The organism is Nonomuraea sp. bgisy101 (assembly GCF_057708945.1).
On sequence record NZ_JBYITD010000047.1, the window covers coordinates 1 to 57,027 of the forward strand.

General features: G+C 71.6%; 48 protein-coding genes (1 of these 48 only partly in view). 26 read left to right on the plus strand and 22 right to left on the minus strand.

The window, feature by feature from the left end; translation table 11 throughout:
- Positions 1-49: 49 nt before the first annotated feature.
- On the minus strand, positions 50-394 hold the full coding sequence (locus tag AC3EO4_RS49155) for a hypothetical protein (protein WP_379573930.1): 345 nt from the start codon (positions 392-394) through the stop codon (positions 50-52).
- Positions 395-605: 211 nt separating this feature from the next.
- Positions 606-1,205 (minus strand): RNA polymerase sigma factor, encoded by a 600-nt coding sequence (locus AC3EO4_RS49160; protein WP_431902993.1) that lies wholly within the window; start codon positions 1,203-1,205, stop codon positions 606-608.
- A gap of 325 nt (positions 1,206-1,530) precedes the next feature.
- Here AC3EO4_RS49160 and AC3EO4_RS49165 point away from each other — a divergent pair, with 325 nt between their 5' ends.
- Both AC3EO4_RS49165 and AC3EO4_RS49170 read left to right on the plus strand, forming a co-directional pair.
- Positions 1,531-2,496, plus strand: a complete 966-nt coding sequence (locus AC3EO4_RS49165; protein WP_431902936.1) for a GlxA family transcriptional regulator — start codon at positions 1,531-1,533, stop codon at positions 2,494-2,496.
- 2 nt (positions 2,497-2,498) lie between these two features.
- Positions 2,499-3,122, plus strand: coding sequence for a DJ-1/PfpI family protein (locus tag AC3EO4_RS49170; RefSeq protein WP_431902938.1), 624 nt, complete (start codon positions 2,499-2,501; stop codon positions 3,120-3,122).
- Between the two features lie 20 nt (positions 3,123-3,142).
- Here the strand turns inward: AC3EO4_RS49170 and AC3EO4_RS49175 are convergent, their stop codons facing one another.
- Complete coding sequence (locus AC3EO4_RS49175; RefSeq protein WP_431902940.1) at positions 3,143-3,871, minus strand: GntR family transcriptional regulator; 729 nt, start codon at positions 3,869-3,871, stop codon at positions 3,143-3,145.
- Between the two features lie 234 nt (positions 3,872-4,105).
- Here AC3EO4_RS49175 and AC3EO4_RS49180 point away from each other — a divergent pair, with 234 nt between their 5' ends.
- From AC3EO4_RS49180 to AC3EO4_RS49200, 5 genes are all read left to right on the plus strand, one after another.
- Positions 4,106-4,798, plus strand: a complete 693-nt coding sequence (locus AC3EO4_RS49180; RefSeq protein ID WP_379573936.1) for an N-acetylmannosamine-6-phosphate 2-epimerase — start codon at positions 4,106-4,108, stop codon at positions 4,796-4,798.
- Positions 4,799-4,803: 5 nt separating this feature from the next.
- Positions 4,804-5,718, plus strand: coding sequence for an ROK family protein (locus AC3EO4_RS49185; RefSeq protein WP_431902941.1), 915 nt, complete (start codon positions 4,804-4,806; stop codon positions 5,716-5,718).
- Positions 5,719-5,966: 248 nt separating this feature from the next.
- Positions 5,967-6,761 (plus strand): class I SAM-dependent methyltransferase, encoded by a 795-nt coding sequence (locus tag AC3EO4_RS49190; protein ID WP_431902943.1) that lies wholly within the window; start codon positions 5,967-5,969, stop codon positions 6,759-6,761.
- A gap of 64 nt (positions 6,762-6,825) precedes the next feature.
- Positions 6,826-11,940 (plus strand): tetratricopeptide repeat protein, encoded by a 5,115-nt coding sequence (locus tag AC3EO4_RS49195; protein ID WP_431902944.1) that lies wholly within the window; start codon positions 6,826-6,828, stop codon positions 11,938-11,940.
- 3 nt (positions 11,941-11,943) lie between these two features.
- Positions 11,944-12,090 carry a hypothetical protein gene (locus AC3EO4_RS49200; protein WP_431902946.1) on the plus strand — a complete coding sequence of 49 codons (147 nt, stop codon included), beginning with the start codon at positions 11,944-11,946 and terminating at the stop codon, positions 12,088-12,090.
- Positions 12,091-12,142: 52 nt separating this feature from the next.
- Here the strand turns inward: AC3EO4_RS49200 and AC3EO4_RS49205 are convergent, their stop codons facing one another.
- The 3 genes from AC3EO4_RS49205 to AC3EO4_RS49215 form a co-directional block, all read right to left on the minus strand.
- Positions 12,143-13,327 (minus strand): cytochrome P450, encoded by a 1,185-nt coding sequence (locus AC3EO4_RS49205; RefSeq protein ID WP_379573941.1) that lies wholly within the window; start codon positions 13,325-13,327, stop codon positions 12,143-12,145.
- Positions 13,328-13,394: 67 nt separating this feature from the next.
- Positions 13,395-13,952, minus strand: a complete 558-nt coding sequence (locus AC3EO4_RS49210) for a DUF1707 SHOCT-like domain-containing protein (protein WP_379573942.1) — start codon at positions 13,950-13,952, stop codon at positions 13,395-13,397.
- 218 nt (positions 13,953-14,170) lie between these two features.
- Positions 14,171-14,914: a PadR family transcriptional regulator gene (locus AC3EO4_RS49215; protein ID WP_379573944.1), complete on the minus strand. Its 744-nt coding sequence runs from the start codon at positions 14,912-14,914 to the stop codon at positions 14,171-14,173.
- 399 nt (positions 14,915-15,313) lie between these two features.
- Between AC3EO4_RS49215 and AC3EO4_RS49220 the strand changes: the two genes are divergently transcribed.
- Positions 15,314-16,039: a metal-dependent hydrolase gene (locus AC3EO4_RS49220; protein ID WP_379573945.1), complete on the plus strand. Its 726-nt coding sequence runs from the start codon at positions 15,314-15,316 to the stop codon at positions 16,037-16,039.
- 152 nt (positions 16,040-16,191) lie between these two features.
- Positions 16,192-18,918, plus strand: coding sequence for an aconitate hydratase AcnA (acnA, locus tag AC3EO4_RS49225; RefSeq protein WP_379573946.1), 2,727 nt, complete (start codon positions 16,192-16,194; stop codon positions 18,916-18,918).
- Between the two features lie 391 nt (positions 18,919-19,309).
- Here the strand turns inward: acnA and AC3EO4_RS49230 are convergent, their stop codons facing one another.
- Positions 19,310-20,155 carry a neutral zinc metallopeptidase gene (locus tag AC3EO4_RS49230; protein WP_431902949.1) on the minus strand — a complete coding sequence of 282 codons (846 nt, stop codon included), beginning with the start codon at positions 20,153-20,155 and terminating at the stop codon, positions 19,310-19,312.
- Between the two features lie 20 nt (positions 20,156-20,175).
- Here AC3EO4_RS49230 and AC3EO4_RS49235 point away from each other — a divergent pair, with 20 nt between their 5' ends.
- From AC3EO4_RS49235 to AC3EO4_RS49255, 5 genes are all read left to right on the plus strand, one after another.
- Positions 20,176-20,901 carry a sulfite exporter TauE/SafE family protein gene (locus AC3EO4_RS49235; RefSeq protein WP_431902951.1) on the plus strand — a complete coding sequence of 242 codons (726 nt, stop codon included), beginning with the start codon at positions 20,176-20,178 and terminating at the stop codon, positions 20,899-20,901.
- Positions 20,902-21,074: 173 nt separating this feature from the next.
- Positions 21,075-22,202, plus strand: coding sequence for a sugar ABC transporter substrate-binding protein (locus AC3EO4_RS49240; protein WP_431902953.1), 1,128 nt, complete (start codon positions 21,075-21,077; stop codon positions 22,200-22,202).
- A 70-nt stretch (positions 22,203-22,272) separates the two neighbouring features.
- Positions 22,273-23,037, plus strand: a complete 765-nt coding sequence (locus tag AC3EO4_RS49245; RefSeq protein ID WP_379573951.1) for an ATP-binding cassette domain-containing protein — start codon at positions 22,273-22,275, stop codon at positions 23,035-23,037.
- Complete coding sequence (locus AC3EO4_RS49250) at positions 23,034-24,305, plus strand: sugar ABC transporter permease (RefSeq protein ID WP_431902954.1); 1,272 nt, start codon at positions 23,034-23,036, stop codon at positions 24,303-24,305. Before AC3EO4_RS49245 ends, AC3EO4_RS49250 begins: the two co-directional genes overlap by 4 nt.
- A gap of 35 nt (positions 24,306-24,340) precedes the next feature.
- Positions 24,341-25,558, plus strand: a complete 1,218-nt coding sequence (locus AC3EO4_RS49255; protein ID WP_379573953.1) for an ROK family transcriptional regulator — start codon at positions 24,341-24,343, stop codon at positions 25,556-25,558.
- A 58-nt stretch (positions 25,559-25,616) separates the two neighbouring features.
- Here the strand turns inward: AC3EO4_RS49255 and AC3EO4_RS49260 are convergent, their stop codons facing one another.
- Both AC3EO4_RS49260 and AC3EO4_RS49265 read right to left on the minus strand, forming a co-directional pair.
- Complete coding sequence (locus tag AC3EO4_RS49260; RefSeq protein WP_431902956.1) at positions 25,617-26,387, minus strand: neutral zinc metallopeptidase; 771 nt, start codon at positions 26,385-26,387, stop codon at positions 25,617-25,619.
- 86 nt (positions 26,388-26,473) lie between these two features.
- Positions 26,474-27,289 carry a neutral zinc metallopeptidase gene (locus AC3EO4_RS49265; protein ID WP_379573955.1) on the minus strand — a complete coding sequence of 272 codons (816 nt, stop codon included), beginning with the start codon at positions 27,287-27,289 and terminating at the stop codon, positions 26,474-26,476.
- A gap of 153 nt (positions 27,290-27,442) precedes the next feature.
- On the opposite strand from AC3EO4_RS49265, the gene dxs reads away from it, so the two are divergent.
- Complete coding sequence (gene dxs, locus AC3EO4_RS49270; protein WP_431902958.1) at positions 27,443-29,332, plus strand: 1-deoxy-D-xylulose-5-phosphate synthase; 1,890 nt, start codon at positions 27,443-27,445, stop codon at positions 29,330-29,332.
- On the opposite strand, the gene AC3EO4_RS49275 is transcribed toward dxs, so the two are convergent.
- Positions 29,274-29,915 carry a DedA family protein gene (locus AC3EO4_RS49275; protein ID WP_379573958.1) on the minus strand — a complete coding sequence of 214 codons (642 nt, stop codon included), beginning with the start codon at positions 29,913-29,915 and terminating at the stop codon, positions 29,274-29,276. The genes dxs and AC3EO4_RS49275 overlap by 59 nt on opposite strands.
- Before the next feature lie 182 nt (positions 29,916-30,097).
- Here AC3EO4_RS49275 and AC3EO4_RS49280 point away from each other — a divergent pair, with 182 nt between their 5' ends.
- On the plus strand, positions 30,098-31,579 hold the full coding sequence (locus tag AC3EO4_RS49280) for an amino acid permease (RefSeq protein ID WP_379573959.1): 1,482 nt from the start codon (positions 30,098-30,100) through the stop codon (positions 31,577-31,579).
- Between the two features lie 68 nt (positions 31,580-31,647).
- Complete coding sequence (locus AC3EO4_RS49285; protein WP_431902961.1) at positions 31,648-32,289, plus strand: hypothetical protein; 642 nt, start codon at positions 31,648-31,650, stop codon at positions 32,287-32,289.
- Here the strand turns inward: AC3EO4_RS49285 and AC3EO4_RS49290 are convergent.
- From AC3EO4_RS49290 to AC3EO4_RS49310, 5 genes are read right to left on the minus strand one after another with little or no spacing between them, the layout of a single operon-like run.
- Positions 32,279-32,653: an SSI family serine proteinase inhibitor gene (locus AC3EO4_RS49290; RefSeq protein ID WP_431902963.1), complete on the minus strand. Its 375-nt coding sequence runs from the start codon at positions 32,651-32,653 to the stop codon at positions 32,279-32,281. The genes AC3EO4_RS49285 and AC3EO4_RS49290 overlap by 11 nt on opposite strands.
- A 56-nt stretch (positions 32,654-32,709) precedes the next feature.
- The gene (locus tag AC3EO4_RS49295; RefSeq protein ID WP_431902965.1) at positions 32,710-34,770 is read right to left on the minus strand and encodes a 3-hydroxyacyl-CoA dehydrogenase NAD-binding domain-containing protein; all 2,061 of its coding nucleotides are present in this window, start codon (positions 34,768-34,770) and stop codon (positions 32,710-32,712) included.
- Positions 34,767-35,951: a thiolase family protein gene (locus AC3EO4_RS49300; RefSeq protein WP_431902967.1), complete on the minus strand. Its 1,185-nt coding sequence runs from the start codon at positions 35,949-35,951 to the stop codon at positions 34,767-34,769. Before AC3EO4_RS49300 ends, AC3EO4_RS49295 begins: the two co-directional genes overlap by 4 nt.
- Before the next feature lie 39 nt (positions 35,952-35,990).
- Positions 35,991-36,686: a hypothetical protein gene (locus tag AC3EO4_RS49305; protein ID WP_431902969.1), complete on the minus strand. Its 696-nt coding sequence runs from the start codon at positions 36,684-36,686 to the stop codon at positions 35,991-35,993.
- A gap of 36 nt (positions 36,687-36,722) precedes the next feature.
- Positions 36,723-37,037, minus strand: a complete 315-nt coding sequence (locus tag AC3EO4_RS49310; RefSeq protein ID WP_379573967.1) for an ArsR/SmtB family transcription factor — start codon at positions 37,035-37,037, stop codon at positions 36,723-36,725.
- A gap of 95 nt (positions 37,038-37,132) precedes the next feature.
- Here AC3EO4_RS49310 and AC3EO4_RS49315 point away from each other — a divergent pair, with 95 nt between their 5' ends.
- The 7 genes from AC3EO4_RS49315 to AC3EO4_RS49345 all read left to right on the plus strand — a co-directional run bounded on the left by AC3EO4_RS49315 (position 37,133) and on the right by AC3EO4_RS49345 (position 47,347).
- On the plus strand, positions 37,133-38,518 hold the full coding sequence (locus AC3EO4_RS49315) for an MFS transporter (protein WP_379573968.1): 1,386 nt from the start codon (positions 37,133-37,135) through the stop codon (positions 38,516-38,518).
- A 57-nt stretch (positions 38,519-38,575) separates the two neighbouring features.
- Positions 38,576-39,961 carry an FAD-dependent monooxygenase gene (locus tag AC3EO4_RS49320; protein ID WP_379573969.1) on the plus strand — a complete coding sequence of 462 codons (1,386 nt, stop codon included), beginning with the start codon at positions 38,576-38,578 and terminating at the stop codon, positions 39,959-39,961.
- Between the two features lie 72 nt (positions 39,962-40,033).
- Positions 40,034-40,969 (plus strand): hypothetical protein, encoded by a 936-nt coding sequence (locus AC3EO4_RS49325; protein WP_431902971.1) that lies wholly within the window; start codon positions 40,034-40,036, stop codon positions 40,967-40,969.
- Positions 40,970-41,085: 116 nt separating this feature from the next.
- Positions 41,086-42,078 carry a LacI family DNA-binding transcriptional regulator gene (locus tag AC3EO4_RS49330; RefSeq protein WP_431902973.1) on the plus strand — a complete coding sequence of 331 codons (993 nt, stop codon included), beginning with the start codon at positions 41,086-41,088 and terminating at the stop codon, positions 42,076-42,078.
- Complete coding sequence (locus AC3EO4_RS49335) at positions 42,075-42,863, plus strand: sugar phosphate isomerase/epimerase family protein (protein WP_379573973.1); 789 nt, start codon at positions 42,075-42,077, stop codon at positions 42,861-42,863. Before AC3EO4_RS49330 ends, AC3EO4_RS49335 begins: the two co-directional genes overlap by 4 nt.
- On the plus strand, positions 42,860-43,750 hold the full coding sequence (locus tag AC3EO4_RS49340) for an alkaline phosphatase family protein (RefSeq protein ID WP_379573974.1): 891 nt from the start codon (positions 42,860-42,862) through the stop codon (positions 43,748-43,750). Before AC3EO4_RS49335 ends, AC3EO4_RS49340 begins: the two co-directional genes overlap by 4 nt.
- Before the next feature lie 939 nt (positions 43,751-44,689).
- On the plus strand, positions 44,690-47,347 hold the full coding sequence (locus AC3EO4_RS49345; RefSeq protein ID WP_431902976.1) for a PEP/pyruvate-binding domain-containing protein: 2,658 nt from the start codon (positions 44,690-44,692) through the stop codon (positions 47,345-47,347).
- Positions 47,348-47,637: 290 nt separating this feature from the next.
- On the opposite strand, the gene AC3EO4_RS49350 is transcribed toward AC3EO4_RS49345, so the two are convergent.
- From AC3EO4_RS49350 to AC3EO4_RS49370, 5 genes are all read right to left on the minus strand, one after another.
- Positions 47,638-48,474: a sugar phosphate isomerase/epimerase family protein gene (locus tag AC3EO4_RS49350; protein WP_431902978.1), complete on the minus strand. Its 837-nt coding sequence runs from the start codon at positions 48,472-48,474 to the stop codon at positions 47,638-47,640.
- Complete coding sequence (locus AC3EO4_RS49355) at positions 48,471-49,634, minus strand: dihydrodipicolinate synthase family protein (RefSeq protein ID WP_379573978.1); 1,164 nt, start codon at positions 49,632-49,634, stop codon at positions 48,471-48,473. Before AC3EO4_RS49355 ends, AC3EO4_RS49350 begins: the two co-directional genes overlap by 4 nt.
- A complete protein-coding gene (locus tag AC3EO4_RS49360) occupies positions 49,631-50,770 on the minus strand; it encodes a Gfo/Idh/MocA family protein (protein ID WP_431902979.1) in 1,140 nt (379 codons plus the stop codon). The genes AC3EO4_RS49355 and AC3EO4_RS49360 overlap by 4 nt, the downstream gene beginning before the upstream one ends.
- 68 nt (positions 50,771-50,838) lie before the next feature.
- Positions 50,839-52,134, minus strand: coding sequence for a ribonuclease D (locus tag AC3EO4_RS49365; RefSeq protein WP_379573981.1), 1,296 nt, complete (start codon positions 52,132-52,134; stop codon positions 50,839-50,841).
- The gene (locus AC3EO4_RS49370; RefSeq protein ID WP_379573982.1) at positions 52,131-52,724 is read right to left on the minus strand and encodes a DUF3000 domain-containing protein; all 594 of its coding nucleotides are present in this window, start codon (positions 52,722-52,724) and stop codon (positions 52,131-52,133) included. The genes AC3EO4_RS49365 and AC3EO4_RS49370 overlap by 4 nt, the downstream gene beginning before the upstream one ends.
- Positions 52,725-53,336: 612 nt before the next feature.
- Between AC3EO4_RS49370 and hemE the strand changes: the two genes are divergently transcribed.
- Complete coding sequence (gene hemE / locus AC3EO4_RS49375; RefSeq protein ID WP_379573983.1) at positions 53,337-54,365, plus strand: uroporphyrinogen decarboxylase; 1,029 nt, start codon at positions 53,337-53,339, stop codon at positions 54,363-54,365.
- On the opposite strand, the gene AC3EO4_RS49380 is transcribed toward hemE, so the two are convergent.
- Positions 54,354-55,124, minus strand: a complete 771-nt coding sequence (locus AC3EO4_RS49380) for a sulfite exporter TauE/SafE family protein (protein WP_431902981.1) — start codon at positions 55,122-55,124, stop codon at positions 54,354-54,356. The genes hemE and AC3EO4_RS49380 overlap by 12 nt on opposite strands.
- A 342-nt stretch (positions 55,125-55,466) precedes the next feature.
- The gene (locus tag AC3EO4_RS49385) at positions 55,467-56,594 is read right to left on the minus strand and encodes a DUF4349 domain-containing protein (RefSeq protein ID WP_431902983.1); all 1,128 of its coding nucleotides are present in this window, start codon (positions 56,592-56,594) and stop codon (positions 55,467-55,469) included.
- 146 nt (positions 56,595-56,740) lie between these two features.
- Between AC3EO4_RS49385 and AC3EO4_RS49390 the strand changes: the two genes are divergently transcribed.
- Positions 56,741-57,027, plus strand: the beginning of a protein-coding gene (locus AC3EO4_RS49390; RefSeq protein WP_431902984.1) for a class I SAM-dependent methyltransferase. 355 nt of this gene lie beyond the right edge of the window; 287 of the gene's 642 nt are visible here — the first part of the coding sequence; the start codon lies at positions 56,741-56,743; its stop codon lies beyond the right edge, outside the window.

The following is a 57,027-nucleotide window of genomic DNA, read 5'->3' on the forward strand; positions in this document are numbered from 1 at the left end:
CACACCCCCACCCCCCCCCCCCCCCCCCGCGCCTATCCTGCTTTAGCGCTTACGACACCGTGTCGTGGTGGTGCGGGTCGTTGTTGCGGTTGTCGAGGTCGTTGTCGTTGTCGTTGTTGTTGTGGACGTTGATGTTGTTGTGGATCCTCACGTGACCGCCCCTGTGGTGACGGCCGCAGCAGCCGCGACGGCCCCAGCCGCCCCAGCCGCGGCCGAAGCCGCAGCGACGGAAGCCGCAGCCACCGCCCCAGCCGCCCCAGCTGGCCTGGTAGGAGACGGAGGTGGTGCTTGCGGCGGCCGACGTGGCGGTGGTCGCTGCGCCGAGGGCGACGACGCCGCCCGACATGGCGGTGGTGAGAGCGAGGCCTGCGATGACGCGCTTGAAGCTGGTCATTGGGTTTTCCTCCTGAAAGGACTGACTGCCCGTGAATGACGAATTCAGGGTGGTTGAAATGTTCTCAATGGTCACGAGCGACCATCCCTGCGCTGTCTTGATTTCCGGGCGGCATGCCAGACAAACGACTCAACGCCCCATTTTGCTATACATTAACAAGCCTATTGCTCTGAATAAACATCTATGCGTCCTTATAGCCCGATTTGGTCGGTTATAACGGGACGAGTGAATGTACAAAAGTTGCATTTCTCATAAAAGGGGCGAATAGGTCTATATCCGGACATCTCGCCCCATCTTGATCTCCGTGCAGCAGGACGTCCCTGTCCCCGGCCGAGAGCTCGGCCAGCGCCGCGGCCGGCTTCGGCTGCATGACCGCGGCGGACACGCGGCCCGCCACCTGGTCGTCGTGGCTCGCGTGGTCGGCGGGTTCGACGCTCCTCGCCATCGCCCGGTACCCGCGGGCCTCGCCGCGGGCGTGGTCGGCGATGAGATTGGACGCGATGCCGTACAGCCGGCCGCGGGCGCCGGCCCTGGTGGTGTCGAACTGCCTTCTGGCGCGGAAGGCGCGCAAGAAGGTCTCGGCGGCGATGTCGTCGGCGGCCGACTCTCCCAGGCGCAGGTGGGCGTAGCGGTGGATGGCGTCGGGTCGAAGACGCCGCCGAAGCGCTCGGGGCGTTCGAGCGACGCGTGGATCAGGTCGGCGTCCGTCTCGGCCAGAACGGTCGTGGGATCCTGCGTGGGGCTGACATGCATGGTGGCCCTTCGGTGAGTACGTCGGACACGATTGGTACGGCGCAGCGCCGATTCGTATTCACGCCCGATCGACCGGCCGGCCGGAGAACGGGTGCCGCCCCGCCGATCCGGCACGATCAGGTCCATGCCGGTAACCTCCGCCTCGCTCGACCCACGGCCGCCGAAGAGGGCCTGATGCGGCGGTTACGACCTCTCCGGCCGAACGATCCCCGGCACATCGCCGGATTCTCCCTGCGCGGGCGGCCAGGGCAAGGTCTTCCTCTGCACCTCGCCGAACGGGGAGGAGGTGGCCGTCAAGCTCCTGATCCTGGAACGGATCTTGGCGGAATGTGCAATGTTCGTGTCATTGACGCCATCGCACTGTTCTGACCAGCATGAAAGACATGCAGCGACGCGTCGTCATCGTGGTCTTCGAGGGATTCCAGCTGCTCGACATGGCGGGTCCCGCCGACGTGTTCGCCCTGGCTGACCTGATGGCCGGTGCCGACGGCTACCAGGTCGAGGTGACCGCCGTCCGCGCGGGAAGCGTGACGGCGCACAACGGGATCGCGACCGTCGTGAGCACGCCGCTGCACAGGGTCGACGGGCCGATCGACACGCTGATGGTCGCCGGCGGGCTGACCACCATGGAGTTCCTGCCGGACAGGGAGCTCGTCGGCGGCATCGAACGGCTCGCGGGCCGGTCCCGGCGGATCACGTCCGTGTGCAGCGGGGCCCTGTTCCTGGCCGAGGCGGGACTCCTGGACGGCAGGCGGGCGACGACGCACTGGCTGATCGCCGACACGCTGCGCGGCCGGTACCCGCGGGTCGACGTGGACGCCGACCCCATCTACGTCAAGGACGGGAACGTGTGGACCTCGGCGGGAGTGACCGCCGGCGTCGACCTGGCGCTCGCGCTCGTCGCCGAGGACCACGGTCACCGGCTCGCCAGGGACGTGGCCTGCGGGCTGGTGGTCTACCTGCACAGGCCCGGCGGGCAGAGCCAGTTCAGCATGCCGATGAGCGCGTTTCCGCCGCGCAGCGAGCCGCTACGCGAGCTGCAGGCGTTCATCGACGCGAACCCGGCCGACGATCTGAGCGTGCCCGCCCTGGCCAGGCACGCCGGGATGAGTGAGCGGCACTTCTCCCGTGTCTTCACCGAGCAGGCGGGCATGCCGCCTGGCCGGTACGTCGAGCGCAGCAGGGCCGACGCCGCCAGGCGCCTGCTGGAGGTCACCGACCACCCGCTCGAGCGCGTGGCCAGGGAGGCGGGGCTGGGCACGCCGGAGACCCTCTACCGCGTCTTCCACCGCCACTGGCGGATCTCACCCGGCGCCTACCGGCGCCGGTTCCAGGCAAAGGAGAGCTGAGCATGCATGTCGCCATCCCCCTCTATCCGCGTTTCACCGCGCTCGACGCCGTCGGGCCGTACACCGTGATGGCCTTCGCCCCCGGCCACACCGTCACGTTCGTCGCCGCGGAGCCGGGGCCCGTCACCGACGACCGCGGCAGCCTCACCCTCCAGGCGACGGCGTCCTACGCCGACCTGCCGCACCCCGACGTGGTCATCGTGCCAGGCGGCGTCGGGACCTTCGACGCGCTCGCCGATCAGGCGCTCGTCGACTGGATCGCAGGGGCGCACGCGCACGCCCGGTGGACGACGTCGGTCTGCAGCGGGTCCCTCCTGCTGGGTGCGGCGGGCCTGCTCGGCGGCAGGAAGGCCACCACGCACTGGGCCCTGCTCGACTTCCTGGCCAGGTACGGCGCCGAGGCGGTGAGCGAGCGGGTGGTGACCGAAGGCAAGATCGTGACGGCGGCCGGGGTGTCGGCGGGGATCGACATGGCGCTCACCCTGCTGGCCCAGACGAGCGACGTGGAGACCGCGCAGGCGGTGCAGCTGGTCATCGAGTACGACCCGCGGCCGCCGTTCGACGCCGGTTCGCCGAAGACCGCGCCCGAGGGGCTGGCGGAGCGGGCGCTGGCACTGCTCGGCTGAAACGCGGCGGGGGCGGCGGCCTACGAGGTGCGTTCGATGGCGATCTCGTAGGAGTAGCGGTCGCCCCTGTAGAGCGACTTGGCCACCTCCACCGCGCGCCCGCGCTGGTCGTAGGCGGTGCGCTCGACCAGCAGCGCGGGGGACAGGGGCATGGCCTGCAGCAGCTCGGCCTCCTCGGGATCCAGGACGGTGGCGCGGATGACCTGGTCGGCGCGTACGAGCCGGATCCTGAAGCGGGTCTCCAGCAGGGAGTACAGCGAGCCTTCCAGGGGGAGGTCGAGGAGGCCTGGCGCGAGGGCCAGGGGGACATGGGAGGTCTCCAGGCACATGGGCGCGTCGTCGGCGGTGCGGACGCGGCGGACGCGGAACACGGGGTCGGCGGGGCTGATGGCCAGGGCGTACCCGATGCGGGCGCCCGCGGGGGTCTCGACGGCGTCGAGCAGCCGGGAGCCGGGCGACAGCCCGCGGCTGCGCATGTCCTCGCTGAAGGACGTGAACTCGATCGTCTTGGTGATGGGACGCCGGCTCGCGAAGGTGCCGGCGCCCTGGACCCTGTAGACCAGACGTTCGCTCTCGAGACGGTCGAGCGCGCGGCGGACGGTCAGCCTGCTCACCCCGAACTCGTCGGCCAGCTCGCGCTCGGTGGGCAGCCTGTCGCCGGGACATAGCCGCTCGCCGACCAGCGTGGAGAGGTGTTCCCTAAGCTGATCGGTCTTGGTGAGCCTTTGGTCCGCACCAATTGTCGACATACCACGGAGCATAACAGCAGTATTGACGCTACTTTCAGAATTGGGCTATACCAATGTCGACATGGAGGTAGCCGTGATCCGACCAATACCCCGCACTTCGCGCGTCCCTGTTGGGTCGGCGTCGGTATTCGCCCGCGGTGAGGTGGCCGCGACGACAGAAAAGGGCGGCCCAATCGCCATCACCTTCTCCTGCCTGCGGGGGCGCCACCAGGAACCGATCGCGGACCGGACGCGATGACCGGCACCCTCATGGCGATCCGCGACGGTCTGGTGGTCTCCTGCCAGGCGCCGGACGGGCATCCGCTCCGCCGTACCCCGGTGATCGCGCTGCTGGCCGAGTGCGCCGAGCGCGGTGGCGCGGTCGGCCTGCGCGTCAACCATCCCGACGACGTCCGGGCGGTGAAGGACGTGGTCAGGCTGCCGGTGATCGGCCTGACCAAGGTGGTGAGACAGGAAGGGCGGGCGCTGATCACCCCGGAGTACGGCCTGGCCGAGCAGCTCGTCGCGGCGGGGGCCGACATGGTCGCCGTCGAGGCCACCGAGGAGGTGGAGGCCCTGTACGGGGACCCGCGCGCGCTCGTCACGCGGATCCGCGAGGGGCTCGGCGTCCAGGTCATGGCCGACGTCTCGACCCTGGAGGAGGGGTTGCGGGCCTGGGACGCGGGGGCGGACGTGGTGTCCAGCACGCTGTCCGGGTACACGCCCGCCTCTCCGGGCGCGGGCGGCGAACCCGACCTCGACCTGGTGGCCAGGCTGGCGTCCAGGGGCGTCAGGACCGTCGCCGAAGGCCGGCTGGCCACGACCGGGCACGTGACGACCGCCTTCGCGGCGGGCGCGTGGGCCGTGGTCGTCGGCGGGGCCGTGACCGACCCGCTGGCGATCACCCGGCGGCTGGCCGCGGCGACCCCGCTCGGGACCCGGCGGTGAAGGCCGTGCCGCGGGCCCCGGAGGCGGGGGAGACCGTGCTGGGGATCGACATCGGCGGCACGAAGATCGCGGCGGGACTCGTGAGCGCCGAGGGCGTCGTCCTGCGCAGCCGCACGGCGCGCACGCCCGCGCGCGAGGGCGCCGCCGCCGTCCTCGCCCAGGCGGTACGGCTGGCCAGGGAGGTCTGCGCCGAAGGGGGCGAGATCGTCGCCTGCGGAGTGGGCAGCGCGGGCACCATCGACGCCGAGGGCGTCGTCACCCACGCCACCGCCGCCCTGCCCGGCTGGATCGGCACCGACCTGCGTTCGGCCTTCTCCTCGGCACTGCGACTGCCCGTGCGGGTGCTGAACGACGTGCACGCGTGGGCACTCGGCGAGGCCCGCTTCGGCGCGGCGGCGGGGGCGGAGGACGCCCTCGTGGTCACGGTCGGCACCGGCGTCGGCGGCGCGATCGTCCGCGAAGGCCGGGTCGTGCGCGGCGCGACGAACTCGGCGGGCGCCATCGGCCACATCCCCGCCCCGTCCCCCCTCCCGGGCCGCGCCGCGCGCCCCCGCCGCTGCCCTTGCGGGCGGATCGGGCACCTGGAGGCCTACGCCTCGGGTCCCGGCATCCTGGCCACCTTCAGGGAGCGCGGCGGTACGGCCGACGATCTGGCCTCGATGGAAGGCGGCCTGGCCGACGAGGTGATCGACGAGGCCGCCACCCTGCTGGGCCGCGCCCTGGCAGGGGTGATCACCGTCCTCGACCCCGAGATCGTCGTCATCGGCGGCGGCGTCGCCCGGTTGGGCGAGCGGTTGCTGCTCCCGCTGGCGCGAGCCGTCGGGCGAGAGGCCCTGCCGGGACCGGACAGGGTCACCATCCGCCCCGCCGCGCTCGCATCGGCGGGCGGCGTCGTAGGCGCCGCGGCGGCGGCGATGTAGGGCGCGCCCCCTTCGTCCACCGCACCGATCCTGGATCGGCGGGTGAGGTGGCCATGCGGCGAAGGGCCGGTGACCGGGGCCGCGGCCTGCGGCTCGGCCACGCCGAGGCCGGTTTCCCTCTCGCGGGAGAAGGGGAGGGGACAGCTATCGGTGAAGCGGGGGCCGCCGCGGCAGGCGGGGGGACCCTTCGGGGTGGCCGCGCTCGGAGGGGACTCTCGCGGAGCCTGCCATTCGCCAAGGAGCGGGTCATGGGGTTCGAGGAATTCAAGAAGCGGCAGAGTGTCGTCTGGGGGACGGGGCCGTACGAGCGGTTTCCCGAGCACTACGAGCCGCTGCTCGACCACGTGGCGCGGGCGCTCGCCGCCGCTCCAGGGGAGCGGGTGCTCGACGTGGGCACGGGGACGGGCGCGCTGGCGACCAGGCTCGCGCGCACCGGCGCGGAGGTCACCGGCGTCGACCTGGCGCCGGCGCTGATCGCGACGGCGAAACGGCTCGCCGCCGACGACGGCCTCGACATCGGCTACGACGTCGGCGACGCCGAGCGCCTGCCGTACGAGGACGCGAGCTTCGACGGCGTCGCCTCGAGCGTCGGCTCGATCTTCGCCCCCGACCACGCGGCCGTCGCCAGGGAACTGGCGCGCGTCTGCAGGCCGGGCGGGCGGCTGGCGCTCGGCATGTGGAGCGACGAGCGGGGCGTCGTGGACATGTTCCAGATGATGCGGCCCTTCATGCCCGCGCCGCCGCAGGGGGCGGGCTCGCCGTTCCAATGGGGCAGCAGGGACTACGTCGAGCAGCGCCTGGGCGCATACTTCGAGCTCCGTTTCGAGGAGGGCGACGCGCCGCAGACCGGCGAGTCGGGCGAGGAGGTCTGGGAGCTCTTCTCCACGGTCTACGGTCCGGCCAGGACGCTCGCCGAGTCACTCGAGCCCGGCCGTCGCGAGGAACTGCGCCGCGCGTTCGTGGAGTTCTACGAGCGCTACCGCACCAAGAGCGGCGTGCACCAGCCCAGGCCGTACCTCGTCGCCGTCGGGGTCCGCCGCTGAAACACCAAGATCCCTGAATCCCCTGTGACCACGGTTACACATGTGTAGCTTTTTCACTCTATCCGTGACTGTGGGGGTGGAGATGGGGTCAAGTGAGCGGCTCGCCGAGGCCATGCGACTGTGGGGAGAGGGCGATCTCGACGGCGCCGCCGTGCTCCTGAGACAGATCGCCGCCTCAGGAGACCCCGAGGGCTCACACCACCTGGCCAGGCTGCTGGAGGAGCGGGGCGACCTCGAAGGGGCGGAGGCGGCGCACCGGTCGGTGATCCAGTCGGGTCACCCGGTGCTCGGACAGCATTCGGCCATCTCGCTCGGCATGATCCTGGTGGACGCCGGTGAGTGGGCCGCGGCGCACCGCGTGCTGACGGTCGCCTCGGACGGCGCCGACTTCGAGGTCGCCGCCCTCGCGGACACGGCGCTCGTGCTGGTGCTCAACAAGCTCGGCGACCAGCGGGGGGCGATGGAGGCGCTGGAGCGGGCGCGCCGATCCGACAGCCCCTCGGTCGCGGAACTGGCCGCGCGGCTGGAGCTGCCGGAGTTCGGCGGGCCTGACCCCGCGGCGGCCCGCGAGATGTACGAGCTGGCCGTGCAGATGGACGACGAGGACGCCTTCCGGCACCTGCTGACCTGCGGCGATCCGGAGATCGTGGCGCTGTCGGCGTTCCGGCTCTACTCCGTCTACGCCGACGACGAGGACTACGAGGCCGCCCGCGAGGTGTGCGAGCGCGCGATCGCCGTCGGCCATCCCGACCATCTGACGATGGCCTACAAGTTGCTCGGCGCCGTGCTGGTCGACCTTGGGGAGTACGCCGAGTCGCTGGAGGCCTACCGCAGGGCCGCGGAGGACAGCAGGCCGGAGCTGCGCCTGCCGGCGCTCATCGAGCAGGCGAAGGTGAGCGCGCAGCTCGGCGACGTGGAGACGACACGGGCGATCTTCCACAGGGTGATCGCGAGCGGCCACGCGGAGTTCGCGGTCGAGGCCCACGCCTGCCTGGGGCAGATGGCCGTCGAAGCGGGCCAGTACGCCGAGGCGGTCGAGGAACTGCGCGCGGTGCTCGACGCGGGCGCGTCGGAGTGGTGCTCGATCAGCGTCTCCATGCTGGGCATGCTGCTGGATCAGGCGCCGGCCCATCGCGAGGAGATCCTGGCGATGCTGCGCGCGGCCACGGAGCACGAGGACCAGGACGCGGCGTTCAGGGCGGCGCTGGTCCTGGAGCAGGCCGTCCTGCAGGAGCCGCTCGCCGACCCGGTCGAGGAGCAGGCGCTCCAGGACGTCGACACAGGCCTGCAGCTGCTGAGAGAGGGCGAGCTGGGCGAGGCGCGCAGGCTGCTGCGCCGCGCCTGCGACTCGGGCGCGCGGGAGCAGTCCGTGCGCGCCATGATCGCGCTGGCCGAGCTGGAGATGGCCGAAGGAGACCTGGAGCAGGCCGACGAGCTGCTGCGGTACGTCGCGGAGGGCGACGACATCCGCCAGGGCCTGTTCTGCGCCGTCTTCCTGCATCTGCTGGAGCAGCAGGGCGACGGCCTGCATCCCGTGCTGCGGGCGGTCGCGGTCCATCAGCGGCTGGGCAGGCAGGAAGGACTGGCCGCCTACCGGGAGGCCGCCGAGCACCCCGACTCCGGGGTGGCGGCGATCGGCACGGTCTTCCTGGCGCAGATCCTCGCCTCGATCGGACTCGACCTCTCCGACGCGGCCAAGCTGTTCGTCCGGGCCGCCGACTCGGGCGACCCGTTCGCCCTGTCGTACACGGCGCTGCTCTACAGCGAGGTGCTGGCGGGGCAGGAGAGGGAGGAGGCGCTCGACCTGCTGCGCCGCGCCCACGCGGACGGGCACGAGGCGCTCGCGCCGTGGGTCGCCTACGAGCTGGGCCGGATGGTCGGCGACGAGGAGGACGGTTGGGCCAAGGCCCGCGCCGCCTATACTCCCCTGCTCGACGCGGGCCACGCGGGGCTGCGCTCGGAGGCGGCGGCGGCGCTGCTGCAGGTGCTGGAGAACCAGCAGGACCTGCTGGCCGCGTGCGCCTTGCACGAACGCGTGATCGCCCAGGGCGACCCTGAGCAGGCGCCGCGCAACGCGCTGCTGCTCGGCCTGACCCTCCTGCGGCTGGACGAGCCCGAGCGCGCACGCGTGGCCTTCGACCTGGTTCCCGAAGGCCACGGGGAACTGTCGCACGACGGCGTCTACGCGCGCGCCCTGCTCGACCGCGACCTCGCCGGCGCCTCCAGGGCGCTCGCCCTGGCGGGCGCCGGCTGGGTCGCCACGATGATCGCGATGCAGGCCGCGCACGCCTGGCAGCGTCGAGGCGAGATCGCGGCCGCCGACGGGGCGCTGTCGCTGGCTCTCGAGACGGGCCACCGGTCCTTCCGCCAGGAGGCCGCCGTCTACCTCGGCGCGCTGCGCAACGACGCGGGCGACGGGCGCGGCGCCATCGCCGCGTGGCGGCAGGGCGTCGACGGCGACAGCGAGCGGCTGACGAACCTGCTCCTGCACCGCATCGGGACCGCCGCGAACGCGCTGGGTGAGCACGACACCGCGGCGGAGGCCTTCCTGCGCGTGCTCGAAGAGCCTGACGACGAGCACGCGCGCGACGCCACCACGGGGCTCGGGCAGGCGCTGGTGGCCACGGGCCGGATCGACGAGGCCCGCGAGCTGTTCTCGGGCGCCTTCGGTGACCGGGCACCGTTCCACCTGGCGCCCGAACTGGACAGGGCGGGCAGGCCCGAGGAGGCGATCGCGGAGTACCGGACCGTCGCCCACCACCCCGAGCTGGCCGGGCCCGCCTCGATCAACATCGCGGTCGTCCTGCGCGCCCAGGACGACCTGCGGGGCGCCATCGCCGCGGCCCAGGCGGCCGTGGCACGCGCGAACGCCGAATGGGCCGCCGAGGCCGCGCGGACACTGGGCTCGCTGCTCGCCGAAGCGGGAGATCCGGCGGGGGCGAGCGCGGCCTACGAGCAGGCGGTGCGGGCCGACCGGCAGTCGGCGGGCACGAGCCTCCTCGAGCTCGGCCGCGTCCTGGAGGAGGCGGGGGAGTTCGAGGCCGCCAGGTCGGCGTACGAACGGGCGGCGGCGCAGGACGACGACCAGCGCGCCGCGGCCATCGCCGTCCACCGGCTCGGCATGGCCACGCCGGAGGAGCGCCCGTGGGCCATGCTGGCCGACGGAGACAGGACCGGCGCCCTCGCGGGACTCACCGAGCTCACCGGGTCGGCGCCGCTGGCCGAACTCCTGCTGGCCCTCGACGCGGGCGACGTGGCCGAGATCGGCGTGCTGCTGACCGCCGACTCCGGCGAGGACTGCTTCGAGGAGACGATCCAGGCGGCCCGCGCGGACCACGACGACGCGCACGCGCTGCTCCGGCTGGTCATCGACCGCGGCGGACCGGTTCAGGCGGCCAAGGCCAGGCTGGTCGAGGCGGGCATGCTGGCCGAGGAGGGGCACCCGTGCAGGGCCGAGCTGTGCCTGGTCCCCGTGACCACGTGCGGTGAGGCCGAGTTCGAACGGTACGCGTGGAAGAACACCGCGATCCTGCGCGAGCGGCGGGGCGACGTCGACGGCGCCGTCGAGGCCTACCGCGCCGCGATGCCCGGCACGGTGGGGGAGGTGGTGCGGCTGCTGGAGGCTCGCGGCGACGAGGACGGCGTCCTTGAGACCCTGTACGGCGGCGCGGACGCGGGCGACCTGGAATCCCTGCGGTTCCTGCTGGGCCACCTGCTGCTGCGCCAGGACCACGCGCGGGCCGCGGCCATGGCCGAGCGGGCGGTCGCCACGGGCGACAAGGAGACCGTGGCGATGGGCTACTGGACGTGGGGCGACGTGCGCAAGGCCGAGGGCGATCCGGCGGGCGCGGTCGTGATGTACCGCAAGGGCATGGACGCCGGCGACCCCGACACCCTCGAACCCATCAGGGTCGACCTCGGGCAGGCGCTGCACGCTCAGGGCGACGTCGAGGGCGCTCGGGGGGAGCTGTGGCGGGCGATCGAGTCGGACAGCCCGGACGCGGTGGCCAGGGCGGGGGTGACGCTGGGCATGTGGTCGTACGAGGACGGCGACCTGCTCGGCGCGGCCAGGGCCTTCGCCCGCGCGGCCGCCACGGAGAGCCCGTTCGCCGGCAACGCGCTGACCAACCTCAACGCCGTCGCCTACCAGGCGGCCGGCCGGGGCGAGCACGCGCTCGCCGTACGGGTGCTGGAACTGGTCGGCGCGGAGGCGGCCGACACCGCGAGGGACCTCGCCGCCGAGTGCGCCGACCCTGAGGCGGTCCGCGGCTACTACGCGGTGATCGGCGCGGACCCGTACACCGAGCTGGGCCTGGCCGGGCGGCTCGCCGAGCTCGGCGAGACCGGCCAGGCGCGTGCCGTCTACGAGCGGCTGCAGGAGCACGACGATCCGAAGATCAGGTTCATCGCCGGCAGCCAGGCGCTGTCGATGCTCGACAAGGACGAGGACGGTGAGGCCGTCTACGAGCTCACCGCCCGGCGGGCGGCCGACGCCGACAGCCCGCTCCACGACGTGTTCGGCAGCCTGCTCGGCCTCCTGCAGAGCGAGCGGGGCGACGCCGAGGACTCCCTGCGCACCCTGCGGGCCGCGGCCGAGGGCGGCGCGCCTATGGCGCTCAGCGTGCTCGCGCAGGCGCTCGTCGCGGCGGGCGAGGTGGACGAGGCGCGCGAGACCTACGCGCGGGTGGCCGAGGGCGACGACGCCGACCTGGCCGCCCGAGCCATGATCTCCATCGGCCGGACCTACCACGACGAGGACGAGGAGCGGGCGCGCGGGTGGTACCTGCGCGGGGTCGCGGCGGGGGAGGGGCACACGGGCGCGGTCGCCGCGATGTACCTCGGCGCGCTGGCCAAGCGGGCCCGCGACTTCCCCGAGGCGCTCACCTGGTACCAGCGGGTGCTCGACTCGGGCGACTCCGAGTCGGGGATGGCCGCGGCGCACCTGGGCGAGCTGTGTTACTGGCTGGGCGACAGGGACGGCGCGCTGCGCTTCTACGAGCTGACGCTGAGCCTCACCGAACAGCCGGACCTGGTCGCCGAGGCCGCGCACCGGCTGGGCGAGATCCGTTTCGCGCACGGCGATCTGGCCGCGGCCCGCCGCATGCTGGAGATCGCGATCGAGACCGGTGACGCCGCCTTCGCGCCCCAGGCTCGTGACCTCCTGGCGCGGTTGCCCTGATGCGTGATCACGCTTCTACCTGCGGTGATCGTCCCGTTCCAGGTTGATCGGGTTTCGCAGACCCTCGCCGGCAAGACGCCGATCCGCAAGAGCGTCGTCTACCAGGACATGATCTACCACGCCGGCGGCGGGACCGCCTGCTCCGGCTGACGTCCTGATCCCGTACGGCCCGCGCGATCGAGCGCGCGGGCCGTACGGGCGGTCACATGCGCACCGGCAGCCGCACGGGCCGGTGCACCAGGTTCCCCTCGGTCCACGGCAGGTCGCCGGCGGGCTCGGTGAGCGTGAGCCCGGGCAGCCGCTCCACCAGGACGCCCAGGATCTCCTGCAGCTCCATCCGGGCCAGGTTCGCGCCAAGGCAGAAGTGCGCGCCGCGGCCGAACGTGATGTGCTGCGGCCCCTTCCTGTCCAGGGCCAGGGTCTGCGGGTCAGGGAAGACCGACGGGTCGTTGTTGGCGCCGACGAAGGCGGCGATGACCCCCTCGCCCTTGCCGATCGTGCCCGAGGGAAGCTCGACGTCCTCGGTGGCGACCCTGATCATCGCCCCCTCGCCGGGCGTCTCCAGCCGCAGCAGCTCCTCGACGGCGGTCGTGATCAGCTCGGGATCGGCGACGAGCCGCTCGTAGCCCTCGCGCGGGTCGAGCAGCCTGAGCATCGACCTGGCCAGCACCGAGCCCGTCGTCTCGTGCCCGGCGAGGAAGAGCCCGACCGTCATGCGCACGAGCTCGTCCTGGCTCAGCCGGTCGCCCTCGTCCCTGGCCTCGATCATCGACGCGAGCAGGCCGTCTCCTGGATCGTGGCGATGGGCGGCGATCAGGTCGGCGCCGTAGGCGTAGAACTCCATGGCCGCCGCGAGCTTCTCCTCCGAGGTCAGGCTGGAGGTCGACAGCATCGCGTCCGACCAGCCGCGCACCTGCTCGGTGTCGATGCCCGCCACGCCCATGACATCGCAGATCATCTGGACGGGAAGGGGGAAGGCGAGCTCGCCGACGAAGTCGAACTCGCCGGGCAGCGTGTCGATCAGCTCGTGCGTGAGCGCCCGCAGCCGCGGCCGCCAGGTGGCGACCTGCCGCGGGGTGAACGTGCCCGAGAGCAGCCTGCGCATCCTGGTGTGCTCGGGCGGATCGGTGTTCATCAGGCTGCCGGGGGAGTCGGCGATGTTGTACCCCTCGAACATCCTCGGCGCGCCCGGATAGCTCAGGTCGCGGCTGAACCGGGGATCGCTCAGGACCGCGACGACGTCGTCGTACCTGGTCACCAGTGTCACCACGTCGCCGCTCGGCAATTGGACCCTGCCGAGCGGATCGCTCTCGCGCCGCTGCGCGTACCGCGCGTGCGGACACCCACGTGGGCCGGTCAGAAAGGGAAAACTCTCGAGTTCGGCCATGGTTCGGACGGTACCCAGCGATCGGCGGGCTGAATAGCCTCCCGCCCTCATGAGGGACGGTCCTCGGTCAGGGGCCGAGACGGCGCATGTGGGAGCGGCGGTGCGCGAAGCCGAACACCATCACGGCCACCCACACGAAGAACAGCACCTTGAGCACCGTGAACCCGCCCACCGCGAGCCCGATGACGAGCGCGACGAGCAGGATGGGGGTGAGCGGCCCAGGACCCCTGTGGTGGCGGTGGCCTCTCATGTGCGCGTGGCGCAGGTGGCGCATCCGCCGCGCGTGCATGCGTTGCAGGTGCCGGTGGTGACTCGGGTGCGCCATGGCCCACTCCGGGGCGTATCCCTCCGGTCCCATCGGCCGGCCGTGGCCGAACTCCTCGAAATCCGGGTACCGCCCGGGCCTGCGCCGGTCCGCCTCGTAGGCCGCGAGGCGGCTCCCTGGACCCGGCAGGTCGGCGTGGACCCGGGCCAGGTCGCCCACGGTCCGCGCGGACAGCGCGAGGTCGAGCCGCTCGTCGAGCTCCTCGCGGGTCAGCCGGCCCTGCGCGAAGTGCTCGCGCAACGCCTCCATCGTCTCGTCGCGCTCGGCGTCGCCGATGCGCAGCTGGTCATCGGTGCTCATGCGTGGCTCCTTTCGGGAGCTCCTTCCAGGGCTCCCGGCCTGCGCTCTGCCTGGACTCTATGCGGCCTGCGCCCGCTGCGCGCGCCTGCTCGGGCCTCGAACCGCGGGTCCCGGCGAACCCGCGGTCGGAGACGTTCTCGTCGGAGCCCGTCCGGGCTCGGGGCCTCATCGGAGCCCGGACGGGCTCGGGGCGCGGCGCAGGGGATCACGGCCGGGGATCACTCGTCGTCGTCGCCGTCGGCCAGGATCTGGTACAGCTTGCGGCGCGTCTCGATCAGCGCCTTGCGCGCCTCGCGGACCTGCGCCTCGGTGCCGCTGTGCAGGATCTGCATCATCGCGAACGCCGACTGCTTGGCGATGTCCATCAGCTCGGCCGAGTTGTCGTCGATGTCGGGACGCATCTCGTCCCAGGGAGCGCGCACCTCGTCCGGGTGCTCGGCGATGTAGGTCCTGCCGGCCTCGGTGAGGCGGAAGGTCTTGCGGCCCTCGCTCTCCTCGGCGATGACCAGCCCCTCGTCGGTGAGCTGCTGGAGCGCCGGGTAGACGGCTCCCGGGCTGGGCTTCCAGCCGCCCTCGCTGCGCTCGGCGATCTCCTGGATGATCTGGTAGCCGTTGCGCGGCTCCTCGGCGAGGAGGGCGAGGATGGCGGCGCGGACGTCGCCGCGCTTGGCCTTGCGCTGCCTGCCGCCGAAACCGTGGCGGCCGAAGGGACCGCCGGGGCCGCCCCACGGGCCGCCTCGCCCGAACTCGAAGGGGAAGGGGCCAGGCCTGCCCCTGCCGCGCTGCCGGTGGTCGTGCGGGCCGCCCTCGCCCTCCGGCCGGGGGCCGCGCCGAGGGTGGTGGTGATGCCCGCCGTGCTGCTGCCACGCCTCGGACATCATCCGGAACGCCTCACGCGCGGCGCGCTTGATCTCTCTGGCGTCGCCCCACTGGCCGGCGCCTGCTGCTTGTGCGGAAGTCATGATGAGCTCCATTCGCACGCGATCGACCATCGATCGCTCTCGATGCTTCAAAGATATATCGCTAATGTGTCGATAGCAACCCTTCGTTCCGCTCCACGTCATGACTTGGCCAACAGAGTGAGCTAGATCACGAAAAAGTCGCGGAAATCGGGAACATGCTGGGGGATGGAGGCCGTTAACTAGAGCAGACGAGGTCGTTCCGCGTCGGCAGGGCTGGGGGGTGCTGTCGCCGAGGTAACGACCTCGTCTTTGTCTTTCCCTGGGCGCGGCGGTTCCCGCCCGTGGAATCTCCGGGGAATCTCCGGCGCGTCCCCGGCTCCCGCGCCTCCGCGTGGCGCGCCGGGCCATTCCATCGCATGGCGCGCGCTTTGCCCTACGATGACGTAGCGTGATCTTGACATGATGGGGCACACGCACGCGATGACCGGAGCCGTCGCCTGGCTGGGCCTGGCGCCCGCGCTGGCCGTGCTCCCGTTGCTGAACGAGTCGAGCCGGTTCATCGAGACCGGCATCATGGTGGGGGCTCTCAGTCCCGCGGAGATCATCGCGGGCGCGCTGGTGTGCGCGGGCGCCGCGATGCTCCCCGATCTCGATCATCCGAGCGCGACCATCGCGCAGACCTTCGGCCCGGTCACCTGGCTGCTGAGCAAGGCGGTCTCGTGGCTGTCGGGCGGGCACAGGGGGGCCACGCACTCCCTGGTGTTCGCGGTCGCGATGGGCTTCGGCGCGCACTGGCTGGCCGGCGCCTATCCGATCGGCAGGGACATCATGGTCGTCCTGCTCATCGGGCTCGCGTTACGCGCGATCGGCATCGGCATCCCCGGCAACAAGCTCGGCTCGGCGATGGTCAACATCGGCCTCACCGCGGGGTTGTACGTGGTGTTCATGTCGATGGGCGTCGGCTACGCCTGGCTCGGTCTGGCGGTGGCGATCGGCTGCCTCATCCACGTGGTCGGCGACTGCATGACCGAACGCGGCTGTCCTGTGCTGTGGCCCATGGCCTACAAGTTCATGCTGCCGTGGAAGATCGGCATCAAGACCGGCAAGAAGTTCGAGCAGAAGATTCTCGCGCCGATACTTTCGGTCGCCATTCTCGGCCTCCTGTACTGGAGGCTGGCCTACTAGCCGGTAACTTGATGTCGAGATACTTACCGAGATATCTTGATGTCGAGAGATCCGCCGCCACCTGCGAGTTAGGGTGACCTAACGTCGTGAGAGGTGCTCACGTGCGGGAGGATCTGTGACTGAGAACTTGTCTAACGAGGAGGCGAATCACCGTGTCCGCGAACAGCTTCGGCAGCCGTGACACGCTACGCGTCGGCGACGCGTCTTACGAGATCTTCCGGCTGGATGCCGTCGAGGGCGCTGCCCGCCTCCCGTACAGCCTGAAGATCCTGCTGGAGAACCTCCTTCGCACCGAGGACGGCGCCAACATCACCGCCGACCACATCAGTGCGCTGGGCCAGTGGGACCCGAACGCCGCCCCGAGCGTGGAGATCCAGTTCACGCCCGCCCGCGTCATCATGCAGGACTTCACCGGCGTGCCGTGCGTGGTCGACCTGGCCACGATGCGCGAGGCCGTACGCGACCTGGGCGGCGACCCCGCCCGCATCAACCCGCTGGCGCCCGCCGAGATGGTCATCGACCACTCGGTGATCGTCGACTTCTTCGGCCACCCCGACTCCTTCCAGCGCAACGTGGAGAGGGAGTACGAGCGCAACCGCGAGCGCTACCAGTTCCTGCGCTGGGGCCAGACGGCCTTCGACGAGTTCAAGGTGGTCCCGCCCGGCACCGGCATCGTCCACCAGGTCAACATCGAGCACCTGGCGCGCGTGGTCATGACCCGCGACGGCAAGGCCTACCCCGACACCTGCGTCGGCACCGACTCCCACACCACGATGGAGAACGGCATCGGCGTACTCGGATGGGGCGTCGGCGGCATCGAGGCCGAGGCCGCGATGCTCGGCCAGCCGATCTCCATGCTGATCCCGCGCGTGGTCGGCTTCAAGCTGACGGGCAAGCTCCCCGCCGGCGCGACCGCCACCGACCTGGTGCTGACCATCACCGAGATCCTGCGCAAGCACGGCGTGGTCGGCAAGTTCGTCGAGTTCTACGGCGAGGGCGTCTCCTCGGTGCCGCTGGCCAACAGGGCCACGATCGGCAACATGAGCCCCGAGTTCGGCTCCACCTGCGCGATCTTCCCGATCGACGGCCAGACCATCGACTACCTGCGGCTGACCGGCCGCTCCGAGGAGCAGATCGCCCTCACCGAGGCCTACGCCAAGGCCCAGGGCCTGTGGCTCGACCCCTCGGCCGAGGAGCCTGTCTTCTCCGAGTACATCGAGCTCGACCTGGCCACGGTCGTCCCCTCGATCGCCGGGCCCAAGCGTCCGCAGGACCGCATCGCGCTGTCGTCGGCCAAGGCCACCTGGCGCCACGACGTCCTCAACTACGTCGTCGACGGGCTCGACGAGGAGGGCGAGGAGTCCTTCCCCGCCTCCGACGCCCCCGCCTCCAACGCCAGCGCCAACGGCCGCCCGCACAAGAGCGTGCCGGTCACGCTCGCCGACGGCACCAGCTTCGAGATCGACCACGGCATCGTCTCCATCGCCGCCATCACGAGCTGCACCAACACCTCCAACCCCTACGTCATGCTGGGCGCGGCCCTGCTGGCGCGCAACGCGGTGGAGAAGGGCCTGACCCGCAAGCCGTGGGTCAAGACCTCGCTGGCTCCCGGCTCGCAGGTCGTCACCGGCTACTTCGAGCGTTCGGGGCTCCAGCCGTACCTCGACAAGATCGGTTTCAACCTCGTCGGCTACGGCTGCACCACCTGCATCGGCAACTCGGGCCCGCTGCCCGAGGAGATCTCCGCCGCCGTCCAGGAGCACGACCTGGCCGTCACCGCGGTCCTGTCGGGCAACCGCAACTTCGAGGGCCGCATCAACCCCGACGTGAAGATGAACTACCTGGCCTCGCCGCCGCTGGTGGTCGCCTACGCGCTCGCGGGCACGATGGACATCGACCTCGACACCGAGCCGCTCGGCGCGGGCACCGACGGGCAGCCGGTGTTCCTCAAGGACATCTGGCCCTCGCCCGAGGAGGTCGCCGAGGTCGTCAACTCCTCCATCGGCCGCGAGATGTTCGAGCGCGACTACGCCGACGTCTTCAAGGGCGACGAGACCTGGCAGTCGCTGCCGATCCCGACCGGCAACACCTTCGAGTGGGACCCCGCCTCCACCTACGTGCGCAAGGCCCCCTACTTCGACGGCATGCCGGAGAAGCCCGAGCCCGTCAGCGACATCGCCGGCGCCCGCGTCCTGGTGAAGGTCGGCGACTCGGTCACCACCGACCACATCTCGCCCGCGGGCTCGATCAAGGTCGGCACCCCCGCCGCGCAGTACCTTCAGGCCAACGGCGTCGAGGTCAAGGACTTCAACTCCTACGGCTCGCGGCGCGGCAACCACGAGGTGATGATCCGCGGCACGTTCGCCAACATCCGCCTGCGCAACCAGATCGCGCCGGGCACCGAAGGCGGCTACACCCGCGACTTCACCCAGGACGGCGGCCCGGTGTCGTTCATCTACGACGCCTCGGTCAACTACGCCGCCGCGGGCACGCCGCTGGTGGTGCTGGCCGGCAAGGAGTACGGCTCCGGCTCCTCGCGCGACTGGGCGGCCAAGGGCACGGCGCTGCTGGGCGTCAAGGCCGTCATCGCCGAGTCCTACGAGCGCATCCACCGCTCCAACCTGATCGGCATGGGCGTGCTGCCGCTGCAGTTCCCCGAGGGCCAGACGGCCGTGTCGCTGGGGCTGAGCGGCGAGGAGAGCTTCGACATCACCGGTGTCGAGGAACTCAACCACGGCTCGATCCCCGCCACCGTCCACGTGAAGGCAGGCGACGTCGAGTTCGACGCGGTGGTCCGCATCGACACGCCCGGCGAGGCCGACTACTACCGGCACGGCGGCATCATGCAGTACGTGCTGCGGTCGCTGCTCGCCAAGTAAGGGGACTTCCCGCACCCGCGCCCGGCCACCCGCCGGGCCGCGGGCCGCGGGGGCCCGGCCGAGGCCGGGCGGGCGCGACCCTCAACGCGCCCATCTCGGGGGAACCACCCGACCCTGCCGCCGCCCCGCGCACCAACCCCGCGCGGGGCGGCGGCCTCTTGCCTCCTCTCCGTACGGCATGTCTCCATTCCCGTACGGCAGGCCCCGAGCCGGGCCTGCCCTGGTCACCGGTGACCGCCCATCCATCACGCGTACTCCAGCGGGACTCTGTTTCCCGCCGCGACGTCGCCCCCGCCGGTGCCCCGTGTCCCGCGCCGCCATGCCCCATGCCGGCGCCCCATGCCGCCGTTCCTCGCGCCGCCGTTCCTCGCGTCGGCCCGCGTGTGCGGCCTCAGGACACCTTGGACGACGGCGCCGACCAGGTGTCGCACGCCGCGGGCGACACCGCCGAGAGCCCTCGCTTGAACCAGGACACGCGGCTGCTCCCCGACCCGTGGCTGCGCGGTCCCTCGGGGTCGTCCCCCGCGGCCCTGATGGCGTCGGCCAGGGCCGTCCAGTCCTGCTCGGAGCGGCCGAGCGAGCGCCGGACGCTCCCGGCGAACACCCCCGACAGGCAGTCGGCCTGGAGTTCGTAGCGGCGGCCCAGTTCGGCCTGATCGTGCCCGCGGGCGCGTACCAGCCTCTCGTAGGCGGCCCTGATGCCCGCCCGCTGCTGCACGTGGTGACCGTACTCGTGGGCGGCGACCTTCAACGGGTACAGGTCGGTACGCCCGTCGATCCACTGCCCTTGCAACGGGAAGACGAGGGTGGCCCGGCCGGTGCAGTAGAACGCCGCCGCGCCGCCCGGCCAGCGCACCCCGCAGACGCGGTCCATGGGCTCCTCGACGTAGAGGATCTTCGGCGGGTGATAGGCCAGTTTGGCCCGCTTGAAATGCGCAGACCACCCCCTATCCAGACACTTCGTGACCGCGACCAGGTACTCCTTCGGTCGCGGGATCCCCCCGGCGACGAGCGGCGGCTCCGGACATGAGGCGGCACGGAGTCTGCCGCTCCCGTAGAGCGCACGCGGCGAACCGCCCGGCGCCCCGGCACCGGAGGAGGGCGCTCCGGCCATGGCGCCGGGGGAGGGTGCGTCGGCCGGGGTGGGGGAGGAGAGGGCCTGCGGCGCGGTGGTCGCCAGAAGGGCGGCGGCGAGGCTGGTGGCGAGGATGGTGGCCGAGAGAAGAGGGAGTCGCACGAGCATGCAGCATAGAGCCCATGACTTCTGAGGCCTTGGTCATGCTGTTGGCGGGTTTGGCGGTACTTGTGGGGGCGATCGTCCAGGGCGCCGTCGGCTTCGGGCTGGGCCTGGTCGCCGCGCCCGTGGTGACGATGCTCGACCCGACCCTCATGCCGGGCGCGATCCAGGTGGTCAATGTCACGCTGCCGCTGTTCACGCTGGCCGCCGAGTGGCGCAGGATCGACTGGCGCGGGCTCGGCTTCGCCGCCCTCGGCCGCCTGCCCGGCAGTGCGATCGGCGCGCTCATCGTCGTCTACGTCTCCACCCGGACGCTCGGCCTGTTCGTCGGCGTGATGGTCCTGATCGCCGTCACGCTGACCGCCAGGGCCGTCGCCGTACCGAGGAACGGGTGGACGATCACGGGGGCGGGCTTCGCCTCCGGCATCACCGGCACCGCCACCGGCATCGGCGGCCCGCCGGTGGCGCTGGTCTACCAGAACGCCAAGGGCCCGCAGATCCGCGCGACGCTGGCCGCCTTCTTCTTCCTCAGCGCCGCCCAGTCGCTGATCATCCTGTGGGTCGTCGACCACCTGCCGGCCAGGGCGCTGGCGTCCGGGGCGCTGCTGATCCCGTTCCTGGTCGCGGGCTTCCTCGTCTCGGGCCCGCTGCGCCGCCACCTCGACGGAAGCGGCGTGAGGGGAGCCGTCCTCGCGGTGGCCGCGCTTTCCGCGCTGGCGCTGATCGCGCAGACCCTGATCGGTTAACCGGGCGTTTCTGGATTGTTACCCGCCACAACAAACTCACCCTGTTGGGGGTCTTCCAAAGCAGGCCGTCGCGGAATACGTTGCCGCAAACAACATTCACCGAGTACGGCAGGCGCCGCCGTACCCCAGGTGGACCCGACCCCCCATCCATTCCCCAGAAAGGACCTTGCACCATGCGCAAGGGGATCCTCAGCCTCACCGCCGTGGCAGCGGCGACGACCCTCGGTCTCACCGCGTGCGGGGGCGACAGCGGTGGCACCACCCAGGCCAGTCCCGCCCAGTCCAGCGCGGCGCCCGCCTCCAGCGCGGCCGCCACGGGCAAGATCGGCGTCATCCTCCCCGACAGCAAGTCCTCGGCCAGGTGGGAGACGGCGGACCGCAAGTACCTGGAAGAGGCCTTCAAGGCCGCGGGCGTCGCCTACGACATCCAGAACGCCCAGGGTGACAAGAACGCCTTCCAGACGATCGCCGACCAGATGATCACCAATGGCGCGACCGTGCTGATGATCGTGAACCTGGACTCGGGGACCGGAAAGGCCGTGCTCAGCAAGGCCAAGTCGCAGGGCGTGGCGACGATCGACTACGACAGGCTCACCCTCGGCGGCGGTGCCGCCTACTACGTCAGCTTCGACAACACCAAGGTCGGCACCCTCCAGGGCGAGGGCCTGTCGAAGTGCCTGACCGACAAGAAGGCCGACAAGCCCATCGTCGCCTACCTCAACGGCTCGCCCACCGACAACAACGCCACGCTGTTCAAGCAGGGCTACGACGGCGTGCTCAAGCCGAAGTTCGACGCCGGCGAGTACGTCAAGGGCCCCGACGAGTCCGTGCCCGACTGGGACAACGCCAAGGCCGGCACCATCTTCGAGCAGATGCTCACCGGCGAGTCGAAGATCGCCGGCGTCCTCGCGGCCAACGACGGCCTCGGCAACGCCGCCATCACCGTGCTGAAGAAGAACAACCTCAACGGCAAGGTGCCCGTCACCGGCCAGGACGCCACCGTCCAGGGCCTGCAGAACATCCTCGCGGGCGACCAGTGCATGACCGTCTACAAGGCGATCAAGAAGGAGGCCGACGCGGCCGCCACGCTGGCCGTCTCCCTGGCCAAGGGCGAGAAGCCCGCCGCCACGGGCAGCGTCAAGGACACCGAGAGCGGCCAGGACGTCCCGGCCGTGCTGCTCGACCCCCAGGCCATCTTCTTCGACAGCGTCAAGGACGTCGTGGCCGACGGCTTCGTCACCAAGGACGAGCTCTGCACGGGCGAGTTCGCCGCCAAGTGCACCGAAGCCGGAATCCAGTAGGCCGGAATCCAGTAACCCGCGGCCAGGGGCACGGCTGGCGACAGCCGTGCCCCTGCGGAGGACGCAGAATATGAACCCCGTTCTTGAAGTCCGAGGGATCGACAAGAGTTTCGGTCCCGTGCAGGTCCTGCACGACGTCACCTTCTCCGCCTACCCCGGCGAGGTGACCGCGCTGGTCGGCGACAACGGCGCAGGAAAGTCCACCCTGGTCAAGTGCATCGGCGGGATCTACCCGATCGACGCGGGCGACTACTACTTCGACGGCAACCAGGTGCAGGTCAGCGGCCCGCGCGACGCCGGCGAGCTGGGCATCGAGATCGTCTACCAGGACCTCGCGCTCTGCGACAACCTCGACATCGTCCAGAACATGTTCCTGGGCAGGGAGCGCAGGAGCGGGCTGGTGCTGGACGAGGCCACGATGGAGGAGATGGCCCAGCAGACCCTCTCCAGCCTCTCGGTCAGGACCGTCAAGTCCATCAGGCAGCAGGTCTCCAGCCTGTCGGGCGGCCAGCGGCAGACCGTCGCCATCGCCAAGGCCGTGCTGTGGAACAGCAAGGTCGTCATCCTCGACGAGCCCACGGCGGCGCTCGGCGTGGCCCAGACGGGCCAGGTGCTCGAACTGGTCCGCAGGCTCGCCGACAAGGGCCTGGCCGTCGTGCTCATCTCGCACAACATGAACGACGTCTTCGCCGTCTCCGACCGGATCGCGGCCCTCTACCTCGGGCGGATGGCCGCCCAGGTCAAGACCTCCGACGTGACCCACGCGCAGGTCGTCGAACTGATCACCGCAGGTCGCAGCGGAGAACTGGGCCTCAAGAACGGGGTCTCGGCATGAGCAGGATCCTCACCAGCGAGCCCGCCGAGGACGGGGCGATCGTCGCAGCGACGCGCCGGCCCTCCGTCGGCAACAGCGCCCGCGCCTACCTCGAGCGGGTCCGCGGCGGCGACATGGGCGCCCTGCCGGCCGTGCTCGGCCTGGTCGTCCTCTGCACCGTGTTCACCGTGCTCAAGCCGGTGTTCCTCACCCCCGTCAACTTCGCCAACCTCTTCCAGCAGGGCGGCCAGGTCACCGTCATCGCGATGGGGCTGGTCTTCGTGCTGCTGATCGGCGAGATCGACCTGTCGGCGGGCTTCGCCAGCGGCCTGTGCGCGGCCGTGCTGGCCGTGTCGCTCACCAACATGGGCCTGCCGTGGTACGTCTGCGTGCTCGCGGCCATCCTCACCGGCGTCGTCATCGGCCTCGTGCTCGGCGTGCTGGTGGCCAAGCTCGGCATCCCCTCCTTCATCGTGACGCTCGCGGGCTTCCTGGCCTTCCAGGGCGTCCTGCTGGCGATCCTCGAAGAGGGCACCAACATCTCCATCCGCGACGAGACCATCCTCGCCATCGCCAACAAGAACCTTCCCGCGGCGCTGGGCTGGGGGCTGTGGCTGGTCGGAGTCGGCGGCTACGCGGCCGTCCAGGTCGTCAGGTCGGTCAAGCGCGGCAGGCGCGGCCTGGTGGCCGACCCGGTCTCGCTGATCGCGGCCAGGGTCGGCACGCTCGCCGTGCTCGGGGGCGTCGCCGTCTTCGTGCTCAACATGGAGCGCAGCCGCAACCCCGCGGTGGCGTCGCTGAGCGGCGTGCCGATCGTCGTCCCGATCGTGCTGGCGCTGCTGGTCATCTGGACGTTCGTCCTCAGCAGGACCCGCTTCGGCCGTCACCTCTACGCGGTCGGCGGCAACGCCGAGGCCTCCCGCAGGGCCGGCATCAACGTCGACCGCATCAAGGTCAGCGCCTTCGTCATCTGCTCGGCGGTCGCCGCCGTCGGCGGGATCATCGCCGCATCGCGCGGCGCGTCCGTCGACCCGAACACCGGCGGCAGCCAGGTCCTGCTGTACGCCGTGGGCGCCGCCGTCATCGGCGGGACCAGCCTGTTCGGCGGCAAGGGCAGGGTCCTCGACGCCGTCCTCGGCGGGGCGGTCATCGCGGTCATCGACAACGGCATGGGCCTGCTGGGGTTCGCCTCGAGCGAGAAGTTCATGGTGACCGGTTCGGTGCTGCTGCTGGCGGCGGGGGTCGACGCCCTCGCACGTCGTAGGGCCGCCGCCGCTGGTCTAAGGTGATCAGCGACTTCGGCACTGCAAAGGATTTACGGACTATGCGAGCGGGCCCGTCCCAGGAGGAGATCAGGCGCCACAACCTGGGCGCCCTGCTTCGTCATGTCCATCTCGGAGGGCCCACCTCGCGTGCCGAACTGACCTCGAGGATGGGCCTGAACCGCAGCACGATCATGGCGCTGACCTCCGACCTGACCGCGGCGGGCCTGGTGCGCGAGGAACTGCCGCGCGAGACGGGCCGCGCGGGCAGGCCGTCCCTGGTGGTGCGGCCCGAGTCGTCGCGGGTCTACGTCTTCGCCTTCGACCTGGGCCCCGACCGGCTGGTCGTCGCCCGCGTCGGCCTCGGCGGGGTGATCCTCGACAGGCGCGAGGCCGTACGGCGGCGCGGCGCCTTCGACCTGGACGAGGTCGTGGGCGCGCTGGCGGGCTTCGCCAGGCAGATGCACCGCAAGACCCGCGCCGACACCGTCTGCGTCGGCGCGGCCGCCGCGGTCGCCGGCGGGGTGCGCAAGAGCGACGGCGTCGTCAGGTACGGGCCCAACCTGCTGGCGGTGGACGTCCCGTTCGGCGAGGCGCTGAGCAAGAAGCTGGCCCTTGGCCTGCCGGTCAGCGTCGGCAACGACGCCAATCTGGGCGCGCTGGCCGAGCACACCAGGGGCGTGGGCGCGGCCGTACGGGACCTCATCTACCTGCACGGCGACGTCGGCGTGGGCGGCGGCGTCATCGCGGGCGGGCACCTGCTCGGCGGGCACGAGGGCTTCGGCGGCGAGGTCGGCCACATGGTGGTCCACCCTGGCGGGCGCCTGTGCGGATGCGGCTCCCACGGCTGCCTGGAGGCGGAGGTGGGGGAGCGGGCGCTGCTCGAGGCGGCGGGCAGGGCCCCCGACGGCCCGGCCGAGGGGCCGCTCGGCCGGGACGCCGTCAGAGCCGTCGTCGACGCGGCCGACAGGGGCGACATCGTCGCGCAGGACGCGCTGAGCCGCGTGGGCGACTGGCTCGGCCTCGGCGTGGCCAACCTGGTCAACATCTTCAACCCCGAGATGGTGATCTTCGGGGGGATGCTGCGTGAGATCTACCTCGGCGCGGCCGCCCAGGTGCGCAGCCGACTCGCCGTCGACGCGCTGCCCGCCCACAGGGAGAGGCTGCGGCTGCGGACCTCGGCGCTGGCCGACGACGCCACGCTGGTCGGCGCGGCCGAGCTCGCGTTCGCGCACGTGCTGGCCGACCCGCTGGAGGCGTTGGCCAGGGCCGGCGGCTGACCGGCCCCTCCCATGCCGATGTCCGCGACCGGAAGCGATCGCGGACATCGGGAAGGGATCAGGAGACGCGGGCCTTGGGGGCGCTGAAGGTGTTGCAGGCGTTCGGCGATTCGGCGTCGAAGCCCTTCTTCAGCCAGTAGGCGATGTTGGCGGGCTTGCCGTGGATGCCGTCGTCGAACCCGGCCTGCGCGACCTTCAGGATGTACTTGAAGTCGAACTCACGCCTGCCCAGCGAGTGCCAGACACTGCCGATGAAGGCGCCGGACAGGCACTCGGCCTGCAGCTCGATCCTGCGGGCCTCGTCGTAGATGCGCTTCTTGCTCTTGCCCTTGACCCGGTCGACGACCTTGAGCACGCCGGTCAGCTCCTGGATGTGGTGGCCGTACTCGTGGGCCACGACCTCCATGAGGAACAGCTCGGTCGGCTCGGACAGGATGTAGGGGTCGAGCAGGACCGTCATCTTCCGCTCGGGCGGGCAGTAGAGCGCCTGCGCGCCCGCGGGGAACTTGCCGCACTTGCCCACGGGCTGGCCCGGCTTGCTCACGACCGCGAACTTCGGCTTGACGAAGGGGATCTTCGCCTTGGCCAGCTGCCGGCTCCACGACTCGTTCAGGCAGCCGAGCACGAACTCCAGGTAGACCTTGGCGCCGTCCAGCGAGTCGCGCTGGATCGGCTGCTCCTCGCACTCCTTGAGCTCCATCGCCCCGGTCTTGTAGACCTTGTTGTCGGTCAGGACCGGGGGGAAGCCGGAGGTCCCGGCGGCGGCCGTGCCGGCGAACAGCAGGCTCGCGAGGGCGCCGGAAAGTACGGCGAATAAGGGGGAACGCATAGTCACAGGACTTTAGACCACAGAACGGCCGCGCAGGAAGGCGCGGCCGTTCTGAGGGGCGGAGAGGTCAGGAAGCGGGCAAGGGACTAGGAGACGTACCTGGCGGGCGAGGTCCAGGTGTTACACGCGGCGGGGGCCCCGTAGTTCCAGCCGCGCTGCATCCAGCGGGCCTGGTTGGCGCTGGAGCCGTGGTCGTTCTGCGGCCAGATGGAGGCGCCCTTCTCGCCGAACCAGTCGATGATCTGCTGGTAGTAGGCCTCGTCGACGGGCAGCGAGTCCTTGACCGACTTCATGAAGACGGCCGACATGCACTCGGCCTGCAGCTCGAGGCGGCGGGAGTAGGCGAGCTTGGCCGACTTGCTCGCGCGCCAGCTCGCCTGGGCGTACCAGGGCATGATGCCGGCGACCTGCTGCACGTGGTGGGCGTACTCATGGGCCATCAGGCGGCCGATGCCGACCGGCGACGGGTTGCGCAGCTCCGTCTTGGTGATCAGCATGTACATGGTCTTGTCGGCGGAGCAGTAGACGCCGGAGGCGCCTGTCAGCCACCTGCCGCAGGCGGTGTTGCGCTTGGTGGTGATGATTCGCAGCCTGGGCTTGGAGAACGGCATCTTCGCCTGCCTGAACTCCGAGGCCCACGACCGGTTGAGACAGTTGGTGAACGCCTGGAGGAAGTGCTTGTAGGCGGCCGTGCTTCCGCGCTGGATGTCTCCAACGGGGCAGTTGCCGGCGAGCCTCCCGGTCTTGTACAGCGGGCTGCTCGTGGCCGCGGCCTTCCCTCTCGGAGGCGCCGCCTGGGCGGTGGCCTGGGTCGCCGTGGACTCCTGGGCGGTCGTCGTCGACGCCTCGGCGACGCCTGCCGTACCCACACCCATCAGGGCAAGAACCAGTCCGGCCGACACAAGTGACGAGAGTTTCCTAAGGGGGACAGTGTTCATAGTGGGTCAACCCTAGGCCAAGATCGGACAAATCAGGGTGCATTTGACTCCGTGGAGTCATCTTCTGCTCCACGAACTAGACTCGATCCGTTGACGAGTGGATGAGGGGATGATTCCGTGAGCGGGCTGCTGGCCTCGATCAAGGGACCGCACGACGTCAAACGGCTGGCAGTGGAGGACCTGCCACTGCTCGCACAGGAGGTCCGCGACCTTCTTGTCGACTCGTGCGCGAGGAACGGCGGACATCTCGGGCCCAACCTGGGCGTCGTCGAGCTGACCATCGCGCTTCACCGGGTGTTCGACTCCCCGGGCGACCCGATCATCTGGGACACCGGCCACCAGTCCTACGTGCACAAGATGCTCACCGGGCGCGCGGACGGCTTCGGCGCGCTCAAGCAGGAAGGCGGCCTGTCCGGCTACCCGAGCCAGGCCGAGTCCCCGCACGACTTCGTGGAGAACTCCCACGCCTCGACCGCGCTGTCGTACGCCGACGGCCTGGCCAAGGCGTTCAAGCTGCGCGGCGAGCGCGAGCGGGTCGCGGTCGCGGTCATCGGCGACGGCGCCCTCACCGGCGGCATGGCATGGGAGGCGCTCAACAACATCGCGGCGGTCAAGGACCTGCCGTGCGTCATCGTGGTCAACGACAACGGGCGCTCCTACTCGCCGACCATCGGCGGCCTGGCCACGCACCTGGCCAAGCTGAGGGTCGACCGCCGTTACGAGGACATGCTCGACTTCGTCAAGGACAAGATCGGGAACGTTCCTGTGGTCTACGACGCCCTCCACGGCATCAAGAAGGGCCTGAAGGACGTCCTGGCGCCGCAGGTGATGTTCGAGGACCTCGGCATGAAGTACGTCGGCCCCATCGACGGGCACGACGAGCAGGCCGTGGAGGAGGCGCTGCGCAAGGCGCGCGGCTTCGGCGGCCCCGTCATCGTCCACGTCCTCACCCAGAAGGGCCGCGGTTACGCGCCCGCCGAGAACCACGACGAGGACCAGTTCCACTCCCCGGGAGCCTTCGACAGGGACACCGGCGTGGAGAAGCCCAAGGGCCGCATCTGGACCAACGTGTTCAGCGAGGAGCTCGTCGCGCTCGGCAAGGAGCGCGACGACCTGGTCGCGATCACCGCCGCCATGCTCCACCCGACCGGGCTCAACGCCTTCGCCGACGCCTACCCCGACCGCACCTACGACGTCGGCATCGCCGAGCAGCACGCGCTGACCAGCGCCGCGGGCCTCGCGCTCGGCGGGCTCCACCCCGTCGTCGCCGTCTACGCCACCTTCCTCAACCGTGCCTTCGACCAGCTGCTGATGGACGTGGCGCTGCACAGACTGCCCGTCACGGTCGTCCTGGACAGGGCGGGCGTCACCGGCGACGACGGCGCCAGCCACAACGGCATGTGGGACCTGTCGATCCTGCAGGTCGTCCCCGAGCTGCGGATCGCGGTGCCGCGCGACGGCGAGCGGCTGACCGAGCTGCTGCGCGAGGCCGTCGCCGTCGACGACGCGCCGACCGTGCTGCGCTTCCCCAAGGGGCCGGTGGCCGAGACGATCGAGGCGACCGGCAGGCTCGGCCAGATGGACGTGCTGCGCGCGGGCGAGCCCGACGTGCTCCTCGTCGCCGTCGGTCCCATGGCGCACGTCGCGCTGGAGGCCGCCGTCCTGCTCGACGCGCAGGGCATCTCCGCCACCGTCGTCGACCCGCGCTGGGTCAAGCCGCTCGACGAAGCGCTCGTTCCGGCCGCCTCCGCCCACAAGCTCGTGGCCGTCGTCGAGGACAACGGCAGGGTCGGCGGCGTCGGCGACGCGGTCGCCCGCCTGCTGCGCGACAACGACGTCGACGTGCCCGTGCGCACGTTCGGTATCCCGCAGCGCTTCCTCGACCACGCCAAGCGGCCGAAGATCCTCGGCTACGCGGGTCTCACCGGGCAGGACCTGGCCCGCGAGGTCACCGAGGCGGCCGCGCGGCGGAGCGCGGCTCTGGAGAACCAGCCCGCCCAGCAGTGACCATCCGGCGGACCGCGGCGGAGACCGTCACGATGACGAGCGCCGCCACGGCCGCCACCGGCAGCAGCAGCTCGGCGTGCTCGCGGACGACTCCGCCCGCGAGCGCGCCGATCGTCACGTAGGTGCTCACCCACGCGGTGCCGCCGACGAGCGCCCACGGCATGAACCGCCTGTACGGCATGCCGAGCGCCCCGGCCACCGCCGGGGTGAGCGCGTGCACCACGGGCAGGTAGTAGGCCAGGGCCAGCGCCCAGCCGCTGCGCTCGAACAGCTCCTCGGCGCGCTGCCAGCGCTCCTCGCCCACCCTGCGGCCCAGCCTGCCGTGGCGCAGGCGGGACCCGAACGTCCTGCCCAGCCAGTGTCCGCCGGAGGCGCCCGCCACGCAGGCCAGAACGCCCGCGGCGACGAGCGCGACGGCCTCCGACGGCGTGCCGGCGGTCGTGCCCGCGACGATCAGCAGCGCGTCGCCCGGCACGATCAGGCCGATGCCGGCGGAGGCGTCCAAGGTGAGGAAGGTCAGCATGAGGGGCCACACCAGGAGCAGGTCCTGGGCGGCCAGGGCGTCGAGCAGGTCCCCGAACATGCCCCCAGCCTGCAGGCGCGGGCGTCTCGGCCCATCAGGGCCGAACCCCGGAGCGACCCGGAGATCTCCCGGCCACAAGGAGGACCCCAGCCGCCTCTCAGGCCGGTAGCGCGCAACCGCGTGCCCGTCGCGCAGGCCGCACGCCTCCGCATGGTCACTGCTCGTGTGGGCAGGATCACAGCGTGGAGATCTTCAGAACCAAGACTGTCGAACAGTCGATCAGAGACACCGAGGAACCGGAGCACCAGCTCAAACGCCGCCTGTCCGCCGTCGACCTGACCGTCTTCGGCATCGGTGTGATCGTCGGCACCGGCATCTTCGTCCTGACCGGCCGCGTGGCGAGGGACACGGCGGGTCCCGCCGTTGCTCTGTCGTTCATCATCGCGGGCATCGTGTGCGGCCTGGCCGCGCTGTGCTACGCCGAGTTCGCCTCGACGATCCCGGTGGCCGGCTCGGCCTACACCTTCGCCTTCGCCACCCTGGGCGAGTTCCCCGCCTGGATCATCGGCTGGGACCTGATGCTGGAGATGGCGCTGGCCGGGGCGGTGGTCGCGGTCGGCTGGTCGGGCTACTTCAACTCGCTGCTGAACACGATCGGAGTGAATCTCCCCAAGTTCGAGGTGCTCGGCGTCGAGGTCAACTATCCGGCGATGGCGATCGTCGCGATCCTGACCGTGGTGCTGACACTGGGCATCAAGCTCTCCTCGCGGGTGAACCTGACGATCGTGGTCATCAAGGTGGCAGTGATCATCTTGGTCATCATCGCCGGCCTGTTCTTCATCAACCCCACTCACTACACCCCGTTCATCCCGTCGCCTGAGCCCACCGCCGCCGTCCAGGGGCTCGACGCGCCGTTGATCCAGGCGCTGTTCGGGATCACTCCCGTCGCCTACGGCGTGCTCGGCATCTTCTCCGCCGCCGCGATCGTGTTCTTCGCGTTCATCGGCTTCGACATCGTGGCCACCGCGGCCGAGGAGACGATCAACCCACAACGTGACCTGCCGCGCGGCATCATCGGCTCGCTGGCCATCTGCACCTTCCTCTACGTCGCCGTCTCGCTCGTGGTGGTCGGCATGCAGCCGTACAAACAGCTCAGCGAGGACGCTCCGCTCGCGGACGCCTTCCGCGCGGTCGGCCAGCCGTGGATCGCCAGCCTGATCAGCATCGGCGCCATCGCGGGCCTCACCACCGTGGTGATGATCCTCATGCTGGGCCAGACCAGGGTGCTGTTCGCCATGTGCCGCGACGGCCTGCTGCCGCGCGTCCTGTCGAAGGTCCACCCGAAGTACGGCACCCCCGCGCGCATCACGGTGGTCGTCGGTCTCGTCACCATGCTGCTGTCGGGGGTCGTCTCGCTGAGCGAACTGGCCGAGCTGGTCAACATCGGCACGCTGTTCGCCTTCGTCGTGGTGTCGGCCGGTGTGGTCATCCTGCGCAAGACCCACCCCGAGCTGCACCGCGCCTTCCGCACGCCCTTGGTGCCGGTGCTGCCGATCCTGTCGGTGCTGGCCTGCCTCTACCTGATGATGAACCTGCCGGTGATCACGTGGCTGCGGTTCTTCCTCTGGATGATCATCGGCGTGGCGGTCTACTTCTGCTACGGCTACTGGCACAGCAGGGTCAGGGGCTGGCGCGGCAGCGCGCCGAAGCAGCCGAGCGTGTAGCACCTGGACGATCTCCACCACAGACGACGGTGCGAGAACCCGGAGCCGCCGGCCGGTGTATTCGGGGCATGAGACGCATCGTGCTCGTTCTGGCCCTGCTCCTGCCCGCCCTGGCCGTGGCGGCCCCGGCGCGGGCGGGCGGCTGGGCCGCCACCTACCTCGACCCCGTCCCGGCGACGTTCGCCCAAGGGGGCACGTACACCATCGGCTTCTGGATGCTGCAGCACGGCACCCACCCCTACGAGGGCCCCGGCCTCGGCGAGGTGGGACTGAAGTTCACCAGCGGCGCCAGGAGTCTGGAGTTCACCGGCGTCCCGCTGAAGGAGAAGGCGCACTACGCCGCCGCGATCGCGCTGCCCGCGGGCGACTGGCGGGTGGAGGCGATCCAGGGCTGGTTCGCCCCCTTCCCCGTCGGCACGCTCAAGGTGCCGGGCGCGCTGACCGTCAAGCCGCTCGACCCCGAGCTCAAGGGCATGATCGCCAACTATCTGGACATGAACGGCGGCAAGGATCCGTGGGGAGAGGTGCGCCCTCCCGGCTTCGCCAGGAAGGGCGCGGCCAAGCCCGCGGCGGCGGCTGCCTCCGTGCCCGTCGCGGCTCCCACTCCCGCGCCCGCTGCCCGTGAGGTCTGGCCGTACTGGCTGGGGCTCGGGGTGGCCGCGGTGGCGGGCCTGACCTTCCTCGTGGCCAGGCGACGCGTCAGAGCGTGAAGACCGCTCCGCCCGCCGACTTCATCAGGCACGCGTTGGCGAAGGTCGTGGTGAAGCTCACGGGCCTGCCGCGCCAGGTGCCGCGGACGCTCACCACGTGCGGGCGGTACTCCCTGGTGCAGACCGGGTCCTTCACCCGGAGCCTGGCCGGATCGCCCTTCACCGCGCGCAGCAGGCGACAGGCCGTCCTGGGCGACGGGTGGTCGCCACCGTCGCGGTCGCACAGCAGGCCGGCGGACTTCGTCGCGCCCGCCACGGTGACGCTCACCTTCAGCGAGGCCAGCGGCCGGTGGCCGGCCAGCGCGGGGGAGGCGGCGGCCAGCACGATCGCCCCCGCGAGGGCCAGTGTCGTGATCGATCTCATTCGCCCCACGCTACGGGGTCGCGGCGTGGGGCGAAGGGAGGAGGACCGATCGGATGTCAGGCGGGGACCGAGGCCACTCCCGGCTCGAGGAAGCGCGGAGCGGCGAAGCCCGCTCTGTCCAGGTACGGCGTGATGCCGCCGAGGTGGAAGGGCCAGCCCGCGCCGAGGATCATGCACAGGTCGATGTCCTGCGCGGCGGCGACCACGCCCTCGTCCAGCATGAGGCGGATCTCCTCGGCCAGCGCCTTCAGCACCCGCTCCCTGACCTGCTCGGCCGTCGAGGGCGCGCCGCCGCCGGCGAACAGCGCCACGGCCTCGGCGTCGAGGGAGAAGTCGGGAGCGTAGACGCCGGGCTTGCCGGAGGCGACCAGCTTGGCCATGTTCTCCGACACGCCGAACCGCGACGGGAAGGCCGCGTGCAGGGTCTCCGAGACGTGGTGGCCGACGGCCGGGCCGACGAGCTGCAGCAGCGCGAACGGCGTCATCGGCAGGCCCAGGTCGTCGAGCGAGTGCTCGGCGACCTCGAGCGGCGTGCCCTCGTCGACGGCCGCGATGACCTCGCCCATGAACCGGGTCAGCAGCCTGTTGACCACGAACGCGGGAGCGTCCTTGACCAGGACCGCCGACTTCTTCAGAGACCTGCCCACCGAGAACGCCGTCGCGAGCGTCGCGTCGTCGGTCGCGGAGCCCTTGATGATCTCCAGCAGCGGCATGACGGCGACCGGGTTGAAGAAGTGGAAGCCGACCAGCCGTTCGGGGTGCCTCAGCTCGGCGCCCATCTCGCCGAGCGAGAGCGAGGAGGTGTTGGTGGCCAGCACGCACTCGGCCGAGACGTGCTCCTCGACCTCGGCGAAGACCTTCTTCTTGACGCCCATGTCCTCGAAGACGGCCTCGATGACGAAGTCGGCGTCGGCGAAGGCGTCCTTGGTCAGCGACCCCGTCACCAGCGCCTTGAGCCTGTTGGCCTGGTCCTGGCTCACCCGGCCCTTGGACAGGAGCTTGTCGACCTCGGCGTGCACGTAACCGACGCCCTTGTCCAGGCGCGCCTGGTCGAGGTCGGTCAGCACGACGGGCACCTCGAGCCGGCGAGCGAACAGCAGCGCCATCTGCGAGGCCATCAGGCCCGCGCCGACCACGCCGACCTTGGTGACCTTGCGGGCCAGCGCCTTGTCGGGGGCGCCCGCGGGCCGCTTGGCGCGGCGCTGCACCAGGTCGAAGGAGTAGAGCCCGGCGCGCAGCTCGTCGCCCATGAGCAGGTCGGCCAGCGCCTCGTCCTCGGCGGCGAAGCCGGCGTCGCGGGTGGCGTCCTTGGCGGCGGCGATGAGGTCGAGCGCCCGGTAGGGGGCGGGGGCCGCGCCGCGCAGCTTCATGTCGACCAGGAAGCGGGCGTCGGCGACGGCCTTGTCCCAGTCCTCCTCGATCGCGGGCCGCTCGACCGCGACCGTGCCGTTGAGCACCTGGGCGGCCCAGCGCAGCGACTCCTCCAGGAAGTCGGCCGGCTCGAACATCGCGTCGGCGACGCCGAGCGCGAACGCGTCCCCGCCCTTGATCATGCGGTTCTGCGACAGCGGGTTCTCGATGATCAGCTTGATCGCCTTGGCCGGGCCGATCAGGCGGGGCAGGAGCTGCGTGCCGCCCCACCCGGGCACCAGCCCGAGGAAGCACTCGGGCAGCGCCACGGCCGGCACGCCCGAGGAGATGGTGCGGTAGGTGCAGTGCAGCGCGATCTCCAGGCCCCCGCCCATGGCCGCGCCGTTCACGAACGCGAAGGACGGGACGTCGAGCTCGCCGAGGCGGCGGAAGACGGCGTGTCCGAGCCTGCCGATCTCCAGCGCCTCCTCCCTGGTGCGCACCAGCGCCGCGCCCTTGAGGTCGGCGCCGACGGCGAAGATGAACGGCTTGCCTGTGACGCCGACGGCCGCCAGGTCGGTCCTGGCCGCGACGGCGTCGAGGGCCTCGTTCAGCAGCGTCAGCCCGCCAGGCCCGAAGGTGTTCGGCTTGGTGTGGTCGAACCCGTTGTCCAGGGTGATCAGCGCCATCGTGCCGGCGCCGTGGGGCAGCTCGACGTCGCGTACCAGCGCCTTGGTGACTACCTCATCGTTGAACAGGTCGCTCATGCCAGGTTCTCCCAAATGACCGTGCCGCCCATGCCCATGCCGACGCACATGGTGGTGATGCCGTACCGCACGTCGGGCCGCTCGCCGAACTGGCGGGCCAGCTGCGTCATCAGCCGCACGCCCGAGGAGGCCAGCGGGTGGCCGAAGGCGATCGCGCCGCCGTACGGGTTGATCCTGGGGTCGTCGTCGGCGATCCCGAAGTGCTCGAGGAAGGCCAGCACCTGGACGGCGAAGGCCTCGTTGATCTCGAACAGGCCGATGTCGTCGATCGACAGCCCGGCCAGGCGCAGCGCCCGCTCGGTCGACGGGATGGGGCCCACGCCCATGACCTCGGGATCGACGCCGGCGAAGGCGTAGGAGACCAGGCGCATCTTCGGCGAGAGGCCGAGCTCGGCGGCCGCGTCGGCGGCGGCCACGAGGCAGCCTGTCGCGCCGTCGTTGATGCCGGAGGAGTTGCCGGCGCTGACGCGGCCGTGCGCGCGGAAGGGGGTCTTGAGCCCCGCGAGGCCCTCGACGGTCGTGCCGGGACGCGGTGCCTCGTCGGTCACCGCCAGCCCCCAGCCCTTCTCGGCGGTCCTGACGGCCGTGGGGACCAGGTCGGGCTGGATCTTGCCGTCGGCGTAGGCCTTGGCGACCTTCTCCTGCGAGAGGGCGGCGTAGGCGTCGGCGCGCTGCTTGGTGATGGTGGGGTAGCGGTCGTGCAGGTTCTCCGCGGTCATGCCCATGACCAGCGCGCTGCCGTCGACCAGCTTCTCCGACAGGAACCTGGGGTTGGGGTCGACGCCCTCGCCCATCGGGTGGCGGCCCATGTGCTCGACGCCGCCGGCGATGGCCACGTCGTAGGCGCCGAAGGCGATGCCGCCTGCGACGGTGGTCACCGCGGTCATCGCACCCGCGCACATGCGGTCGATGGCGTAGCCGGGCACGCTCTTGGGCAGCCCCGCCAGCACCGCGGCCGAGCGCCCGATGGTCAGGCCCTGGTCGCCGATCTGGGTGGTGGCCGCGATCGCGACCTCGTCCACCCGCTCGGGCGGCAGCTCAGGGTTGCGCCTCATCAGCTCGCGGATGACGCGGACGACCAGGTCGTCGGCTCTGGTCTCCGCGTACAGGCCCTTCGGCCCCGACTTGCCGAACGGCGTGCGCACGCCGTCGACGAAAACGACGTCACGAGAGGAAGGCACGGATTCGCTCCTCGTTGCAGGACTGATTCGGCCCCTATGCTACTCGCGAGTAACTACAACTGAGACGAGGGTGGCCACCAGCAGCGCGCACACCAACCAGGTGGCCGGCTCCCACAGGTGCGCGCGCGCTCCGACCAGCGCCGCCGTCGTCACCGCCGCGCCCGCCCACGCGGCCACGCGCCTCGTCCCCTCCTGTCCCGGGTCCCACGGGTCGTGCGGGGACCGGGTGCGGCCCGCGAACGTCTCGCGGGTCCACCACAGGGCGAACAACACCCCTGCGGCCAGGCAGGCCGGGGCCAGGACCCCGATCGCGCCGGCCAGCGACTCGGCGATGCCGTACAGCGCCGACTCCCTGAACAGCCGCGGCACCGTGAAGCCGAGCAGCAGCGTGACCAGCCAGCAGCCCGCCACACCCAGCCTGACGGCCGGCCGGCGGGCGCCCGAGGAGGGGCGGCCGTAGAGCGCGCGCTCGCCTTCGCGCACGCGGCGCGCCCGTGCTCCCCAGATCGCCTGGGTCGCGGCCAGCGCGGGGACGGCCAGGGCGAACAGCGCCAGCGCCAGCCAGGCGAGCGGTCGCGTGCCCTCCCTGGTCGGCGCTCGTTCGGCGAGTACCTGCGTGGTGGCCAGCGCGGCGATCGCGACGGTGAGCGCGATCAGGGCGAAGCGGCGCGCCGACCTGGCGCGGGCGCGCAGGCCGGTGAGCGCGGCCGCGCCTGGAAGGGTGGTGGAGGCCATGCGGGCCATCTTCGTCGGCGACGGCTCCCGGTTCGTTCACATCGCGGCGGATTCCTGGACCACCAGGTCGAGAAGGCCGGGAAAGCGGGCGTCCAGGTCATCGCGGCGCAGCGTGATGAACAGCTTGCGGCCTTCGGGCCGCTGGCGGATCACCCCCGCCTCCCGCAGCACCCGCCAGTGGTTGGTGAGGGTGGACTTGGGCACGTCGGGCAGGACCGAGCCGCAGAACAGCTCCTCGCCAGGGCCCTGCGCCCAGAGCGTGCGGACGATCTGGGCCCGCACCGGATGGCCGATCGCGGCCATGACCTCGATGAGCTGGATCTGCTCCCTCGTGGGGTGAAGCGCCGTCATTCGACCATTGTACGGAACTGTCGAACTTGACGCCGATCGTCCGACTGTACGAGTATCTCGTACTGTTCGTTGTTTCCGAACAGTTGAAGGATCTCATGCCGCACACCCGCTGGACGCTCGCCCTGCTTGCGCTCTCCCAGCTCATCACCTCTCTCGACTTCTTCATCGTGGTCGTGGCGCTGCCGGACATCGGCGCCGACCTCGGCTTCTCCGCCCAGAGTCTGCAATGGGTCTCCAGTGCCTACGCCGTCGCCTACGGCGGTTTCCTGCTGCTCGGCGGGCGGCTGGCCGACCTGGCGGGCCGCCGCAGGCTGTTCGTCGCCGCGCTGGCGCTGTTCGCGCTGTCCTCCCTGGCGGCGGGCCTCGCCACGGGCCCCGGCGTGCTCGTCGCGGTCAGGGCGATCCAGGGGCTGGGCGGCGCGCTGCTCTTCCCTGCGACCCTCGCCCTGGTCAACACCCTGTTCGAGGAGGGCAGGGCGCGCAACTCGGCGCTGGCGGTATGGAGCGGAGCCGGAGCCGGCGGCCTGGCGCTCGGTTCGCTGCTCGGCGGCCTGCTGACCGGCGCGTTCGGCTGGGAGGCGGTCTTCTACGTGAACGTCCCGCTGGCCGGCGCCGCCATCGCCGCCGCCTACGCGCTGATCCCCGCAGACGGGCCGATGGAGCGCGGCCGCCGCCTGGACCTGCCGGGCGCCGTCCTGGCCACCGCGGGCGTGAGCCTGCTGGCCTTCGCCCTCATCCAGGGCCCGGAGAGCGGATGGGCCTCCACGCCCGTCCTGGTCGGCTTCGGGCTCGCCGTCGTGCTGCTGGCCGCCTTCGTCGCCGTCGAGCGGGGCAGCGGCGACCCGCTCATGCCGCTGCGGCTGTTCGGCAACCGCAGCCTGACCTCGGCCATCGTGATCATCCTCGTCTTCGGCGGCACGTTCAACTCACTGCCGTACTTCCTGACCGTCTACTTCCAGACGGTGCTCGGCCACGGCGTCGTGACCACGGGGCTGGCGTTCCTGGTGCCGGCGCTGCTGATCGCCCTGGGCACGCAGCTCGGCGGACGGCTGGCAGGCCGCGCGGGGATGCGCGCCACCCTGCTCACCGGCACCCTCGGCGGCGCGGCGGGCACCGCGGCGCTCGCCCTCGGCCTCGGCTCCGGCGGCTACTGGGCCCTGCTGCCCGGCATCGTGGTCCTCGGCGTGAGCCAGGGCCTCACCTGGACCGGCATGTGGATCGCCGCCGCCACCGGCGTGGCCCCCCACCGGCAGGGGGTCGCCTCCGGCATGGCCTCCACCGCGCTGCAGGTCGGCTCGGCCATCGGCCTGGCCGTGCTCGTCGCGGTCGGCGGCGTGGGCGAGGCCACGGGCGCGGCGCTCGCGGGAGGGCTGCGCAGCGCCGTCATGGTCGCGGCGGGCGGCATGCTCCTCGGCGCCGCCATCTCGCTCACCTTCGCAAGGAAGCAGCGGGACGCCGGACTCCAGCCCACGCTCGCCTGACGCAACGCCCGCACCCTCGCCGGTGTTCACGCCCCAGTCCCTACAGAGGAGTTCCACATGTTCGATGTCGCCGTGGTCGGAGGCGGGCCCGTGGGCATGCTGCTCGCCGCCGAGCTCGCTCTCCAGCAGGTCGACGTGGTCGTGGTCGAGCGGCGCGCCGTACCGCTCACCGAGTCGAAGGCGGGCACCCTGCACGCCCGCACCGCCCAGAGCCTCGACCGGCGCGGGCTGCTGACCGAGGTCGGCCACCCGACCTGGGGGAGCGTCGCATTCCACTTCTCCGGGATGTTCGGGCTCGACCTGGGCGCGGTCGTCGAGGACGGCCCCTCCATCGTGGGCAGCCCTTCGGCGTGGGCCGAGCACGTCTACGCCGAGCGGGCGACGGCGCTCGGCGCGACGATCCTGCGCGGGCAGGAGGTCACCGGTCTGGTCCAGCACGACGATCACGTCCGGCTGTCCAACGGGATCGAGGCCCGCTACGTGGTCGGGGCCGACGGCGCCCGCAGCGCCGTCCGCAAGGCCGCGGGCATCCCGTTCACGGGAATGGGCGCCAGGGTGGCCGCGCTCATGGGAGAGGTACGGCTCCCGCCCGGCCTGCCCGGCGGATACCACAGGACTCCTCGCGGCTGGCTCATCGTCTGGCCCGGCGGCCGGATCACCACCTACGACTACCGGGGGCCGCACGCCGACAGGGACGCGCCGGTCACCCTCGAGGAACTGCAGGAGGCGGCCGAGTACATCGCGGGCTTCCCGATCCCGATGGCCGAGCCGCGCAGCCTCACCAGGTACGGCGACGCGTCACTGCAGGCGCGGACCTACCGCAGCGGCAGGGTGCTGCTGGCGGGCGATGCCGCCCACGTGCACTTCCCCTGGGGCGGCCAGGGGCTCAACACCGGGATGGAGGACGCCTTCAACCTGGGCTGGAAGCTGGCCGCGCAGGTGCGGGGCAGAGCGCCGGACGGCCTGCTCGACACCTATCACGCGGAGCGGCACCCCGTGGCCGCCAGGGTGCTGTGGAACGTCAGGGCGCAGAACGCGCTGGCCGACCCCGACCCGCGCATGGACCCGCTGAGGGAACTGTTCGCCGAGCTGATGCGCTTCGACGAGGTCAACACCTACCTCAGCGGCATGATCAGCGGCGTCGACACCGTCTACGACGTCGGGGTGCCGGGCGCAGGATGGATGGCCCCCGACCTGACCATCACCACTGACAGGGGCGCGGTCACGCTTGTCGAGCTGCTGCGGAAGGCGCGGCCGCTCTTCCTCGATCTGAACGGCAGGGACGACCTGGCGACGCTCGTCGGGGGCCGCGCGGAGGTGGTCGCGGGGAAGGCCGAAAGCCCCCTCGAAGCCCTGCTGATCAGGCCGGACGGGTACGTGGCGTGGACCTCGGAGGCGGGGGAGGAGACCCTGCCTGGAGCACTTGATCGCTGGTTCTTGTGAAATATCCGGACAAAGTGTGGGGGAGTCTGTTAGGAAGGTGCGCGATCACGTAAGCACTAGAGAGGTTCCACCGTGGCGCGCGACGAGAACGACAGCCCCGATCTGACAGGTGACGTGCTGTCGGACCGCTGGACCCCCGAGTCGGACGTAACCGACGAACAGCCCGCCGTCGTCGCGGAGGAGGAGCTCCTCGCCCCTGTCTCCGCGCCTGCCCCGCTCGTCGTGGAGGCGGAGGACATCCCCCTGGTGACGGTCATGGACGCGCCACCCGTGGTCGCTCTCGAGGTGCCCGAGACCGAGGCGCAGTACCTTCCCCTCGACCGGGGCTACGACGCTTCGGCCGACGAGGGCTACGACGCCCCGGGCGACGAGGGCTTCGACCCGCCGAGCGAGTCGTCCCCGCGCGGTTTCCTCGGCTCCGGCTGGACCGAGGACAGCGCCGCGCCCGAGCGGGAGGTGCGCAGGCGCACCAGGCTCCTGCTGGCGGGCGCGGCGGCCATCGTGGTGGTCGGCGCGGCCGGCGGGTGGATGCTGACCGGTTCCGGCGGCGACTCGTGCGCGGGCGGGACCTGCGCCTCCAGCCGCTCGGTGGCGCCCGCCGTCTCCGAGACACCCGTCGAGGAGACGGAATCGGACACCGAGCCCATCGTGGACCCGGTCATGGACCCCTCCCAGACCCCCGAGTCGTCCGCGACCGTCAGCGCTACGCCCGAGCCGCCCGTCCGGGTACGGCAGAGCAAGCAGCCCGATACGCCGCGGCCCACGGCCACCACGCGCATCGGCACGCCCACCACCAAGCCCAGCTCCAGGCCGGTGCGCACGCTCAGCGGCGAGACCGCCAAGGAGCAGACGTCGAAGGACGAGCCCGCCACCGAGCCGACCACCCAGGCCCCGCCGGCCGTCAGCACCGACGCGCCGCCCGCCGCCACGGAGCAGCCGGCCCCGCCTCCCCAGCAGCCCACCGAGGACAGGCGCTCCGGAGGGCTCCTGGACTGGTTGTTCGGCTAGGACCCCGCTCGCCCGCAGCCGCTCTCCCCTGGGGAGGGCGGCTGTCGCGTCGTTGCCGTACGATCGCGCGGAGGCCGAAGGTCTGACAGACTGGAAATCGCTTTCCGGGAGGGGCCATGATCACGCTCGAGGACGTCGCCAGGCAGGCGGGCGTCTCCCTCGCCACCGCCTCGCGCGTGCTCAACGGCAGCACCCGCCAGGTCGGCGCCTCCCTGCGGGCCAAGGTCGAGCAGGCCGCCGCCGAGCTGGGCTACCGCCCCAACCTCGCGGCCCAGACACTCGCCCGCGGCGCCAGCAACATCATCGGCATCGTCGTCCACGACCTCACCGACCCCTACTTCGCCGCCCTCGCCGACGGCGCCATGCGGGTGGCCGACGAGCAGGGGCTGCTGGTCATGGTCGGCGCCACCCACCGCGACCCCGAGCAGGAGATCGCCTACGTCGCCTCGCTCAACGCCCAGCGGGTGCGGGCGGTGCTGCTGGCGGGCTCGCGGGTCGACGATCCCCACGTCACCAGGCGGCTGCGCGAGGAGCTGGCCCGCTACCGCGCCAGCGGCGGCAGGGCCGCCTGCGTCGGCCAGGACCTGCTCGACGTCGACACCGTCGCGCCCGCCAACAGGGAGGGCGCGGCCGACCTGGCCCGCGCGCTGGCGCGGCTCGGCCACACCCGCTTCGCCGTCCTGGCCGGGCCCGCGGGGCTGCTGACGGCCGCCGACAGGTGCGCGGGGTTCGTGGACGCCCTCGCCGACCTCGGGCTGCCCGAGCCGGTGGTCGTCCACGGGGCCTTCGACCGCGACGGCGGGTACGCGGCCGCGCGCGAGACGGGCGAGGCGACGTGCGTGTTCGCGGTCAACGACGTGATGGCGGTCGGCGCGCTGGCCTCCTACCGCGAGCGCGGGATCGGGGTTCCGGCCGACGTGTCGGTGGCCGGGTTCGACGACATCGCGACCCTGCGCGATCACGTCCCGGCCCTGACGACGGTACGGCTGCCGCTGGCCGACATGGGGGCCAAGGCGTTGACGATGGCGCTGGGCGCCGACGACGAGACGTGTGTGGAGCGGGTCGTCGGACAGGTCGTGCTCAGAGAGAGCGTGAGGAGGCACGGGTGAGGCTGGCGGTCAGCACGCTGGGAATGCCGGGCGAGAGCCTGGAGTCGGCGATCGAGATCGCGGTGAAGGGCGGGTGCGAGGGTCTGGAACTGCGGCTGCATCCCGACACGGGGGTGCACGCCGGGCTGTCGCCCGCCGAGCGCGACGCGGTGCGCGAGCGGATCGCGGGCGCGGGGCTCGCCATCGCCGCCCTGGCGGGATATGTCGGCATCTGCGACCCGGAGCCGTCCGACTCCTCCGTCGAGGCGGCCCTGCTGGCCGACCTCGGGCTCGCCGCCGATCTGGGCGCCCCCGGCGTGCGGGTCTTCCCCCGGGGCGACGATCCGGCGGTGGGCGCGCGCAGGCTGCGGGCGGTCGCCGACACCGCCGCCTCGCTCGGCGTGCGGGTGTTCGTGGAGACCCACGACAAGATGCCCACAGGAGCCGCCCTCGCCGAGCTGCTGGCGCGGACCGGCAGGCCGGACGCGGCGGTCGCACTGTGGGACCTGCTGCACCCCTGGCGGAACGGCGAACCCCTCGAGGAGACGCTGGCGGCCCTGACGCCGTACCTGGCCTACGTCCAGGTGAAGGACGCGGTGTCCGCGACCGAGACCACCCCCGTCCCCCTGTGGTCGGGTTCGGTGCCGCTGGACGCGGCGGGCGAGCTGCTGCGCGCGCACGGCTACGACGGGTGGGTCTCGCTGGAGTGGGAGCGCACCTGGTATCCGCAGGTCGCCCCGGTCGAGGAGATCCTGCCAGGCGCCTCCGCGTGGGTCGCCCGCTTCTCGGGCGGGGCCGCCTCATGACGCCGGTGCCCAAGGTGCTGGTCGTCGGGATGGACGGGCTCAGGTTCGACCGCGTCATGGCGGTGCAGCCGCCGGTGCTGATCGGGCTGATGGCGGCGGGAGCCCACGGCACCAGCCTGCTGCCGTACGGCGAGGCGGCCGCGCCGCGCACCGAGTCGCCAGGCGAGGTGGTGCCGGCCGATCGGAGCGGCATCCTGGCCAGGACCGACTCGGGCCCCGGCTGGTCGTCGATCGCGACCGGTGTCTGGCCCGACAAGCATGGCGTGGTGGACAACAGCTTCGCCGCCGCCAACTTCACGAAATTTCCGGACTTTCTCACCCGGGCTAAGGCCGCGCGCCCCGAACTGTCCACCTTCGCGATCTTCTCGTGGGCCGCGCTCGCCGAGCACGGCGCGTTCGGCGAGGGCATCGGCACGCGCATCGTGTTCGACGGCTACGCCGACACCTTCGCCGCCTGCGACGTCCGCATCGCCGACGCGGCCGAGCGACACCTGGCCGAGCGGGATCCCGACCTGGCCTTCGTGTACTTCGGCGACACCGACGAGGTCGCCCATGACCTCGGCCCGCTGTGCCGGGAGTACACCGCCGCGCTGCTGCTGCAGGACGCCTTCCTCGGGCGGTTGCTCGCCGCGGTCAGGGGTCGCGCGACGTACGCCGGCGAACGCTGGACGGTGATCGTCACCACCGACCACGGGCACGTCGACGAGGGCGGGCACGGCGGCGTCTCCGACGAGGAACGCACCACGTTCGTCATCCTCGCCGAACTCGACCGGCCGACGGCGCCGCTGCTCTCCCCGCGCCTGGTGGACATCGCCCCGACCGTCCTGGCCCGCGTCGGCGTCCCCGTCGACCCCGCCTGGAACCTCGACGGCCACCCCCTCTCCTGACCCCGCATCGACCCCCTCTCCTGACCCCGCATCGACCCCCTCTCCTGACCCCGCATCGACCCCCTCCCCGCATCGACCCCCTCTCCTGACCCCGCATCGACCCGCTGTCCTGACCCCGCATCGACCCGCTGTCCTGACCCCGCATCGACCCGCTGTCCTGACCCCGCATCGGCCTCACCCGCTTCCCCGCCTCGCCTCGCCTTCTCGCCCTGACAGGTCTTCTCACCCGGGCCCGCCGGGGCTGCCCCGTCGACCTGGGCCGGGCCCGACCCGTCCTGGCCTTTCACGCAGTTCCTGATCCAGCCCTCACCTGTCGGACCGCTTACCTGTCGGGCCCCTCGCCTGTCGGGCCCTCACCCGCTTCCGGCCCGGCACCCGGAACCCCGGCGCCGCCTCCGTCTCCTTTTCGCCTCCGGTGCCGCCTCCGTCGACTGTTCGCCGGGCCTGCCGACACCCGACCCGAGATCCCTGGCCCGGTCCGAGCGCTCGGCAGCCGCGCGTTTCGCTCCCTCCACCGAACCGCCGCCTGGCGAACGTCCCCGCGCGGCCCGGCATCCCGCGGCCCGGTACCCCACGGCCAGGCATCCCACCCACGGCCCGGCATCCCACGGCCCGGCATCGTGCGGTTCGCGGCCGTGCGGCTTGGCATCGCCGCGGCCGTGCGACCGGTCCGCTCGCCTCTCCGGCCCCGTCGACCGTGCTCGCCCGTCGCCACCCGGCAGGCCCGCCGTCTGCCCTGACATGGCCTCCGGCATGGTCTCCGGCAGGTCCTGGCGGGGTCCCGCTGGGGTCCCGGCGGGCCTCCAAGGGGCTCCGGCGGGATAGAAGTTCATCACTTGATGAATTTTTTTACGGAAAGGCATTCCCTCGTCCCTCTCCGCGATGCACACTGCTGACAAACAGGATGAGAAGCACAGCTGATGGCAAGGGGAACGCCAGATGACGACCGCACGCGAACCGCTCGCACTCCCGTTCACCGAGATCAACGCGGGCATGCTCGCCGAAGTCGGTGGCAAGGCGGCCAATCTGGGTGAACTGACCACCGCAGGCCTTCCCGTGCCCCCCGGATGCTGCCTGACCACCGAGGCCTACCACAGGGTCGCCGAGGGCACGGCCCTGAAGGACGTCATCGCCGAGCTCGCCACGACCGAGGCCGCCGACACCGCGACGCTCGCCGAGCTGGCGGGCAGGGCCAGGGCGCTGCTGCTCGAGGCCCCCGTCCCCGACGAGGTGGGCGAGGCCGTCGACGACGCGTACGCGCGCTTGGGCGACCGGGTCCCTGTGGCCGTGCGCTCGTCGGCGACGGCCGAGGACCTGCCGTACGCGAGCTTCGCGGGCCAGCAGGACACCTACCTCAACATCGTGGGCCCCGAGGCGGTGCGAGAGGCGGTCCGCAGGTGCTGGGCCTCGCTGTGGACCGACAGGGCGGTGGCCTACCGCGCCTCCAACGGTATCGACCACGCGGCGGTCAGGCTCGCGGTGGTCCTGCAGCGGATGGTGGACGCCGAGGTGGCGGGGGTGATGTTCACGGCGAACCCCGTGACGGGCCGCCGCCACGAGGCCGTCATCGATGCGGCGCCCGGCCTGGGCGAGGCCGTGGTGTCCGGCGCGGTCAACCCGGACAGGTTCGTCGTCGACATGGCGAGCGGCCGGATCACCGAGCGCAGGATCGGCGACAAGCGCGTGTCGATCCGCTCCCTGCCGGGTGGCGGCACCGAGCGCGCCGACCTGGACGGCACGCAGGAGGCGTGCCTGACCGACAGGCAGGTTCGCGAGCTGTCTGAGCTCGGCCGGAAGGTGGAGGACCACTACGGCGCTCCCCAGGACACCGAGTGGGCGATCGACGCCGCCGGCGGGCTCTGGCTCACCCAGGCCAGGCCCATCACCACGCTCTACCCTCTCCCCGAGACCACCAGGGACGGCCTGCGCGTCTACTTCTCCGTCAACGTCGCGCAGGGCGTGATGCGCCCGTTCACGCCGATGGGCCTGGCGGGCTTCAAGGTGATCAGCGGAGGGGCGGCCACGATGGCGGGCCACCCGCCCGCCGACCCGCAGGACGGGGCCGCGATCGCGACGGCGGGGGGACAGCGGATGTTCCTCGACATCACCGCCGCCGTGCGCAGCAGGGCGGGAAGGGCGATCCTGCCCAGGGCGCTGGCGTTCGGCGAGGCGCGTGCGGGAGTGGTGTTCCGGCAGGTCGCCGAGGATCCTCGGCTGTCGGTCACCACCACCTCCGTGCGGCCCTTGATCCGTACGGCGATGCGGATCGCGGGACGCGTCGGCGCCCCCAAGCGGGTGGCACTCGCGCTGGCCAGGCCGCAGGCGGCGCTCGACTACACCAGGCGGCTGGGCGAGACGCTCGAGGCCAGGCTGCGCATCGCCCCCGACGCGACCGCCGAGCAGCGCCTCGACCACGCCGAGCGCTGCCTGCGCGGCACGTTCCCGATGATCTTCTCGATCATGCCGGTGGTGCTCGTCGGCTACGCGGGCTTCGGCCTGGCGGGCAGGCTCTCGGGCGCGAAGGGCGACCAGTTGCAGGCCGTCCTGCGCAGCCTGCCGCACAACCCCACGACCGAGATGGACATCGAGCTGTGGCGGCTGGCCACCGACATCGGCGCCGACCCCGAGGCCGCGGAGCCGTTCAGGACGCAGCCGGTGGGCGAGCTGGCGGTCCGCTACAACGGCGGTGAGCTGAAGGCGCAGCGGGCGATCGAACGTTTCCTGGCCCGTTACGGCCATCGCGGCGTCGCCGAGATCGACCTCGGCATGCCGCGCTGGTCGGACGAGCCCGCGCACATCCTCGGCGTGCTGGCCAACTACCTCAGGCTGGACGGCGACGACGTCGCTCCCGACGCGATGTTCGCCAGGGGCGCCCAGGAGGCCGAGCTGGCGGTCAGGCAGATCGTGTCCATGGCGGCGGCCAAGGGCAGGTGGCGCGGGCGGCTGGCGGCGTTCGGGCTGCGCAGGACCAGGCTGTTCGGGGGCCTGCGCGAGCTGCCGAAGTACTACATGGTCGAGGTCCTGGCCGCGGTACGGCACAGCATGCGCGTCGTGGGGGAGGAACTGGTGGCCAAGGGCGTGCTCGACACGGCCGACGACGTCTACTTCCTCGACTTCCGCGAGGTGCGCGCGGCGCTGGGCGGCGGACACCTCGGTGAGCTGGTGGCCGGGCGCAGGGCGTCCTACGAGCAGGAGGTGCGCCGCCGCCACGTGCCCAGGATGCTGCTGTCCGACGGCACCGAGCCGGAGGCGCTGGCCGTCAGGGAGGCGGCCGAGGACGGCGCGCTGACGGGCACCCCGGCCTCGGCGGGCACGGTCACCGGCCCCGCGAGGGTCGTGCTCGACCCGGTCGGCGCGCATCTGGAGCCTGGCGAGATCCTCGTCGCGCCCTCCACCGACCCCGGCTGGACGCCGCTGTTCCTGACGGCCGGCGGGCTGGTGATGGAGATGGGCGGCTCGATGTCGCACGGCGCGGTGGTGGCCAGGGAGTACGGGATCCCCGCGGTGGTCGGCGTGGCCGACGCCACCCACCAGATCGTCACCGGGCAGACGATCACCGTGGACGGCTCGGCGGGTGTGATCTCGATCGCGGACTGACCTCCCCGCCCGGCCCCACGCGCCCCGTTCGTTATAACGTGCCCATCCGTACCCACGCGCCCATCCCGTTCCCACGCGCCCATCCCGTTCCCACGCGCCCATCCCGTTCCCACGCGCCCATCCCGTCGCTCCGCGCGCTTCTCGCGGGTGACCGCAGGCGCGCGCGGGACGGCCGCCGTGCGGGGGCCGCGGGCGGACGCGTGAGGCCCCGGCCGCCTGCGCGGGGGCCGGACGGGCAGGTGGGGGTCCGGGAGGGCAGGTGGGGGCCTGGGCGGGGGCGTGGGCCGGGGTCAGAGCGGGAGGACGAGCGAGGCGAAGCGGTCCTTCATCGTGGACATCACCGTGTCAGGGTCGGCGGCCCAGACGTCGGCGTTGAAGATCTCCACCTCCACGTCCCCCGCGTAGCCCGCCTGCCGCACCGCCCGGGTGATCGGCGCGAACTCGATCACGCCGTCGCCCATCATCCCCCTGCCCAGCAGCACGTCGGCGGGCAGCGGCTGCAGGAAGTCGCACACCTGGTACGAGGCGATCCGCGCCCCCGCTCGCGCGATCTGCGCGAACAGCTCGGGGTCCCACCACACGTGGAAGGTGTCGACCACGACCCCCACCTGATCCACCGGGTACGGCTCGGCCAGGTCGAGCGCCTGGCCGAGCGTGGACAGCACCGCCCGGTCCGCGCAGTACATCGGGTGCAGCGGCTCCAGCGCCAGCCGTACCCCGCGCTCACCGGCGTAGGGGGCGAGCAGGGTCAGCGCCTCGGCCACCCGCTCCCGCGCCGCCGGCAGGTTGCGGGAGAACCCCTCGCCGGGCCCCTGGCCCGCGGGGACGCCCGGCAGACCGCCGACGACCATCACCAGGCAGGCCGCGCCGAGCTCGGCCGCCTCGTCGATCGCCCGCCTGTTGTCGTCCATGGCCTCTTGTGAACCGCCGGTCAGGAAGCCACCTCTGCACAGCGACGACACCCGCAGGCCGGCGTCGCCGACGAGCTTGACCGTCTCGGCCGGCCCCTGTGCCGCCACCTCCTGCCGCCACAGCCCGATGGCCTCGACGCCGTGCCGTACGCATCCTTCGACGGCCTCGGCCACCGTCCACCGCCTGGTGGTCCACTGGTTGAGCGACAGCTTCACAGCCCGTTCACCGCCAGCAGCGCCCGCATCCGCCGTACGGCGAGCTCCTGGTCGGCCAGCAGTCCCGCCTGGTCGGCCAGCCTGAACACCTCGCACAGATGGGGCAGCGACCTGGCCGCCTGGGCGCCGTTGACCATGGCGAAGGCGTCCTGGTGTCCGTTGAGCCAGGCCAGGAAGACGATGCCGGTCTTGTAGTTGTACGTCGGCGTCTCGAAGATCTTGCGCGACAGCGGGACGGTCGGGGCAAGGATCTCGTCGTAGTGGGCCAGCAGCCGGTCGCGCGCCTCGGGGGTGCAGGCGGCCTCGGCGGAATCGAGCACCTGGAGGGCCGCGGCGGCCGCGGGCGCGATCGCGTCGAAGATGCCCAGCAGCGCGTGCGAGCCCGTCCTGATCAGCGACGGATAGTTGAAGTCGTCGCCGGTGTAGAGCCTGACGCCCGGCGGCAGCGCCGCCCGCAGCGCCACCTCGTGCGCCTCGTCCAGCAGCGACACCTTGACGCCCTCGACCATCGCGGCGTTGGCGTGGATCAGCTCCAGGAAGGACTCGGTGGCCTTGGCGACGTCGTGCGAGCCCCAGTATCCGGCCAGCTGGGGGTCGAACATCTCGCCCAGCCAGTGGAGGATGACGGGCCGGTCGGCCACGCCGAACAGCTTGCCGTACACCCGGTGGTAGTCGGCGGGCCCCGCGGCGACACGGGCGAGCCGGCGCGAGGCCATCACGATCACGCCGGCGCCGGCGGCCTGCACGGTCTCGATCTGCTCGGTGTAGGCGGCGGTGATCTCGTCGAGGGTGCCGGCGCCGGGCGCGTGGTCGGTGCCCGCGCCGCAGGCCACCAGCTCGGCCGGGTCGCCGAAGGCGCGTGCCGCGGCGGCGCTGCGGCTGATCAGCTCGCGGGTGGCGGCCCAGTCCAGGCCCATGTTGCGCTGGGCGGTGTCCATGGCGTCGGCGACGCGCAGGCCATGCGACCACAGGTGCCCGCGAAAGCGCAGCGTCGCGTCCCAGTCGACCGCGGCGGGGGAGCCGGGGGTGTTGTCGCCCATCGGGTCGGCGACCACGTGCGCGGCGGCGTAGACGACGCGGCTGGTGGCGGGCCGGTCGACGACCGGCCAGGTGACGGGGTCGCTCAGCGTGTAGGCGCCGCCAGGCAGGTCGATCCTCACAGCTCCGTCACCGCGATCCTGCGGCCCTCGGCCGAGCTGCGCAGCCCGAGCTCGGCCAGCCGCACGCCGCGCGCGCCCGAGGCGAAGTCGTAGGGGAAGGGCGCGCCCTCCACGACGTGCCTGACGAACAGCTCCCACTGGATCTTGAAGCCGTTGTCGAAGTCGGCGTTGTCGGGCACCTCCTGCCAGCCGTCGCGGAAGCGGGCGGTGACCGGCAGGTCGGGGTTCCAGACCGGCTTGGGGGTCGTGGCGCGGCTCTGGACGCGGCAGTCGCGCAGGCCCGCGACGGCGCTGCCGTGCGTGCCGTCGACCTGGAACTCCACCAGCTCGTCGCGGTTGACGCGCACCGCCCAGGACGAGTTGATCTGCGCGATGACGCCGCCGGACAGCTCGAAGATGCCGTAGGCGGCGTCGTCGGCGGTCGCCTCGTACGGCTCGCCCCGCTCGTCCATCCTGGTCGGGATGTGAGTGACGGCCTTGGCGTAGACGGACTCGACCTCGCCGAACAGGTTCTCCAGTACGTAGTGCCAGTGCGGGAACATGTCGAGGATGATGCCGCCGCCGTCCTGGGCCCGGTAGTTCCACGAGGGCCGCTGGGCGCTCTGCCAGTCACCCTCGAACACCCAGTAGCCGAACTCGCCGCGCACCGAGAGGATCCGGCCGAAGAAGCCGCCGTCGATCAGCCTCTTCAGCTTGAGCAGGCCGGGCAGGAACAGCTTGTCCTGCACGACGCCGTTCTTGACGCCCTTGGCGGCGGCCGCCTCGGCCAGGGCCACGGCCTCGGCGTAGGTCTCCGCGGTGGGCTTCTCCGCGTAGATGTGCTTGCCCGCCTCGATAGCCCTCAGCACCGCCTTGACCCGCGCCTGCGTGACCTGGGCGTCGAAGTAGACGTCGGCCTGTTCGAGCGCGGCGTCGAGGTCGGTGGTGTGGTCGGCGATGCCGTGCCTGGCGGCCAGATCGGCGAGCTTGGCCTCGCTGCGGCCCACGAGGATCGGCCGCAGCATGACCCTGCCGCCGTCGGAGAGGGTCACGCCGCCCTGCTCGTTGATGGCCAGGACCGACCGGACCAGGTGCTGGCGGTAGCCCATCCGGCCGGTGACGCCGTTCATCGCGACACTGATCGTGCGCACGCTCATGTGACCTCTCCTAAGGAAAGCGCTTTCCCAATGACCGTACGACCGCGAGAGCCGGGCCGTCAAGCGGCTTAGACGGCGCCCTTGGTCTCCAGCCGGTCGAGCGCCTTGGCCAGCGGATGGCCGACGAGGCCCAGCTGCCACTCCCGGGCGCCCAGCGAGCGCAGCCGCTCGACGACCGTCTCCTCGGTGATCTCGGCGGGCGGCTCCCACGTGAGCCTGCGCACGGCGTCAGGCTGCAGGAGGTTCTCCGTCGGCATCCTGTGCTCGTCGGCCAGCGCGGCCACGACCGAGCGGGCGGCGGCCAGCCGCTTGGCCGCGACGGGATCCCGGTCGGGCCAGCGGTTGGCGGGCGGCGGGCCGTCGCCGGGCGTGCTCGGCGCCGGCAGCTCCGAGTCGGGCAGCGTGCGGGCGCGGTGCACGGCGTCGAGCCAGGCCGCCATGTGGCGGCGGGCGGCCCGCCCGGTGAAGGCGGTGATGTCGGTCAGCGCCTTCTTGGTACGCGGCATCTCCAGCGCCGCGGTGATGATCGCCGCGTCCGGCAGCACCCTGCCGGGCGCGATGTCGCCGTCGCGGGCGATCCGGTCGCGCATGGTCCACAGCTCGCGCACGATCGCCAGCGCCCTGACGTTGCGCACCTTGTGGATGCCCGACGTGCGCCGCCACGGATCGGAGCGCGGAGCGGGCGGCGGCGTCGCGAGCACCGCCGCGAACTCCTCCTGCGCCCACTCCAGCTTGCCGCTGTCGACCAGTTCGTCGTGGAGCACGTCACGCAGCTCGACCAGCACCTCGACGTCGAGCGCCGCGTAGCGGAGCCAGTCTTCCGGCAGCGGCCTGGTCGACCAGTCGGCGGCCGAGTACCCCTTCTCCAGGCGCAGCCCGAGCACCGTCTCGACCATCGTGCCGAGACCCACCCTCTCGTAGCCGAGCAGCCGGCCCGCCAGCTCCGTGTCGAACATCCGCCGCGGCCTGAACCCGACCTCGGCCAGGCAGGGCAGGTCCTGCGACGCGGCGTGCAGGACGATCTCGGCGTCGGCCACCGCCTCGTCGAGCTTCGACAGGTCGGGGCAGACGATCGGGTCGATCAGCGCGCTTCCCGCGCCCGCGCGGCGCAGCTGCACGAGGTAGGCCCTGCCGCCGTAGCGGTAGCCCGAGGCGCGCTCGGCGTCGACCGCCACGGGGCCGCTGCCCCTGGCGAACTCCTCGACCACCCTGGTCAGCCCCTCTTCCGAGGCGATGACGGGCGGGATCCCCTCCCGTGGCTCGAGAAGGGGAACGACGCTGTTCTCCTGGCTCTGGAGGTCTCCTCCATCGGCCTCATGAGCCGGGCTGGTGCGCCTGCTGGTGCCCTCACTACGTTCGGTCACGGCCTGGTGGACTCCGGATCTTCGCGTCGGCGCGGCATCGTGGCCACGTCAGGTGGTAGCGGTGGGATGCCGGCCGCCAGGCACATCAGATCGCACCAGGCGGCGACGTGGCCGGAGAGGTCCTCCTCGGCGGGAGACCACGACGCGCGCAGCTCCAGCTCGGTGGAGACGGGATCGTCGGCCTTGTCGCCGAATCCCTCGGAGACCGCACGCGTCACCGTGCCACCCGCCGCGCGGTAGCCCGCCTCGCGTGAGTCGAGCGCCTCGGTCAGCCAGCTCCACACGACGGGACCCAGCATCGGATCGGAGGTGATCTCCGGCTCCATGTCGGCCCTGACGTAGGCGACCAGGCGGAACTGCCCCTCCCAGCCGCGCTGCCCCTCAGGGTCGAACAGCAGGATCAACCTGCCGACCGCCAGCTCCTCATCCTCACGATAGACCGACGCGCCGATGGCCGCGGAGAACGGTGCCAGCCGCTGAGGGGCGGGCAGGTCCTCCAGCTCGATCTCCGGCCTGACCTCGGCCGCGCGCAGGCTCTCGACCGCCCGCCTGAAAGCGGCGGGGGCCGGTGGCGCGTCACCGATGGTCATAGCCGAAGCGTAGGTCGAGGAGGGTCGCATGGGGACCACGGGGGTGCTCATCGAGGCCGATCAAGCCGCGACCGTCAGCGGGCGAGCGGCGGCGGCCGCCCGTTCGAAGGGAGCGATGAGCAACGCGTGGCCGCACTCCAGGCACGCCCACTCCGGGCACTCCTGGTGTCCCTCCATGCATGGCGGCTGCTCGAACAGCCTCTCACCAGCGCATGAGGGGCAGTGCTCACTGCGGCGCTCGGGGGAACTCCACAACGCGGTCATCGGTACGGAGCCTTTCTTCGCGGACGTGGCTCCGACGTTGGCATGCCGCGCTGACAATTCCGCGCAACGCGCTCGGCGTGTCCTGAAAGTGGGGCGGTAATCGATGACGCGCGGTGGATTGGGGAACATTTGGTCCAGTCGAGAGGGGATTTCGGGGTGACCGTGACAGGAACTGTACCCGGGCCGGGCCGGTGGCGGGGCCGTGTCCGGAGGGCACGCCCGCGCTAAAGGGATGAAGTGCTCTAAACCTCTTCTTCGACTCCTGATCGTGACTTTAGGCATGGCGTGCGTATGTTTCCGATTAGCGCCGGTGGAGCGACCACCACCATGGCGTGGCACCCTTGAACAGTGAATCTCGCCGACTCCGCCTTCCTGCGCGCCTGCCGCCGCCAGCCCGTCCCGCACACCCCCGTGTGGTACATGCGTCAGGCCGGGCGGTCCCTGCCCGAATACCTCAAGGTGCGCGAGGGCGTGCCCATGCTGACCGCATGCGCGCGGCCCGACCTGATCGTCGAGATCACCCTGCAGCCGGTCCGCCGCTACGGCGTCGACGCCGCCATCTTCTTCAGCGACATCGTCGTACCGCTCAAGGCCATCGGCGTCGACCTCGACATCAAGCCGGGCGTCGGCCCCGTCATCGCCGACCCGATCCGCGACCACGCGGGCCTCGAGGCGCTGCGCCCGCTGGAGCCGGACGACGTGCCGTACGTCACCGAGTCGATCCAGGCACTGGTGGGCGAGCTGGGCGGCACGCCGCTGATCGGGTTCGCCGGCGCGCCCTTCACGCTGGCGTCCTACCTGATCGAGGGAGGACCCTCCAAGAACCACGACCACACCAAGGCCATGATGTACGGCGAGCCCGCGCTGTGGCACGCGCTCATGGACCGGCTGACCGGCATCGTCATCGAGCACCTCAGGGTCCAGATCCGCGCGGGAGCCTCGGCCATCCAGCTGTTCGACTCGTGGGTGGGCGCGGTCGCGCCCGACGACTACCGCGAGTTCGTCATGCCGTACACCCAGCGGATCTTCGCGGCCGTGCCCGAGGTGCCGCGCATCCACTTCGGCGTGGGCACCGGCGAGCTGCTCGGCGTGCTCGGCGAGGCCGGGCCCGACGTCGTGGGCGTCGACTGGCGGGTGCCGCTCGACGAGGCCGCACGCCGCGTCGGCCCCGGCAAGGCGCTGCAGGGCAACCTCGACCCCGCCATCCTGCTGGCCCCGTGGGAGGCCGTCGAGCCCAGAGCACGGCAGATCCTGGAGCGCGGGCGCGCCGCCGAAGGCCACGTGTTCAACCTCGGCCACGGGGTGCTGCCCTCCACCGACCCCGACCAGCTGCGCAGGCTGACCGACCTGGTCCACTCCTTCACGTCAGAGGCGTAGCTGGTCCAGGCCCAGCTTGACGATCAGGGCGGCGACCACGCACAGCAGCGTCGCCCTGATGAAGGCGGCGCCCCTGCGCAGCGCCGTACGGGTGCCGAGGCGCGCGCCCAGCACGTTGCAGGACGCCATCGCGAGCCCCAGCAGCCAGAACACCTGGCCGTGCGCGGCGAAGACCACCAGCGCGCCCAGGTTGGCGCCCACGTTGACGACCTTCGCCGTCGCCGAGCCCATCACGAAGTCCAGGCCCAGCAGCGTGGTGAGCGCGAAAAGGATCAACGCCCCCGTGCCGGGTCCCACCAGGCCGTTGTAGAACGGCAGCACCACCCCCACCAGCAGGACGGCGGCCACGACGCTGCGCCGCCGCGCCGGCCGCCGCCTCTCCCGCGTGCCCAGGCCGGGCCTGGCGATCACCAGCGCCGCCACCAGCGCCAGCATCACCAGCACGAACGGTCTGAACAGCTCGGACGGAACACGTCCCGCGGTGAGCGCCCCCGCCCCCGACAGCGCGATCGCCAGCGCCGTCGCGGGCACCGCCACCCTGGCCTCCATGCGGACGCTCCTCGCGAAGCCCACCGCCGACACGGTCGTGCCGGAGATGGACGACAGCTTGTCGGTGGCCAGCACCGCGGGCGGCGGCGCCGCGGGCAGCGCCAGCAGCAGCACCGGCAGTTGGACCAGTCCTCCTCCGCCCACCACCGCGTCCACCCAGCCCGCCGCCAGCGCGACGGCCAGCAGTAACAAGATCAGCTCGGTCTCCACCCGCGTCCCCCCGCATGGCCATGGCCCCCGCCAGGAAGATCCCAGGCGGCCGTTGGGCGAGCGTTGTGCGCCCGTTGGGCGGGTGGATCCGGTGTGCGACGGCGGCCCGGGCCCGCGCAGGCCGACCGGCCCGCTGTGCCGACGCACCCGACGTGGAGGCCGGCGGTCTCGAGACGACGGGATCGCACGGGGTCACGGCCGGCCACCGCTGCACACCAGTCCCGGGACCGCCCTCAACGGCCTCGCGGAGGGTTCGCGTGGCCCACGTTCGCGCCGGCGGTCACGTGCGGTGACGCGACCGCCGGGCAGCGAGCGGCCGGCTGCTCGCCGACCTGGGCGGTGTCAGGACGCGGGCGAGTCGTTCTCGGGCTGAGGCCGCGACCCCCCGCCCGCCACGGGCGCGTCCTTTCCCGGTTCCGGGTGCGCCGAGGTTCCTTGAGGCGACGGCACATCGTGGTCCTGCAGCGCGGGCTCCGGGGTCGCGCGGGGCGACGGTGTCTCGCTCTCAGAACCGGGGCGGGTTCCGCGGGCCGACGATGCGTCGTTTCCTGGCACAGGATGCGGTCGGCCGCTGGGGACCACGAGACCAGGGGCGGCCGGGCGCCGGGTACGGCCCCGCCGTACGAGGAGCAGGATGACGACGACCACCGGCACGATCAGCACCAGCCACGGCAGCAGCACGCCGATCACGGTCAGCAGGATCTTCACGAAGCTCACCAGCGCCGACCATCCGGCCTTCAGGCCGCCGAGGAAGCCCGCGGGCTCGTCGGAGGGTTCGACCACGGTCGCCACGGGGCCGATCAGGCGCAGCGTCAGCGTCCCCATCGACACCTGCGAGTTGAGCGCCTTCTGCCTGGCCTGCAGCGACTCCAGCTCCGCCTCGCGCGTGGCGATCTCCCGCTCGACCTCGATCACCTGGCCGACGGTGGTCGCCTTGGTGAGCAGCGTGCGCATGGAGGCCAGCGCCTGCTCGGCCGACTTCAGCCGGCTGGCGACGTCGGCCACCTCCTCGGTCACGTCGGTGGTGTTCTGCCGCAGCGACTCCCGCTTGCCGAGCTCCTTGCCCAGCCGGTCGAGCAGCCCCTGGTACGCCGTCGGCGGGATCTTGAACACCAGCGTGGAGCTGCCCTCGCTGCCGTCGAAGGCGTCCGACTGCTCGTTGGCCAGGTAGCCGCCCGCCCCCGTGACCAACTGCTTGGCCTGCTCGCTCGCCTTCGTGACATCCTTGGCGCGGACCGTCATCTCCGCCACGTAGATGATCGAGCGCTGCTCGGGCGCGATCGCGATCTGCTTGCCGGCCGCCTGGTCGGAGTCCCCGGCCGTCGCCTCGTTCGCTTTCTCGACGGGTGCGGCTGCGGGCGCGCCTCCTCCGGAGTCCATGCGGTCGGCGGAGGGACCGCCACCGCAGCCGGACAGGACGAGCGCGACGCCGGCCACCGTTAACGCCATGCCGTACCGAAATCTGGTCATATCCGTGAGACGGGCGCGGCCCGCGCGATGCCGTCACGAAGTCGTCACGTTCGGCACTCCTCCCGATCACGGCAGGACCCTGGGACGAGAGGCGAAATCCTCCTGGGGCACGATGATCCCGGCGTCGCGTCGCACAGGCTGGAATCATGCGTACGCTTCCTGACCGGCTTCACAGGACGTTCTTCCGCACGATGTCACTGCTGCCCGCGGGCGGGCAGGGCCGCTTCCTGCAGCGGTACTTCGACTGGTTCCACCGCAGGCCCGACCCGTGGCGGCACTCCGTCGACCCCTACGAAGCGGCCAAGTACGACACCACGCTCAGGAGCGTGGGCGGCGGCGACTTCCGCAGGATCCTGGACGTGGGGTGCAGCGAGGGCACGTTCACGCTGCTGGCCGCCGACGCCTACCCCGGCGCCGACGTGGTGGGTGTGGA

Bases quoted from the DNA above. Each gene is read 5' to 3' on its own strand.
- AC3EO4_RS49155 (WP_379573930.1), bottom strand. From the start codon at position 394: ATGACCAGCTTCAAGCGCGTCATCGCAGGCCTCGCTCTCACCACCGCC.
- AC3EO4_RS49165 (WP_431902936.1), top strand. From the start codon at position 1,531: ATGCAGCGACGCGTCGTCATCGTGGTCTTCGAGGGATTCCAGCTGCTC.
- AC3EO4_RS49170 (WP_431902938.1), top strand. From the start codon at position 2,499: ATGCATGTCGCCATCCCCCTCTATCCGCGTTTCACCGCGCTCGACGCC.
- AC3EO4_RS49175 (WP_431902940.1), bottom strand. From the start codon at position 3,871: ATGTCGACAATTGGTGCGGACCAAAGGCTCACCAAGACCGATCAGCTT.
- AC3EO4_RS49180 (WP_379573936.1), top strand. From the start codon at position 4,106: ATGACCGGCACCCTCATGGCGATCCGCGACGGTCTGGTGGTCTCCTGC.
- AC3EO4_RS49190 (WP_431902943.1), top strand. From the start codon at position 5,967: ATGGGGTTCGAGGAATTCAAGAAGCGGCAGAGTGTCGTCTGGGGGACG.
- AC3EO4_RS49205 (WP_379573941.1), bottom strand. From the start codon at position 13,327: ATGGCCGAACTCGAGAGTTTTCCCTTTCTGACCGGCCCACGTGGGTGT.
- AC3EO4_RS49210 (WP_379573942.1), bottom strand. From the start codon at position 13,952: ATGAGCACCGATGACCAGCTGCGCATCGGCGACGCCGAGCGCGACGAG.
- AC3EO4_RS49215 (WP_379573944.1), bottom strand. From the start codon at position 14,914: ATGACTTCCGCACAAGCAGCAGGCGCCGGCCAGTGGGGCGACGCCAGA.
- AC3EO4_RS49220 (WP_379573945.1), top strand. From the start codon at position 15,314: ATGATGGGGCACACGCACGCGATGACCGGAGCCGTCGCCTGGCTGGGC.
- AC3EO4_RS49235 (WP_431902951.1), top strand. From the start codon at position 20,176: ATGACTTCTGAGGCCTTGGTCATGCTGTTGGCGGGTTTGGCGGTACTT.
- AC3EO4_RS49240 (WP_431902953.1), top strand. From the start codon at position 21,075: ATGCGCAAGGGGATCCTCAGCCTCACCGCCGTGGCAGCGGCGACGACC.
- AC3EO4_RS49245 (WP_379573951.1), top strand. From the start codon at position 22,273: ATGAACCCCGTTCTTGAAGTCCGAGGGATCGACAAGAGTTTCGGTCCC.
- AC3EO4_RS49250 (WP_431902954.1), top strand. From the start codon at position 23,034: ATGAGCAGGATCCTCACCAGCGAGCCCGCCGAGGACGGGGCGATCGTC.
- AC3EO4_RS49255 (WP_379573953.1), top strand. From the start codon at position 24,341: ATGCGAGCGGGCCCGTCCCAGGAGGAGATCAGGCGCCACAACCTGGGC.
- AC3EO4_RS49260 (WP_431902956.1), bottom strand. From the start codon at position 26,387: ATGCGTTCCCCCTTATTCGCCGTACTTTCCGGCGCCCTCGCGAGCCTG.
- AC3EO4_RS49275 (WP_379573958.1), bottom strand. From the start codon at position 29,915: ATGTTCGGGGACCTGCTCGACGCCCTGGCCGCCCAGGACCTGCTCCTG.
- AC3EO4_RS49285 (WP_431902961.1), top strand. From the start codon at position 31,648: ATGAGACGCATCGTGCTCGTTCTGGCCCTGCTCCTGCCCGCCCTGGCC.
- AC3EO4_RS49290 (WP_431902963.1), bottom strand. From the start codon at position 32,653: ATGAGATCGATCACGACACTGGCCCTCGCGGGGGCGATCGTGCTGGCC.
- AC3EO4_RS49295 (WP_431902965.1), bottom strand. From the start codon at position 34,770: ATGAGCGACCTGTTCAACGATGAGGTAGTCACCAAGGCGCTGGTACGC.
- AC3EO4_RS49305 (WP_431902969.1), bottom strand. From the start codon at position 36,686: ATGGCCTCCACCACCCTTCCAGGCGCGGCCGCGCTCACCGGCCTGCGC.
- AC3EO4_RS49310 (WP_379573967.1), bottom strand. From the start codon at position 37,037: ATGACGGCGCTTCACCCCACGAGGGAGCAGATCCAGCTCATCGAGGTC.
- AC3EO4_RS49315 (WP_379573968.1), top strand. From the start codon at position 37,133: ATGCCGCACACCCGCTGGACGCTCGCCCTGCTTGCGCTCTCCCAGCTC.
- AC3EO4_RS49320 (WP_379573969.1), top strand. From the start codon at position 38,576: ATGTTCGATGTCGCCGTGGTCGGAGGCGGGCCCGTGGGCATGCTGCTC.
- AC3EO4_RS49330 (WP_431902973.1), top strand. From the start codon at position 41,086: ATGATCACGCTCGAGGACGTCGCCAGGCAGGCGGGCGTCTCCCTCGCC.
- AC3EO4_RS49340 (WP_379573974.1), top strand. From the start codon at position 42,860: ATGACGCCGGTGCCCAAGGTGCTGGTCGTCGGGATGGACGGGCTCAGG.
- AC3EO4_RS49345 (WP_431902976.1), top strand. From the start codon at position 44,690: ATGACGACCGCACGCGAACCGCTCGCACTCCCGTTCACCGAGATCAAC.
- AC3EO4_RS49360 (WP_431902979.1), bottom strand. From the start codon at position 50,770: ATGAGCGTGCGCACGATCAGTGTCGCGATGAACGGCGTCACCGGCCGG.
- AC3EO4_RS49370 (WP_379573982.1), bottom strand. From the start codon at position 52,724: ATGACCATCGGTGACGCGCCACCGGCCCCCGCCGCTTTCAGGCGGGCG.
- AC3EO4_RS49385 (WP_431902983.1), bottom strand. From the start codon at position 56,594: ATGACCAGATTTCGGTACGGCATGGCGTTAACGGTGGCCGGCGTCGCG.